We start from the raw sequence: 57,671 nt of genomic DNA, 5'->3' as shown, positions 1-57,671 counted from the left end.
AACAACCTTGGCAACTTCTTATTTACACCAACATAGTAAAGCAAGCAGGAAGGCGCCATTACACGTTTTTCCCAATAACTTTCAGAATAATTTCTAAAAGATTTCGGCAATAGATGTTGGTCTATGTGATGATAATCTCCAGCGCCGATAATAAAATCTGCTGCTATTCTTTCATTGTCAGTTACTACGAAATCAGCTTTTTTGTCCGAAACCTCAATTGCTTTAACAGCAGTACCAAGTTTAAACTCCACACCTTGCTCAATGGCCAAGGCATGCATCGCTTCTGCTAACTTTCCAAAACCTCCTATCGGGTACCAAGTACCCAATTTGATGTCTGCATAGTTCATCATACTATACAATGCTGGTATTTTCTTCGGTACAGCGCCCAGAAACAATACTGGAAACTCCAACAGCCTAAGCAACTTTGGAGAACTAAAATAACGTCGGATATGTTTAGCAAAAGATTGTAATAAATCTAGTTTAGCTGCAGCTTTAAGCACTTTAACACTCATAAACTCAGACAAACTCAAACCAGGTTTATGAACAAATTCGTTAATACCTACTTCATATTTATATTCAGCTTCTGCTAAAAAACTATCTAATCGAGATGCACTACCTTGCTCTATCTCTTCCATTGCATTTTGCAATTTTCCATAATCTGCAGGAACAGGGAACACATCATTTTTAGCATAAATGACCTGATAAGAAGGGTCTAGTCTTTTTAATTCGAAATAATCTTCTGTTGATTTTCCAAACTGACTGAAGAAATCCTCCATCACATCGGGCATCCAGTACCAGCTAGGTCCCATATCGAAGGTAAAGCCATTCTTTTTGAAAACCCTAGCTCTTCCCCCCGCTTGTTCATTCTTTTCTATAACCGTAACCTTATGGCCTTCGAAGGCCAAGGTAATAGCCGCACTTAGGCCAGCAAAGCCGGCACCTATCACTATAGTATGGGGAGGATTACTATTTATCATCTTCAACGTATACAACAAATATAAATTTATTTTGTTTAACTTTTTAATTAAAAAATTAAACAAAATAAAATGTTACAAATAGGCTTATAGATGATAATGTATTTTTTAACAAACAGCTATATAAACAAAATAGTTTTAAAACTCGGCAGCTAGTTTTTTAAGTGTTTCAAACAATTTGAAATTGGCGGGCAATTCTGGCTGAGCTTCATAGATACCCGCACTGGCAATATAGATTTTCTTTGTAATTGGCGCTACTTTAAATTTATTGATAAAAGTAGTGATATCCCCTATCGACATAGAGTTAGAAACACTGGTGACCAGCATATCTGGGTCGCTTATTTCCAGAATTTTCGGCAAATCTGTTAAAGGAACGGCTTGGCCCAAATAAATAGTTCTGTAACCTTTATTTTTAAGCAGGTAATTTAAGAACAACATACCTAGTTCGTGGAGCTCGCTTTCTGGCAAGAACATCAGTACCTTTTTTGCCTTTTCATTTGTTTTGGTGGTGGCATTATCTATGGCAGCAATTAACTTTTGCCTTACCATGTTACTAATAAAATGCTCTTGCGCCGGATTGATACTATCCACTTGCCACATAATTCCAATTCTGTTGAAGAACGGAAATATGATGCGATTGATAGTATCTTCAAAACCCAAACGAGCTACTGCTTTGTAGAACGCCTGATGAAACAAAGTCTCGTCCAAATCAATCATGCTTAGCATTAAGCCATCAAAAAGGTCATCATCTCCTGTTTTTACGAAGCTCAAATCTTTTACTTTCTCAGTAATCTCGTTCGAACTCATTTTGGCGATATGAGATATTTTAATGCCGTTTCGATTAAGCACATTTACATTTAGCAGTAATTTAAGGTGCTCGTTGCCATAATAACGGATATTAGTTTGTGTACGTAATGGATTGATAATTTGGTATCGTTTTTCCCACATCCGCAGCGTTGCCGCACGAATACCGGTAAGAACTTCGAGTTCTTTGATAGAATATTTAGCGACGATACCCATAGTCGTACGGCACTTTGTTTAAGTTATTAGAATACAAATTTAAACAAAAATTGTTTTCAGATAGATGATTTTCTAATTTCCAGATTACAAATAGTCTTTTTATGTTAACCACAAAGACACGAAGAACACAAAGTTCAATCATTTGACCTAGCACTAGTCGAATTTTAAAGTCAGATATCTTATACAAAATCAAGACAAGACAACCTTCAGAAAACACAAGCGGCTAAATGATGACAATTATAAAATCTAATGCATATTAATTATCATTATTTTTGTGATATGCTACAACACCTACACACTTTTACAGGACATCAGAACCCAGTTTATGCTTTAGTTAAATCTGATAAGGAAGGGATTTTCTTTACCGCTGGAAACGATAAAGGTGTGGTGGAGTGGTCGCTGAAAAAGATGGCATTTGTGATGGTGAAATTGCCCGTACAAAGTTCTGTGTACTATCTTCACAATCATAACAATCAATTGTTTATAGGCGAAAGAAGCGGAGCTTTCTCTGTTTTCGATTTTATTAAACAGGAAGTAGTTGCACGTGTAAATGCACATACCAAACCTATTTTCGGAATGGCAACTGTTGCCCATAAGAATGAATTATTAACCAGCAGCGAAGACGGCACAGTGGCTATTTGGTCCTTGGAAGATTTTTCGGAACTGTATCGCTTACCAATTTCTGCTGATACAGTAAGATGTATTGCGGTATCTCCTGATGAAAAGGAAATTGCATTTGGGTGCAAAGACGGTAGCATTTCCATTTACAGCGTGGACGACTACAGCCTAAAATACAAACTAACTGAACATACTTTGGGCGTTACTTCTTTAGCCTACCATCCAACAGGTAGGTATTTAATTTCTGGAAGCAGAGATGCTCAATTAAAAATTTGGGATTTACCTACCTACCAACTGAGCAAGAGTGTTCCTGCGCATATGTTTGGCATTTACGATATTGCATTTCACCCAACATTGCCTTATTTTGCTACGGCAAGTCAGGATAAGAGCATTAAACTTTGGGATTCAGAAAACTTCAAGCTTTATAAGATTTTAAGCATTGAAAAAATGGATATTGGCCACAGTCATTCTATCAACAAATTAGCATGGAGCCACGATGGAACTAAACTGATTTCTACTGGCGACGACAAGAAGGTAATGGTTTGGGAGTTGAGCAGTTAACGGTTTACAGTTGGCAGTTTTTAGTGGGCAGTGTAGGGCGCTTTCTAGGAAATTCGTGAATAGTTATTCGATTTTTGCGTTCTAAACCCGGTTGAAGTGGTAATACTTTTTGGAACGTCATTTCGAACGTAGAGAGAAATCTCAAAGTTAGCTGCTTCTATCGAACGGATTTCTCACATGCGTTCGAAATGACGGAATGAGAAAACAAAAAGATTATAACGAAAAACGGGACTGACTTTAATCGAAATACTGTAATTGCTTTTCAAAAAAGATATACCTTTAGCAAATGAACCCAGAACTACTGAAAGAGCTTGTTGTGATGCGAATGCCTTATGGCAAATATAAGGGCTGGGTGTTGTGCGATATACCAGAGCATTACCTGGTTTGGTATCAGAGCAAGGGGTTTCCGGCTGGAAAGTTGGGGATGTTGCTGGCTACGCTTTATGAAATTAAGCTAAATGGCTTAGAGTATTTGCTGCAGCCGTTGAAGAAGAGATAAAAAAACCTTACAGGTTTTAAAAACCTGCAAGGTTTAGCCGTAAGTTAAAACTTAAAGTTTAAACTCGCTAAGAAGTTACGTGTAGCTTGTGGATAGAAATACTCGTAACGACCGAAGTAACCATCTGAAAGGTAAGCACCAGCGCCGCCATTGGCTGCGTAACGCACATTAAAGATGTTATTTACCAAGAAGTTTAAACCAATATTTTTAATGCCTAAAGCTTTTACATTGTAGGTTAATCTTACATCATTAATAAAAAAAGCATCTAACACACGAACAACTTTGCCGTTCTCGTCTTTACCACCAGTATTATCTAAATTTTGCTCGCCTACATACTTGCTTACTAAAGCTATACCAGCGTTTTTATAAGTATAAGCAAACTCGTTAGAACCTACAAAACGTGGCGAATAAGCAATGTTGGTGTTACTGTAATCGAAGGTTAAAAATTCTCCAACTCTGTTTTCATCGTCATCGTTAACGTATTCGGTAAAGTTTTTAATCTTGCTTTGACTTAGGGTTGCTGTTGCTGTCCAAGAAAAGTTCTTTACAATTTGCCATTTAGCATCTAATTCTAAACCGATACGGTAACTATCTGGCACATTCTGACGGGTTTGTCCGCCTACTTCATTTAATTTACCAGTGTTAATTAACTGATTTTTGTACAACATAGCAAAACCGTTGGCGCCAACATTGAAGTCTTGTTGTTGTGTTCTGTAACCGAACTCGAAGTTGGTTAAACTTTCGTGCTTAGGGCGGGAACCAGTATTTGAGTCTCTAAAATCTCTCCTATTTGGTTCTTTATTACCTACGGCAACAGAAGCGTAAACATTACTTCTATCTGTTAAGTTATAAGTTAAACCAAATTTAGGATTGAAAAATTCTAACCTAGCGTTTTGTTGTGCGAAATTGCTAGCATCTAACCTTCCGTAAAAAGAATAAAATATGTTACGGTACTGCAAATCGGCATAAACATTCAGTTTATCTAGCTGATAATTGACCCTTCCAAAAATATTGAAATCGCTTTTGAAAGCGTCGTTATCATCGTAACGGTGACGCATTGAAGCCGCACCATTGTAATTAGCAAATTGCGCCCAAACTACCTCATCAAAGTGTTTGCCTTCGTAACGGTTGTAAGCACCACCTAAAGTGAAGTTTAAATTACTTGCCGGTGTGTAAGCCAAAGAATAGGTTGTGCCGTAAAAATCGTTATCTAACCATAAACGACGCACCAAATCAGAACGAGTAATACTTGTACCACCAATAACTACTGGGTCAATTCTATAATCTGAAAGCTTTCTATCTTCCTTAAATTCTTCGTAATAACCTCTGCCGTAAGTATAATGCAAAGCGGCATTGGCTACTAAATCTTTGGTAATATTACGGGTATAAAATAACTGATAATGGTCTTGCTGGTAATTATCGGTCTGGTTATCGTAGGTAAAATCATTGTGTCTACGGTTTGTTTCCATCATCTCTCTACTGATACCGTTCCAAGCTTGATAGGTTTTTTCTGTACCACTAAAAACATTTAAACGTAAAATGTCCTTTTTACCATAGTAAGCTCCAGTAACGAAAAACGATTTCAGATCTGAAGATGCTCTTTCTACATAACCATCAGACTTGATACGCGACAAACGGGCATCGAAACTGAATTTGTTGTTGATCAGTCCCGTTCCTGCACTTACCGTGTTTCTCCAAGTATCAAAAGAGCCGTAGGTATTGTTCAATTCGGCATAGGCCGAGTCTCTTCTGGTAGTAGTTTGGATGTTTAAACTCGCTCCAAAAGCACCAGCTCCATTGGTTGATGTACCTACCCCACGTTGAATTTGAATGTTATCTACCGACGAGGCCAAATCTGGGAGATTGATAAAGAAACTACCCTGACTTTCAGCATCATTTAGCGGAATACCGTTTAAAGTCACGTTGATACGCGTGGCATCGCTGCCTCTAATACGGATACCAGTATAACCAATACCTGCACCAGCATCGGAAGTTACCACTACAGATGGGGTTTGGTTAAGCAGGTAAGGTAAATCTTGCCCTTGGTTGGTTTTGTCCAAATCGGCCTTGCTTAAATTTTTGTAGGTAAAAGCGGCGTTTTTGGCAACCCTTGTGGCACTTACCACCACTTCATCGGCCACGAAAGATAGTTGTTGCAAGCTGAAATCTGCCGTGACATCGGCATTAACGGTTACTTTTTTCTCTTGTGTGGCATAACCTAGGTAGCTTACCACCACTGTGTAACTGCCTGCTGGCAAATTACTAAATTCGTAAACACCGTTAGCGTTAGTTCCTGCGGCAAATCCCTGAGGTTTTAATTTAACACTTGCACCAGAAAGTACTTTTCCGTCAGCTTCGTTTACTTTTCCCGAAATTTTGAACTGTGCCAACGCCACGAACGGACACAGCAATGCAGCTAATACTGCAAATCTTAATTTTTTCAACTTATTGTTGTTTTTTAGTTAAACCCATCGGTTGTAGGGGTTACGCCCGACATTAGTTAAACTTCATAAACCATCCCTACGCCAGCATTACCTGGATCAGGTGCATTCAAGGTTTAAGGGCTTAGGCAAGGGCTTAGGGTTTTAAACCTTTCAACTTTTACCTTTTACTTTCACCTCAAAATGGGTATGATCTCAGCCTTTATTTGTGTTTCTTACAAAACAAGGCACCCCTTATCGATGCTGCAAAGGTATTATTCTTTTTCGAAAAGCAAAGTTTATCTAATAAAAAGGTTTAAACCATTAAGAAATGAAGGTACACTAAGGCAACAACTTAATTATCCTTAACTCCTTAATGTTTAATTCTATTTGAAAAGCAAAACCTGTAGTTCTTTTGAACCGAAAGCCCTGCTATTCGCTTCTCCCGATGAAAAATCGGGATCCGCTGCTATCAGGTTTAGAAAACAAAAGACATTTCTTAAAACTTCGCGACCTTAGCGTTACTCTTTATTTCTTTGCGGTAAAAATTAAACGCAAAGTTTTAGAAGTATCCGCCAAGTGACGCAAAGAGAGAATTGTAAATAATCCCTATCTTTAAATAACAAAACAACGAAAATGAACAACGATTACCTCGATAGCGTTAAAAAACAATTTCAGTACTACAAAATGCTTGGCGATAAAACCTTCGCCCAACTCAATAATGATGCATTTTTCTGGCAATATAACGAAGACAGCAACAGCATTGCCATGATTGTAAACCACCTCTCGGGCAATATGCTTTCACGTTTTACCGACTTTCTCACTACCGATGGCGAGAAGGAATGGCGAAACAGGGATCTAGAATTTGAACCACAACTTAAGACTAAAGCAGCTGTAATTGAAAAATGGGAACAAGGTTGGACTTGTCTGTTCGAGGCCATCAACCCGCTAACAGCGAATGATTTGGACAGAATTATCTATATCCGCAATCAAGGGCATACCGTTACCGAAGCTATTAATCGCCAATTGGCACATTACCCCTATCACATTGGGCAAATTGTGATGCTTGGTAAGATGCTTGCTGAAAATGGTTGGCAATCGTTATCTATACCCAAAGGGCGATCACAAGTTTACAACGCTGATAAATTTGCAAAACCACAGCAGAAAGCTCATTTTACAGATGAGTTTCTTGATAAATCAAAATACAACGCATGAACCCAGAAGTACAAGATTACAACAACAAACAAACAGCAGCAGACAAAGCAATTTGCGACCTATTAGCCAAAACCATCGATGAAAATCTTGCAGAAGCAGAAAACAAAATCTGGCATGCGCATCCGGTTTGGTTTTTAGATGGAAATCCAGTTGCCGGCTACAGTAAATTAAAAGACAGTGTACGTTTACTTTTTTGGAGCGGACAATCGTTTGAAGAAGCTGGTTTAACAAACGAAGACAAATTTAAAGCTGCCGAAGCTCGCTACAACTCCGTAGATGAAGTGAACGTTGAGGATTTAAAACGTTGGCTAGCAAAAGCAAGAGATATCCAATGGGATTATAAAAACATAGTGAAGCGAAAAGGTAGACTAGAAAGGTTAAAGTAACTCACCTAATGAGCATAAAGAAATCTAACTTACCTCTAACTTCCATGCTCGCTAACAGCAGCTACGATTATGTTGACAGCTTTGAAGGTAGCTTTATTGATAAAAATGAGAACATTGATGCTGCCAAAGTAGGTAAAGCCTTTTTTAGCAGTGGCCCAAAATGGATTGAAAAACTATTTTCTTTTAGAAACGCCATAGTAAAACGCTTAGGTTTAAAAACTCCTGAAAACATTTTAGATAGGCAAAAGCAGTTAGTAGCATTTAAATGTGAAGTTGGTGAACGCCTAGGTTTGTTTCAAGTCTACCACCGCGATGAAAACGAAGTAATTATTGGAGAAGATGATAAACATTTGGATTTTAGGGTATCGCTTTATCTTCAACCGAATGGAAACAATGGCCACGAAAAAACGCTCACCCTTAGTACTGTAGTTAAGTTTCACAGTTGGTTAGGGCGTTTATACTTTTTCCCGGTTAAGCCTTTTCACAAGCTAATTGTGCCTACAATGCTGAAAAGCATCATCAATAACTTAAAAGCAACTCCAAATCACCAATAACCTATATACAAAAAGCCTCCCAGTATTAACTGAAAGGCTCTCACTTATAAATTTCAATATTATTTTATTGGGTTTGCCTTTGTAATGGAGAAAGTATATCTACCCAAATCGTAACCTTTAAAATCGGCTACATTAATCACTTTTACATCTTTGCGACTGCCTTGTCTATAAAGCATTGCGTCTACAGTGTATTTGCTATCAATTTTCACTTGTTGGGCTATATCTGGCGGCAATATACCGTCAACCTTAATTTGAATATAATTTAGCAACGAACCTTGAGGCCTGGTATTGTCATTATATCCAATAAAAGTACCTACTTTAAAATTCTGCCCACTCAACGTGGTATCTCTAAACTCTTTCAATTGTAAAGGCATATCGCTTAAAAAACCTTCTTCATTACTCCAGCGCTTAACTTCATGCTGAAACTTATCGGTAATTTCTTCGTTGGTATTGTCGCCACTGGTCCACTCTGGGTGTTGTGCCACAAACTCAGAAACTTTCTGCTCTATAAAAACATTAGAGGCTGCTGCCGACCCTTCTTTGGTTTGGCTACTAGTGCACGATACTGCTGCCGCAGCTACGAAAAACAGGAAAAATCTCTTCATACTTGGTAATTTTAAATGATTTATAAAGAAACTAAGTTTTGTTTTAAAAAGTAAAGTTTACTTGTAAAAGGGTTGATACAGGGATTGGGATATTTACACGTAGATGATGTAGATTTCGAAAAGACACTTACAATGACCCTCTCTAGCTTCGCCATCTATTGATAATTGTGTATTTCATCTTAGGTATCAATGAGCTGCGTTACACTACGGTTCTCCCTGAAAGGGAGAGAAAAGCAAGTCTCATATCATTTTGTCATTTACATTCCTCATTTATATACCATGCTGATTAGCAAGTTTCATATAAACATAACGCTACTTTCTCTCCCTCTCAGGGAGAGATGCCCAACGGGCAGAGAGGGTTAAACTTTGCTTATGAGCTTCCTACTTTCAATACTCCCTTTTAAATACTCCATTACCACTTCTGGATATTGTAGCATAGAATTATTATCTAACCTTACTACGTTATAACCTTTAGCTTTCAAGAAAACATCCCTTTCGTAATCGTAAAGGGATTTACCCACATTATCATGACTGCTTCCATCTAATTCAACAATAAGCTTAGCTTCAGCGCAATAAAAGTCAACTGTATATTTATCTATTGTGTGCTGTCGCCTAAATTTTAAACCTAAAAATCGATTTGCTCTAACTTGAAGCCAAAAGGCAGTTTCTGCAGAAGTTTGATTTCTACGAAGTTGTTTTCGAAATGATTTGGCATCCATAGGTTTTTGGTTGACACATAAATTTACTATTAAATAGTTAATTTAATAGTAATAAAATTTAACACCCTCTCTGGCTTCGCCATCTCTCCCTAAAAGGGAGAGAAAAATACAGAGTGCATATATACCACGCTACCCCCTCTCCCTTTCAAAAACAGAACATGCTTGAACACCCTCTCTGGCTCCGCCATCTCTCCCTAAAAGGGAGAGAGTAGCGTGGTGCTTAAACAACTTTACTATTTCTCTCCCTCTCAGGGAGAGATGCCCGAAGGGCAGAGAGGGTTAAGCTAAGAAAAAAAATCCTTCCAATAAAAACTGGAAGGATTGACAACTATTATCTATTAGTATATTAATAAAACTTATAACCTACAACATAATCCCAAGCCTACAACGCAGCTAAACTTTCCTTAATAATCGTAATTTTCGACTCAGCATCTGCTTTTTTGTTGCGCTCGTTTTCAATGATCTCTGGTTTTGCATTTTGTACAAAACGTTCGTTACTCAACTTGGCATCTACAGACTTTAAGAAACCTTGCAGATATTCCAACTCTTTCGTTAAACGCTCTTTTTCCGCATCTGCATCAACATTCTGACTTAAAGGGATAAAGAACTCGTCTTTACCTACCATGAAGCTAGCTGCACCGGCAACTTTATCGCTTACAAAATCAGCTTTGCTAACGTTAGCTAACTTATAAACTATGTTTAACCAGTTGTTATAATTAACGTCAGAATTTGCTTTAATGCTTAACTCTAAAGCCTCTTTCGGAGAAATTTGGCGGGTGTTTCTTACGTTTCTAATTTCCGACACCAAGCCTTTTACCAATTCTGCTTCTTTTAACAAACCATCGTTAACTGCACCTACCACTGGATAATCTGCTACGATACAGCAATCCATTTCGGTACGCTCACCAAATAGTTCATCGTGGTAAAGCTCTTCGGTTAAGAAAGGCATAAACGGATGCAACAATTTTAAGATTTGCTCAAAAAACTTAACCGTAGCTGCTTTGGTAGCTGCATCGACAGGCTGCTGGTAAGCAGGTTTTACCATTTCGAGGTACCAAGCACAGAAATCGTCCCAAACCAACTTATAGGTCGCCATTAAAGCTTCCGATAAACGGTATTGCTTAAAGTTATGCTCAATTTCAATTAATGCTTCGCTAAAACGGCTTTCGAACCAAGCAATGGCCTGCTCGTTAGGGTTAGCCAAATTGACATCAGCCTCCCAGCCTTTTACCAAACGGAAGGCATTCCAAACCTTAGAGGCAAAGTTTCTGCCCTGCTCACAGTAAGCTTCATCAAACATTAAATCGTTACCCGCTGGGCTCGACATCAACATCCCTACCCTAACACCATCGGCACCGTATTTATCAATCAAGCCAATTGGGTCTGGTGAGTTACCCAAAGATTTAGACATTTTACGGCCCAACTTATCACGAACAATACCAGTTAGATATACGTTAGTGAAAGGCTTTTTGCCGGTAAACTCACGACCAGCCATGATCATACGTGCTACCCAGAAGAACAAAATCTCTGGCGCAGTCACTAAATCGTTGGTTGGGTAATAGTAATTAAAATCTTTGTTATCAGGATTTTTAAAACCATCGAAAACAGAAATTGGCCATAACCAAGACGAGAACCAAGTATCCATTACGTCTTCATCCTGTTTTAAGTCTGAAGGTTGTAAATCTGGATTTTTCAGCTTCGCTTCCTCAAATGCCTCTTCTCTAGTTTTAGCAATTACAAAGGTCTCATCTGGTAAATACCAAGCCGGAATACGCTGTCCCCACCATAACTGACGAGAAATGTTCCAATCGCGAACATTCTCCATCCAATGTTTGTAGGTATTCTCGAATTTATTAGGAATTAGATTTACTTCGCCATTTACTACATCATCTAAAGCTGGTTGTGCAAACTCTTTCATTTTCACAAACCACTGTAAGGATACCTTAGGCTCAATTACCGCATCAGTACGTTCAGAAAAACCTACTTGCGATTTGTAATCTTCTACCTTTTCTAAATTACCAGCTTCTTCCAGCATTTTGGCAATTTTCTTACGAGCTACAAAACGGTCTTCGCCAACTAAAATCTCAGCTTTCTCATTCAGTTTGGCATCATCATCTAAAATATCTAAAAACGGCGTTAAATTGTATTTTAGCCCAAGCTCGTAATCGTTTGTATCATGTGCTGGCGTTACCTTTAAGCAACCAGTACCAAACTCCATATCCACGTATTCATCCGTCATTACCTCAATTTCGCGGTTAATTAACGGAATAAGCACTTTCTTACCTACCAAGTGCTTAAAACGCTCATCATTAGGGTTCACGAAAATCGCCGCATCCGCCATGATTGTTTCTGGACGGGTGGTAGCAACGGTTACGTACTGACTAGCATCTGTAGCCACAAAGTATTTAATATAGTATAACTTCGAGTTTACTTCCTTACGAATTACCTCTTCGTCAGAAATAGAAGTTTTACCTTGTGGATCCCAGTTTACCATACGATAACCACGGTAAATCAAGCCTTTTTTATACAAGTGGATGAAACTATCGATTACGGCATCAGAAAGGTCTTCTTCCATCGTAAAACGGGTTCTGTCCCAATCGCAACTAGCGCCTAGTTTCTTTAACTGCTCTAAAATGATACCGCCGTACTTATCTTTCCACTCCCAAGCATATTTCAAGAACTCTTCACGGGTTAAATCAGATTTATTTATGCCCTGCTCCTTTAGCATTGCTACCACCTTTGCCTCGGTAGCAATAGAAGCATGATCTGTACCTGGTACCCAACAAGCATTTTTACCTTGCATACGAGCCTTACGTATCAATACATCCTGAATGGTATTGTTAAGCATGTGCCCCATATGCAGCACCCCCGTTACGTTTGGTGGAGGGATTACGATGGTGTAAGGTTCACGCTCATCAGGCTCTGAGTGAAAAAAACGCTTCTCCAACCAATAGCTGTACCATTTGTCTTCTGTTTCTTGCGGATTGTATTTTGTAGATATGCTCATTTATAGGGTAAAATTTGATGCAAAAATAGCTTTTTAGAGGGAGATTTTAAAGCCTATAATAGGGTCTAGCCAATGTTTTTGGAATAATAAACTAAGGGCATTGCTTCTACCATCAATAACCCAGTTCCATTTCACCCCTTGTATCTCTCGCACTGCTTTCTATTACTTCTATTACACACATTCTTCTGAAAGTCAAAAAAGAACTGCCATTTAGCTATTTTTATTTAAATGAGGCTGATATACTAAAATCGAGGGTTGCTCATTGTTGCCAAAACTCTTTAAAATAAAGAATTTAGGCGGTTTTGCGTATTCCTCGCAAAAACGTTAATTAATTATAAATATTTTTTAAAAAAATTGCGTAGTCAAATAACTACATTTATATTTGTAGTCAAATAACTTCATAATGAATTTAAGACGAGACGTTTTCCAAGCTATTGCAGACCCAACCAGAAGAGCAATTCTTCTTTTACTAGCTACGCAATCAATGACCGCGGGAATTATTGCCTCCAAATTTGACACAGCAAGACCTACCGTTTCAAAGCATCTTCAAATTCTCACAAAATGTGAGCTGTTAAAGCAAGAACAACAAGGACGAGAAATTTACTATCACCTTAACGCTACCAAAATGCAAGAGATAGCCAATTTTTTAGAACCCTTCAGAAAACTTTGGGACGATAGGTTTAACAAATTGGAGCAGGTAATGAAATCATATAAAGCAAAAAAATAATATGGCAGAGCAGAAAACAAAATTAAACGCCGAAGAGGGTAAACAAGAAATTTTAATAACAAGAACATTTGACTTGCCAGTCGATTTACTTTTTAAGGCCTATACAATACCCGAGCTAATAGAACAATGGATGGGAAACAAGGTTCTGATGATGGAAAACCGAGATCACGGAAGTTACTTGTTTGAAACTAAAAACCAGCAAGGAAATGTGTTATTTCGTGCCAACGGTGTCATCCATAAGATAACTGAAAATCAAAATATCATAAGAACTTTTGAAATGGAAAATACTGGTTTCCCTGTTCAACTCGAATTTTTGGATTTTGAGCCTCTCGAAGAACAAAAAAGTAAACTGTTAATGAAAATTGTTTTTAAATCAAGTGCCGACAGAGACAATATGCTTAAACTTCCATTTGCACAAGGCATTAATATGGCGCATAACCTACTCGAAAAATTAATTGGCAAATTGAAATGATGTTTCAAAATCAACCTCCTATTGCCATTTACATTAAAAAAATTAAAGAATAAACAAGCTTTTAAGCTCATGAAATAATATATAGATGAAAAAGAGAAATAAAATCATTTATTGGATTGCAACCATTTGGTTAAGCTTAGGAATGGTGTCAACTGGCACAGTACAGATTATACGAATGAAAGAAGAAGTTGAAAAGATGAACATTTTAGGATATCCCTCCTATTTTTTGACCATAATTGGCATTTGGAAGATATTAGGTGTAATAGCTATTCTTATCCCTAAATCTCCATTGATAAAAGAGTGGGCTTATGCGGGATTTTTCTTTTTAATTTCGGGAGCAATTTTCACGCATATTGCTGTTGGCGATAAAGCAGTAGAATATTTTGGCCCTATGCTCTTACTTATTTTAATTATAATGTCATGGTATTTCAGACCCACTGATCGTAGATTTTAAACTGCTAAATAAAACTCATTTTCTTGTCTAATCCTCTTTTCACATACGGAGTCATTTGTTAAAAAATGTAAAAAGCGACAAACGCCGTTGGTCGTGGTATGATTTTGAATAGTTTTGGTTCATTAAATACACACAAAATGAAATCAAAAACTTACCATCTCTTAGGGCTTATCACCTTATTTTTAAGCTCTTGCGCAACTATGCAAATTGATGTACCTAACAATGAATTGGTACAACACAAGGTTAAAGGCTCACAAGGCATACGCATTAATCAGACCGTTAGCTTCGACGACTACCAAACCCAATACATTAAACGTTCGTGGAACAAAAGCCACAAACGTGCCTTTGGTTTTAGCAATGGAGAAGAAACCGTGATGATTGGCGGCAAAAAGAAAAAGAACGAAATGACTTTTGTTTTAACTTCTGCCACAACTGGCACTTCCGAGGTTTTTATGAGCAACGCTTTGAGAAGCCGTAACCTTTTTTTTAACAGTGGCGATAAAGTTCAAATGGAGGCAGAAAGGTATAGAAAAAAGGATTCGCTACAGAACAACTGCTACGCCCATATCTACTTAGATGATGCCGAAAAGCCTTGGCTAATGCAGGTTAATAATGCCGAAGTAGAAATGTACAAAGATGGCATTGTTGGAAAAATTATGCTAGACACCGACAATTATTACACAGTTAAAACGGTCATCAAAACCAAGCCAAAATCGATCAGCAAAATTCCGGTTGGCTTTCAGTTCGAAAACAAACAAGGTGAAATTGTAGGTGCAATATCTTTAATTGATAACGGTACTATTTTCTTAAAAAAGAGCAATGAAAAAGAAAAACTGCTAATGAGCAGCGCTGCTTTGGTTTTGCTGCTGCGAGATGATTTCGTAGATTAACCGCCCAAAGCGGTCAACATGAAAATTGCAGCAATAGACTTAGGCACTAATACCTTTCATCTCATTATCGCCGAAATGGTGGGTAGTGAGATGAATATCATTTATAAAACCAATAAGCCTGTAAAATTAGGTGAGGATATCACACTGGCAAATCGGATCATCCCTACTGCGTTTGGGCGTGGCATAAATTGCTTAAAGGAATTTAAAGCTACGCTTGATGAACATGGCGTTTCAAAAATTAGGGCTGTGGCAACTTCGGGTGTACGCAGTGCCGGCAACGGGCAAGAATTTATTGATACCGTAAAAAAAGAAACTGGAATTGCCATTGAGTTAATTGATGGTAACGAAGAAGCAAACTTGATCTACGAAGGCGTGAAGTACAGCGGCGCTATCAAAGGCAAATCTTTAATTATAGATATTGGCGGTGGAAGTACCGAATTCATATTTTGCGACGAAGAAGGTTTCTACTGGAAAAAAAGTTTTGACATTGGTGCAGCAAGGCTGATGCAGAAATTCTTCAAATCTGACCCGATTAACGAAACAGATCAGCAGAAAATTAACATCCATTTGCAAGAAACCTTAACCGAACTGATTGATTTCGGAAGAAATTTCGGGGCAGAAATACTCATCGGCTCTGCTGGTGCATTTGAAACTTATAGTGCAATGATCAATCCGTCATTAAACCTTAACGAAATTGCTAATGCGCCAATTGATATTGCTTCCTATCATCATCTAAGTAAAAGATTGATTAATGCTACACACGAAGAACGGATTGCCATGCCAAATCTCGTTTCACTGCGTGTAGATATGATTGTAATGGCATCACTAATTACCGATTATGTTTTAGCTTCACTTCATCTAAAACAGATTACTTTATCTACTTATGATTTGAAGATAGGAGTTTTACAGAGTTTAAGGCAAAAATAAATTTTACCTCCTAAGACACCTTAGAAAACCTTAGAAAAAACTTAAATGCACTTAGGTGTCTAAGGTGGTAAATACTACTTAAACCTAATCGCTTTTAGCGGACTTATCCTACTCACCAACATAGAAGGAATAATCAACACCAAGGTGCAAATAACCATTGTTACTAAATTGAGCAACAAAACATCTATAAAATGAACTTCTATAGGCACATAATCTAGATAATAATTTGCTTGGCTCAATTTAAATAGATGAGTGTATTGTTGAAGAAAACACAATCCTAAACCCAAAACATTCCCTAAAAACAAACCAATACCTACTAAATAAATGGCATTGTAAAGAAAAATCTTCATCATACTGCTATTACGCATTCCCATTGCTTTTAACATCCCAATCATATTGGTTCGTTCCAAAATCATAATCAGCAAAGCAGTAATCATATTAATTACACCCACAATGAGCATTAGTATCAAAAGTACCTGAGTATTTACATCTAACAAAGAAAGCCAAGTGAAAATTTCTGGTGTGCTCTCCTCTACCGATCTAGACCGTAGTTTCAATTCCAACCCTCCGTAAACCTCATCAGATACCTCTTTTAACTTAGAAAAATCTTTAATGCGTACTTCTATGCCTCCAGTTTGTTGCGGCAACCAATTATTCAAACGTCTAATTAGTCCAATATCGCCAATTACAAAGCCTTTGTCTAAACTTTCAATACCAATATCGTAAATACCAACAATGGTGAGTTTTCTTTTTCTCGGTGGGTTTTGCACAAAATGCATCACAAAACTATCGCCGGTTTTCAGCATCAAACGCTTGGCCGTGTAATTCGATATCAGTATTTGTTGCGATGCTTTGGTGCTATCAGAAAAGTCGATGACATCGCCACTAATCAAGTGCTTTTTAATATAGCTCCAGTCGTAACTTTTGTCTATCCCTTTATAATTTACACCTTCTACTTCTCCGTTGGCAACAATAATGGCTGGCTTAGCTGCAAATGGATAAAAAGCACTGATCTGCTTATTGTTCTTCAGATTGTTCAGTGTAGTATCATTAGGTATAAATGGCGATTTTTCAAACGAACCGTTCAAATCGTACCTGTAAATCTGGATATCACCAATAAAACCACGAACCTTATCCTGAACTTCCGTTTTAAATCCCTTGATGATCGCCACAGAAAGGATCATCACCGCCAAACTGAGCATTACACCAATAATGGCAATACGCACAATCAGCTTAGAAAACGTTCTTTCCGATCTTAACGAAATCCTACTCGATATGAAATATTCTATATTCAAATTTTGCAATAAATTGTACCTTAGCAAATAGCTAAGCAACTGTTAATTTTTAGCCCAAAACACTCTAAAACCCGAATATGAACAAATCAATCCTATTCTTGAAACTTTTTTTGGTTGCCTTTGCATTCACTGCCTGCGGACAAAACAGTAAAAAAACGCAAAAAACAACACCTATCGTTAAGCAAAACCAAACCACCAAGCAGTTTAAAACTGGTGCTGAACAAACCGAAATTTACCTTCCGCTACTTAAAGGGAAACGCGTGGGCATGGTAGTTAACCCTACTTCCATTATTGGTAAAACAACTACGGTTGATAGTTTGCTTAAACGTGGTGTAAAAATAGTAAAGATTTTTGGTCCTGAGCATGGTTTTAGAGGAGATGCGAGTGCAGGCATCCACGTTAGTGACGATATCGACAAAAAAACAGGCATAAAAGTAGTCTCTCTGTACGGAAAGCAAAGCACGCCAAGCAAAGAAAACCTTGCCGATATTGATGTCATGATTTTCGACATTCAGGATGTGGGTGTTCGCTTTTATACATATATCAACACTTTGCAGCGTGTGATGGAAGCCTGCGCTGCAAATGGCAAAGAAGTAATGATATTTGACCGACCGAATCCAAATGGTTTTGTAATTGACGGACCAATTTTAGATCCAAAGTTTAAATCAGGCATCGGAATACAGCCAATTCCGGTATCACATGGTTTAACCGTTGGCGAATATGCACAAATGCTAAATGGCGAGGGTTGGTTAAAAGACAAGTTGAAATGCAAAATCACGGTCATTAAAAATGCAAATTACAACCACGATATGCCTTATGAGCTGCCGGTTGCCCCTTCTCCAAACCTGAATACAGCACAATCAATCTTGTTGTACCCAAGCACCTGCTTGTTCGAAGGTATTTACATGAACTTAGGACGAGGTACCCAATTTCCGTTCACCGTATTAGGTGCTCCATATTTTAAAGGCATTTATAAGTTTTCTTTTAAACCTGTCGGAATAAAAGGTATGGCAGAAACGCCATTGTTTAAAGATCAGGTTTGCTACGGAATTGATTTAAGAAATTACGACACCTCAATTTTCAGAAAAACGCGACAAATCAATATTCAATGGGTAATGGAGCTTTACAAAGCATCTCCTAAAAAAGAAAGTTTCTTCGATTCGAAATTGAGCAACCAGCTCTTACCAATTGAAAGATTAATTGGCGTAGCCGATTTTAGGCAGCAGATTATTGATGGAAAAAGCGAAGCCGAAATTAGAGCAAGCTGGGAACCTGGCTTAAGCAAGTACAAGGAAATGAGGAAGAAATACCTGCTGTATCCGTGATTGTTGAATTGTTAGATTGCTAGATTGTTTAGCGATACATTTAATTCGAAAAGCTTGTGAAGTAGTACTATCAGCATTTAGTCCCACTTTCGCTCATAGTCCTCGCTATGTTTCGCTAGCGCTTCACTTCGCTGTGGGCTAATCCGCTCAATTGGGTTTAAAATGCAAGTGATGTGTTATATCTCATCGTTGCTAACAAACCACCGTAAAAAGAAGACTGTATAACCTTTGTCAATCTTAATAACCTGAGTTCGATTATTATTTCATTGAAAATATTGCTTTGCCTTCGCTATGCCTAGGCGTAACGTCATGCTGAATTTATTTCAGCATCAGTTTTGTATAACCGACCCTGAAATAAATTCAGGGTGACGACAACCATAAGCTAAAACCCCTATTTAATAGTGGAAAACACACAAATAATAATCGAACTCAGGTTAATAAACAAAAAAACAAAGGTTTTTAATATCAAGCGCTCGCGTCACTTTGAGCTTCCCGAAATTTCCTATCGTGTGGACACAAATATTGGTAAATGTTATTTTCCTCCCCTGTCCTCCCGACTATTCCTATCGTGTAGATACATCAGAGCAATGACGCACCTATTTTCGTCATTGCGAACTGAAGCGTAAGGATAAGCGGGAAGAGTGAAGCAATCTATCCAATCTTAGATCTTCGGAACATTCGTAGTATTTAATCGCAATTTATACTATAATTCGCAAATAGCTCCAGGTGAGCTCACATTTGGTAAGCTTATGCAGCGTCCGGGCAAAGCGCCGTAGGTGCGACCTTTAAATCTAAATCAACCAAATGGTCGTCCCTACGGGATTTGCTCGTATTTAATTACGAGTGTTCGGGGAGGAACGAGATGTGTCCACACGATAGGAAGTTTCGGGACAAGTCGTCGAAACATCAGCAATAGTCTTCGACAAGCTCAGACTGACAAGCAAAATTTTCTCTATCGTATACTTTAAAACAGACGGCCAAGGATGTATAAACTTTGTCAATCTTTATAAGCATCAAGTGGATAAGATTAACAAAGTTGACAGTCGTATTCCAAATTCTACAGCGACAACAATACAACAATTTAACAATCCAGCAATAAGTATCTACCACGCCTGATCGCCCACTAAAGGCACAAACCTAAACGTATCAAGCTCTATTCTATCGTATTCGTTTTCGCTAACGCGGATAACAGTAATCATCTTTTGCGATTTTTCGTCACCTACCGGGATCACCAAAATACCGCCAATTTTCAATTGTTTCAGCAAAATCTCGGGAACAAAAGGTGCACCGGCGGTTACAATTATTTTGTCGTAAGGAGCATGTTCTTCAATACCTTTAGAGCCGTCTCCCAAAAAGAAATTAGCATTGTAGCCCATACCAGGCAAAACCTTAATAGTTCTAGCATACAAATTTTCTTGTCGTTCAATGGTATAAACATCAGCACCTAGCTCCATCAAGATACAAGTTTGGTAACCAGAGCCGGTACCAATCTCTAGCACCTTATTTCCTTTTTGGATATGCAACAACTCCGTTTGGTAAGCTACAGTATAAGGCTGCGAAATAGTTTGTCCATCGCCTATAGGGAAAGCGATATCTCTGTAAGCTTGGTTCCAGAAAGTTTCATCAAAAAAGAAATGACGGGGCACTTTGCCAATTGCCCTTAGCACTTTTGTGTCTGATATGCCTCTTTCTTTTAAGATTTCTACCAGTTTTTTTCTCGCTCCTTTTTCTCTGTAATTATCTACGAACTTGTACGCCATTTCCGTCAAAAATAGGCTTTAAATCCGCATTTAACCAAATAAGATTTCGTTTTTTTGCTAACAGTTTCGCTATCAAACTAACATTCAAACATATTCCTAAAACTATTAAGACTATATCGCAGTAAAAAGCGCTGTAATCGCAAATATTTTATATTTTTGCCAACAAATAATGTTTGCATGAATAGGATAATACTCATTTTCACCTCTCTATTAATTAGTGTCTCGGCTTTTGCACAAGTTGACGGGAATTACAATTACAGCCTTGGTGTAAAAGGATACAGCATGATGCAACTACCAAAAATTCTGCAGCAAACCAATACAGACGACTATGTCACCATGTGGTTAAACGGGGGGATTATCAAGATAAACGATAACCAAATGGCATTCAGAATTAGTGGGCATTATTTTAACAAAAAAGATTTCACGTTTAACAATCAATGTGATAATTGTGAAAATGCAAAAGGTAACTTAAGTGACTATAGCATTAAATTGGGTTTTGAAAAAAACTTTAATTATTCTATAGTACAACCATATTTTGGAGCAGATTTTGGTTTTAGGTCTAACAATTTCAGAGGGGATGTTGCCCGTCTTAACGCAGCGAGCTTAAACTCACCTTACTCTACAGTTGCTAGTAAAAATGGAGGAACTTTAACACCAATTTTGGGATTAAAAATAAACGTTGCTAATCAAGTCAGCATTTTTGCAGAATCTAGTATCGATTTTTATTATTCTTACGAGCGCCAAGAAACGGTTCAAAATGATGCGAACAGCACTAGAACTTTTGCTAAATATTCTAAGTTCGAATCTTTATTAAACCCTGTATCAGTTGGCATTCAAATACATTTAGTAGGGAAAAACTAGTTCAGTTGGCAGTTTTCAGTTAACAGTTGGCAGTCAACAATTAACCGATTAAACAGTTAACCGATTAACCAATTCAAGCAGTTAACCAATTAATAAGGATCTACATCTATCTGCGTAATTACGCTTCTAAATTCTTTTTGCGCATTAAAGTCTTTAATAGTAGCCAACAAAACGGTTTTAACCTTTTGCATGGCGGCCGTTCTCTCTACTTTAAGAATAATTTGTTTGATATAGTAATTCCTAACCCTTGCTACCAAAGGCTGCTCTGGGCCTAAAACCCGTTTACCCAATTGCCCCTTAAGGTTAGCAGCCAAAGTTTGCGCAGCTACATTTAGTACATTGGCATCCTTATGTTTCACATTGATGAAAATTAAACGTGAAAAAGGCGGATAATTGAACTGCTCACGCTCTTCCAGTTCATCAGCGTACATTTGCTCGTAATCATTATTTATTACTTGCTTAATGATACGATGATCATCTGCATAAGCTTGTATGCAAACTTTGCCCTGCTTGTCTCTCCTGCCTGCCCTACCAGCTACTTGTGCCAACAATTGGTAGCTGCGCTCAAAAGCCCTAAAATCTGGAAAATTGAGTAAAGTATCTGCGTTAATCACCCCTATTAAGCTTACATTTTCGAAATCGAGTCCTTTGGCTACCATTTGCGTTCCAATCAAGATATCATTTTTCTTCTCTTGAAAATCACTAATGATTTGCTGCATTCCATTTTTAGTTCTAGTACTATCTAGATCTAACCTTGCAATTCTAGCATCAGGAAAAATTAGGCTGAGTTCTTCTTCAATGCGTTCGGTACCGAAACCCTTCTGCTCTACATGCACCGAGCCACAAGCCGGACAAACATTTACACTGCTTTGGTGATAACCGCAATAATGACAATGCAGCTTACCACTAGATTTATGGTACGTTAAACTTACATCGCAATTAACGCACTTAGGTGCATAACCACAAGTTGCACAAATTAAAATGGTAGCATAACCACGTCGGTTTTGAAACAGAATTACCTGCTCTTTTTTATCTAGCGCATCTGCTATATCGTCTATCAATACACTCGTAAAATACGAGGTCATTTTTTTTCGCTTGGTTTCTTCAGCTATGCTAACAACTTCTTGCAACGGTAATTGCACACCTCCAAAGCGCTCTTTAAGTTCTACCAAACCATATTTATCGGTTTTGGCATTGTAGTAACTTTCTAAAGATGGCGTAGCGGATCCTAAAACCACCTTCGCCTTATGCAAATGTGCCAAGTAAATTGCAGCATCTCTAGCTTGGTATCGAGGTGCAGGATCATATTGTTTGTAAGAATTTTCGTGCTCTTCATCTACTACAATCAGCTTCAAATCTGAAAATGGCAATAATACAGCAGACCTTGCACCTAAAACAACTTGGTAAGCACCATTAAGTACTTTATTCCAGATCTCTACACGTTCGTTATCGTTAAATTTTGAATGATAAACACCTATTTTATTACCAAAGTAAAGTTTAATGCGTTCAACAATTTGCGTTGTTAAAGCTATTTCGGGCAATAGAAATAAGACCTGACCGCCACCTGCAATAACTTCTTCAATCAACTTGATGTAAAGTTGGGTTTTTCCCGCGGCAGTAACGCCATGCAACAAAACCACATCCTTAGTTTCAAATTGTTGTTTAACCTTAGCCAGTGCAGCTTTTTGGTGTTCGCTTAGCTCAAAATTGATATCAAACACTTCTCCATCGCTACTTAACCTGCTTACAGGCCTCTTTTCGATATGGAAGATATCCTTATCTGCAAGTGTTTTTAAAGCTGCTTGACCGCTGCCACTCTCTTCTATTATCTGATTTTTAGCAACAAACCCTTTATCCCTACTTAATTTAAGATAAGTTAGCAGCGCATCTAATTGCTTTGGCGCTTTTTCTAACTGATTAAAAAGCTGTCTTAAATTTTCTTCTTCGTGGTAAAAAACATTAAGCTTTACAAAAGATTTCAGCAAGGGTTTATATTTGTCTACCACCTCTTCGGCAGCAACGATAATTTCCTTCGCAAGGAGCGAATTCACTAAAGGATAAACGGTTTTCTGTCCCAATAGGTTGGCGACCTCGTCAATACTGATACGGTGCTGCTTCTGCAACACATCAAAAATGACCTGTTCTTTATCGTTTAGTTGAATTTCTTCGGGAAGCTCATCCTTCAGCAACAGTACTGTTTCACTGGCCAATTTCAATCCAGTGGGCAAAGATGCCGACATCACGTCGCCTTCATTACAGAGATAGTAAGAAGTGATCCATTGCCAAAATTCAAATTGTTTTTCGGTAACTACCGGATGATCGTCTACAACATCAATAATATATTTTGCTTGGTAATGCTCTGGCGGATTTTTACCAATGCTTTTCACCAAAGCCGTATAAATTTTATGCTTACCGAACTGTATAACTACCCTTTTGCCTACAGCAACTGCACTATTAAGCTCAAAAGGAACTCTATAGGTATAGTTTATAGCAAGCGATAGTGGTAAAACTACCTCTACAAATAGCGTGTCCCGCTCCAAAAAATCCGACTCCGCAAACTGCATTATTTATCTTTAAATGCTGCTAAGAACAAACAAGCCCAGCCTAAAATGAAGGCGAGCCCACCAATTGGAGTAATTGGCCCTAAATATTGGGTAAAAGACAAATTGTAAGCATCTTTAATTGCCAACAAATACAATGAACCAGAGAATAAAATGATACCCAAACTGAAAAACAGAAAAGACAAGGCGATAAGTTTGTTTTTATAGCGGGCAAAAGTGGATAAATAAAGCATGGCAAAAGCGTGGTAAAATTGATACTCCACTCCCTTTTGCCAAGTTTCCAATTGGCTTGGTGAAACTATACTTTTTAAACCATGCGCTCCGAATGCTCCAAGTACTACAGCCAAGGCTCCGAAAAACGCAGCAGTTAATATTATTCTTTTATTCATTTAGTAACGGCATTAAATAACGCTAAATTAACAAAATGCCGCTATAATCTCACTAATCGCAAAATTAAATTAAATTTGCGGTATCAAGTTATGAGAAAAATCTATTTCATATTAATCATACTAGTGCTGGGTGTAACTGGCATGGCCTACCTATATTTCTCCAATCTAAATAAAGAAAGTAGCGCTTCGGACAGTGCACTTAATATGGTAACTGCCAATGCTCCTATCATATTTACTTTCGATAATGAGAAAGGCTTTTACGATATACTTAGCAAACAACAAGTTACAAATGAAATTTTAGGATCTGAAAAAAGCGATTTACTAAGCATTTTACAAGAGAGTTTAACGAGCAACAGCAGTATAAATCAGCTAATAGAAAAAGAAAGAATAATTATTGGCTTTTTACCCGGAAATGCAAACAAAGTTGATTTTATTTTAGCTACCCAAACTAAAGCTAAAGATTTCGATATCAAAATACTTAACCAAATTAATGCTACAGTAAAACCAGAAGGCAACCTTTATCATGTTAATTTTGGCGACAGCGCACAATGCTATGTTGCCATCATAAATCAGTCTTTTTTTCTTTCTAACACTAAGGAAACACTAAAAAAAATTGCAGAAACCAAAGTCGATAAAAACGATTTTAAAGAATATATTCAGCAGAATAACAGATTTAATAAAAACACTTTAGCTAGCGTCTTTATCAATTATAACCAGCTTCCAACATTACTAAAAAACATACTAAACACTAACCTAACTGGCGAATTAAGTATATTTAATAAACAGAATGCCTACGCATCGCTAAGTTATAACTTTGGTAGCGATAAGTTTTTGTTAAATGGTTATACAGAAATTAAGGATGACCAAAATTATTTTAATCTATTTGTAGATCAAAAAGAGCAAAAAATAAACATAGATCAGTTTTTCCCAGACCAAACTGCTAACTATACGTTATTTGCAGTTGATGATTATACAAAATGGACTAAAGCACTTAAAGATTGGCAAAAAGAGCGCAAGGAAGATGTTAAAATTGCGCAGCAGCACAAAGAAATTAATGAGAAATATCGCATCAATATTGACCAGACTTTTCCATTGTACTTTAGCAAACAGTTTGCCGTTTTGCAATTAAAAAGCGGCGAAAAATTGGGCATCATAGAAACAAAAAACGGAGATAAACTGAATCAATTGCTTTTAGATTTGAGCACTGAATATGCTCCTGATATCCGCATTTTTAAAGAAGCTAATTTAATGGGCAATTTCTTTGGAGAACCTTTCAAAAAATTTGAACGTCCTTTTTATACGGTAATTGATAATCACTTCGTTTTTGCAAGTTACGCTAGCACCATCCAGGTGTTTCTGAATAGCTATAAAAATGATAATTTACTGATTTCTACCGATAATTATATTCGTTTTAAAGATCAAACAAGCAGCTCTGCAACTATTGCTTTTTACATTAACCACCAAAACAGCAACGATATTTTTGGACGAAACCTGAAGACGCCATACTACAAACAATATAAGTCGGAAAAGGGCGTTAAGGAGTACAATGCATTTGGCTATCAGCTATCTGCAGATAATGGCAAGTTTATGAGCAACATACTTCTGCTCAAAAAGCAGTCAAAAATTGAGATAGATAGCTTAACAAACACAAGATAGTTTTTGATGCCAATATGCTAAACAACAGAATTTCATGAGAACGCTGCTTGCCATACTCCTTATTGTTGTATTTTCATTTAACGCCAAATCGCAGCAATACGCTCTTTTCAACACTAAAACTTTATTCGACTCTTTCGAAAACCCTGCTCAAAAATCATTTGTATTAGATTCGTCGAGACAGTTTGCTTCTAATTTTCTTATCCCCTACATGGATTTGAGCAGCTTAAGCAAAGGAAATTCTAACGAAGCTATCAGAAATCTTGTAAGACGTGGTTACAGCCAAACCAGACTAGGTGAATTTACAGATCCTAAAACGATGCGTGAAGATGTAAATGTCTATCTGCTAGCAATTAGACTGTTTAAGTACCACAAATACCACAGTGAAATGGGTTTTTCTTGGCAAATAAGATCCGAAACCCAAATAGATTATGATGGAAATCTTAGCCGAGGGCTTTTTTACGACACTTTTCAGCAATTTACAACCATCCCAAGGGTAAATATATTCAACAACAACGGTAGACTGCAGACCTATCATCAACTTAGCTTTACCTATCGTGAAAATTATACCAAAAGATGGGCTTTGGGCGCAAAAATGAGCCTATTAAGTGGTGTTGGCTATGCAGAGTTTGACGCCAGCAGATCGTCTGCTACTGTAAACTCGTCCACTTTAGACCTGGATATGGCAGCAAAATTCAGGTTAAATTATCCAGAAGGCGGGGATTTTAACTTTAAAAGCACATTACCGTTTAAAAATCTTGGAGCATCCATCACCTTAGGAACAACTTACACCACCAAATCGGGCATTTTCATGATGGCCAATGTAAAAGACCTAGGTTTCATTAGATGGGGTAAAAACTCGTATTCCGGTTCTTTTGATGTTACAGCAACCAATGTACCACTTGTCGGAAATCCAGGCGAAGAAGAAGATACCAAACTGCAACGGGCACTTGATGATGCTGCCAAAACAAATACAGAACAAAAGCGCTTCATCACCCCAATTAATAGCAGAGCTGATTTCCTGATCTCAAAAACTTTTGGTCCGTATACGCCCAACCTAATCATCACTAAAAACATATTCAATAAATACGGAGAAGCAGCTTTCGTTAACACCATTAAATCTGGTACTTTTTCGTTTAGCGCCATACCCAGTTACAATACAGATAAAAATTTTAGGCTCGGCGTGCAAGGCATGATCCAAACACCAAATTTTGAGATGTTTTTAGGCACAAACGATATCTTACAGAGTTATTACGCTAGCAAAGAGATCATCAATAATAACCAAGCAACAGAAACAGGTTACCATAGGGGCTCTATTTATTTAGGGATGGCTTTCAAAATTGGCTATATTGTAGAGCACCCAATGAATATGAGTTGGATGCCGGGTGTAGGCGATGGTAAAGACCGCCAAAGTATTTTTGGACGTATTTTCGGAATATTTAAGAAGAAAAAGACTTAGTTTGAAATCGTAATTCGATTAAACTTTCTTCTTTGGTGTAGTTAACACAAAATCTTTCAAGTAAAAAGGTTCGAAATAGGCTACATCTTCAAATATCTTGGCTTGGTAAGCTGCAAAGGCTAAATTGCTCATGCTACTTGCACTATTGAAATTCTCCAGATGAAAGTGAGCATTAGGATCATCAATTACAGCAGCGCATTTTTCGGCACCATCGCCAACAAACGCCACATAATTATTTTGTAGCTCCATCGAAAAACTTTTATCGTCTACAATCTTAGCATGGGTATGCTCCACTTCGTTCAAATAGTGATCGAAAACTGCGGTGAATACCTCCATCCTTCTCGCATCAATCATTGGGCAGACCAAGCCGCCAAAATTAGGATGTTGCAATAAATAACCATTGGCCATCATTTTTAGCGTGTTAATGGCTATCAAGGGCTTATCTAAAGCAAAGCACAAACCTTTCGCAGTAGAAACACCAATACGCAACCCCGTATAAGAACCCGGACCTTTGCTTACAGCAATTGCATCTAAATCGGCGTAGGACAACTTAGCTACCTTCATTGCTTCGTCTATAAATAGCGTTAAACTAGCGGCATGAATGTTAGGAGCCTTTTCTTCCTTTAACGCAATAGTTTCGCCATTTACTGATATCGCTACAGAACAAACAGGTGTAGCCGTTTCTATTTGAAGTATTGTTGACATGAAACGCAAATATACGTTGAATATTGGTTAACTGTTTATCCCGATAGTTGTTTGGAGGTTAATCGGTTAATTTTAGAAACCAGGTCACTAGTTGATTTTAGAATTTGCATTACATACTCCTAATTGATAGGATCTTGTCTATTATCCCAGAAAGCAACTACAAGTACAATTTGTTCATCTATTTTATATAAAATGGAGCAATTTTTATGAATAATACATTTTCTTAACTGTAATTCTTCATAAAAAACTGGATATAAATAAGGATTTGAAGTAAGAATTTTTATACACCTTTTCACTTTACCTTCAAACTTCAGAACGAATTTTTCACCCCAACGTTTATTTAATTGAGCAACTACAGCTTCGTAAGTTATGCCAGCTTCAATACCGAACCTAACTTCAAAACTCATTTGTTTATGAAATACTTGTCGGTAAATTCATCCAACGAAATTGAATTACCAGCTTCATACTCTTTTAAACTCTTTTTGGCACTTTTGATAATGTGATTTGGCAAACTAGGTTTCTGTACTTCAAATTGAACCTTTAAAGCCTTTAAAACTGCCTTAACTGTCTTAAGTTGTTCATTACTTTCAGGATGTATCAGAATATTTTCCATAAACAAATTTAACCTTTTTTAATAGCAATTTCAAACAACAACTGATTTCTGCGAACTAACTAAGGCACAGGATCATGCCCGTGCCCCCCCCAAGGATGACAGCGGCCAATGCGCTTGATTGTTAACCAACCGCCTTTAAAAGGACCGTGCTTTTTAATAGCCTCTACCCCATACTGTGAACAAGTTGGCGTGTACCGGCAACTAGCCCCCAACAAAGGCGACAACAACCATTGGTACAATTTAATAATTGCTAAAAACAGCCATGAAAAAAAAGCCTTAATTACCTTCATTATCAATTTGTGTGAATAGCTTTTTAAATAATTGCGCTAATCGTTTTTCTAAAAAACTGTAAGGATAGATTTCTTTACCCACATATTGCAAACCTAAAAGCAACAACTGTTCCTTACCGCCCAATGGCTCATATAATAAAGCTGATTTTTGTAAGCGGTAAGCTTCCCGGGTGCGGCGTTTGATTAAATTTCTGTCGTTGGAATGTTTGTAGCGCTTTTTGGCTACGTTAATTACCACCTGAGCAGGAAATTTGTGGGTCTGGGCATCGAAGACGAAAGTTGCCCTATACGGATATAACAAAAAAGAAGAGCCTTTTTTAAATAGCAAGTCTAACGACTTTTTGCTACACAAACGCTCTTCTTTAAAAAATTTATTCATGTTTTTTGATTGCTTAATGCAGAAATTTAATTGCTGCTTTCACCTTAGTAGGTGGCAATCAAAAATTATGCTTTATGACGACGCTCGTCAGAAACGGTTAATCTTTTTCTTCCTTTTGCACGGCGAGAAGCTAATACTCTTCTACCGTTAGCTGTAGCCATTCTTTCGCGGAAGCCATGTTTGTTTCTTCTCTTTCTTTGCGAAGGTTGGAATGTTCTTTTCATAACAATATAATATCTTAACTAGAGTTTTTAATAAGAGGTGCAAATATAAAGCGATATTTTCATAATTGCAACAGCTATTTGTTTTTATTTTCAGAAAAGCAAAGATAGCAATTCTTCAGTTCATCCAGCCCCGTCATCCGCTGTAATCTTTTTTGTCAACTTTGCCATCATTTCCAACTTAGGTGAGAAATGCGTAAACTGAATGCTACTTACATACAGATTTCTCAGTCGTACCTCCTTCGAAATGACGCGAAAAAAATATTTCCGCTACTATCGGGGTTTAACACACAAAAACTGGTGCACAAAAAAGCCCGATAGGTGACCTAAACCTATCGAGCTCCATTTATTAACTAACTACAAATTTTTCTGTTTTATGCTGCTCCCCTTATTACTCTCAATAAGATTGCAACAATAGCTATTACCAATAATGCATGAATAATTCCGCCTGTGTAATAACCGCCTAGGAAGCTAATTGCCCAAATAATTACTAAGATTACGGCAATTACGTATAATAGATTTCCCATAATTTTGATGTTTAATAATTGTTAATTTTCAGTTGATTTTATTACATTAACAAGACATGTTTAAAATTGTTCTGGAAATTTTTTATGGATTGAAAAAAAATTTAACAATTGATTTTTAAAGACCGTTGGCTGAAGCCAACGGCAATGAAATTATAGGATTTCTCCAATTTTTATTTCGCTGAAATAAAAGCAAGGAAATACATTACGAGCTTATTAAATCTCAATGATATTACAAACTCCTCTTGTTCCGTTGGCTGAAGCCAACGGCAATGAATTTGCAATGTTAAAACCTTTCCCAGTATTGATTTGCTTTTTTAAGGCTGAAGCCAACGGCAATGAATTATAGTATGCGGTAATGAAACAACCGAAGCAAAACTAAAGCAATTTTTCTATCCTGCCCAGCTTCATTGCCGTCGGTTTTAACCGACGGAATACAAGAAAGCTTTTTATTGGCTTTAGCCACATTTATTTAACTAGATGTAGTTTGAGACTTTGAGCGGGAAAATTTTGATATGTTGCACAAACAGGTGTAAACTAAACCCGGTAGCAGCGTAAAACGGGGCTAACGAAAACCGTGGCAGAAATTTGCTTTTCTAAATCCCTAAAGCCGTTTTCAGTTTAACATAACCTGTTTTACTTACGGGCAGCCAAATCCCCGATTTTAGTAAGACCACGTAACTTTCCTTCTCTTTCAATTCTATTTTTGTTACCTGCGCCAAATTAATGATGTAAGAACGATGGATACGGATAAACTGTGAAGCATCTAGCGTTTGCTCAAAGAAACTCATGGTTTTATTCTTCTGGAAATTACCTTCTGTAGTGCTCAACTTTACGTAATCATCATCAGCTTCGAGGTAATGAATAGCTTCTACGGGAATTATTTTAATTACCCCAGCATTTTTAACCACTACCCTATTGTTCTGCGCTGGCGATAAAGATGCTGTTTCTAACAACTCCTGACTGTCATCGCCTTTGGCCAATTTTGAGGGTAGTTTTTGCATAGCCTGCTCAAAGCGACCCTGTTCTATAGGTTTTAGCAGGTAATCTACTGCATTTACTTCAAAAGCTTTGATGGCGTATTCGTCGAAAGCTGTGGTGAATATCACCGCTGGGCGTTTTTCTACTAGCTCCAACATTTCGAAACCACTAATTTTTGGCATTTGTATATCCAAAAAAATTAAATCGGGTTGATGTTGCGCTATGGCCTTTAAACCCTCAAAGCCGTCGCTACATTCTGCTACTATTTCAATGTTGGGAAAAGCCTTTAAATAATGCTTCACAATATCTCTTGCAAGGGCTTCATCATCAATTAGTATGGTTTTGATCATCTTTTTGGGGTATTTTAAGGGTAGTAATATACAAATTGTTGTTTTGCGATTCGGCCTGCAATAAAGTTGTATCAGCAAAAAGAAGATAAAGTCTGCGTCTAATTGCCGAAAGCCCAAAGCCTGTACCTTTGGATGCTTTCATTTCTGGATCGTAGGGATTGGTAACGCAAATTACCAAAACGTTATTCTCTAGCTTTACATCTAGTGTTATCGTAATGGCAGTTGAGGTATTATATAAGCCGAACTTGATCGCATTTTCTACAATTGGCTGCAATAATGTTCCAGGCAAATGTAGATTCATTGTTTCATCGGCAATGTTTACGGCTACACTTAAACGATGGCTAAACCTTACTTTTTCTATATCTAAATAAAGTTGGATGTACTCCATTTCATCGGCTACGCTCACCCAAACTTCATCGTCGCGTTTAAGTGTACCACGTAAAAAGGCAGCCAGTTTGGTAATCATGGTCCCTGCCTCTGTTGGGTTTACAATGGTTAGCGCATATACAGAGTTTAGGCTATTGAACAAAAAGTGTGGCTGTAATTGGTGGCGAAGCTTATTCAACTCGGCTTCCTTTGCCAAATTTTGCGTAGCCAACATGCGTTCCTGCATTTCCGACTGCTCTTCTAAGCGATACCAAAGAATATTAGCCAAAGCACACCAGCCCAAGCAAATAAATGATACTGCTGTTTTGAAAATATCCGATAGGTCTAAGAAAGCAATATAGCTCGTTTGGTTTGTAAAAAGGAACGTTAAAGAGTACTTAGCGGTTACTACAACTGTAGCCGAAACCGCCAAAGTTACGAGCAAAACATATAGTAATTTTTCATTTTTGGGTTGATAAAAGCCCAACATATTGCTGATAACGATACATCCGATAGCAAGAAACGAATTACTGATGATACTGTCTGCTATGGCAATTTGCCACGAAAAGTTGAAGAAAAAATACAAAACCGCAGCACAAGCTATTTGCCAGCATATTAAAACAATGCTTGCTATATTCCTGATCTGCGGCTTGGAAAGAGGTGTGGTTGTCAAAACGTTTAGCTTTTAAGGTTAAAAAAAGGATTAATAACTCTTAAACTCTACGCCTCCAAACAACACTGTACCTCTTATAATTACTAATTTGTTTGCCTGCTCGCCTGCTGGATATATGGCTCTTTTATCATCAACCCCACCAAATATTGCGGTTACTTCCGATTTGATTTGCCAAGTTGCAGGCACAACAATTTTTACCCCACCAAATATTGCGGTAACATCTAATATTACCTGTCCGTCGAAATCTGCTTGTGTTAAATTGATATCTCCACCACCAAAAACAGCTGTTATTTCTCCGCCTTTAAGGTTTTTAGAATAAATTACCTGGTTGCTACCGCCAAATACATTTACCGATTCGATATAATCATTGGCATTAAAATTTGCATCCGTATTACCGGTGGGTGCGTTTGGATCTTGCCCCAATGGATTTACATCTTCAAATCTATTGTAACGATCTTTTTGAAACTTATGCTTATTTTTTTTGTAACCGCTGGTATTTTTCGGCTTCAAAATTAAGAACAGACCCAAGGCCAATAGCATGATTGGAAAAATGATATTCCTCATGTCGTAGCCTCTAAAAATATCTTCGAGCGTAAAATATGAGCCTATTAAGACCATTACAAACCAAGCACTGTTTCTGAAATTATTGCGTACGCCCACGAATAGACCTATGATAATGAAAAGGACATTCCATCTGAAAATCCAACCGGGAATGTCTAACCCAAAGTTTCTTAATAACAAAAGAGAACCAATACCTGCTATTAATAAGCCAGCCCAAACTTTTCCTGAGCGATTAACCATTTCTTTATTATTTATATTTTCCATTGTCTTATGTTTTTTGATATGCCCAAAAGTATCTCAACTACTAAGGCAACACAACATAAGACCGTTATTTGCTATCCAATTATCGGTAAAATGCATTAATTTATCGGTAAAAATTTTCGTTAATTTGAATTCATTCGGTAAAAACCCAAACAATCATGAAAAGATTAACCTTACTAGCATTTGTTTTACTGCCTTTTCTTGTTAAATCACAAGATATTAGCCAGCATTTTAAAGCTTACGATATAAAGAAGCAAAAGACCATTAGCTTAGATGATATTGTGGCAGATATGGCAAATGCCGATGTGCTCTTCTTTGGTGAAGAACATAATGATTCGATTGGACATTATCTTGAAGTAAGCTTGTTTAAAAAGCTGGCAACTGCTTACAATAATAAAGTGGGTTTAACTTTAGAGATGTTTCATACCGATGTGCAACCTGTGATTAACGAATATTTAGCAGGAATTATCACGGAAAAAAACTTTACAAAGGAAGCCAGAGCTTGGAACAACTATAAGGATTACAAGCCAATGATTGAATTTGCGAAAACAGAAGGCATTGCTGTTATTGGTGGAAATGCAGCCGCTAGATACAGCAACTCGGTCACCAAAAACGGACTGGAAGTTTTAGCTAAACTACCAACAACCTCGAAGCAGTTTTTGCCACCAAATACAATTGACACCTTAACAGGAAGATATTACGATAAATTCATCGGTTTGTTGGGCGGACACAGCATGGGCGATATGAAGGTTTACCAAACCCAAAATTTCTGGGATGCAACAATGGCCTGGTCTATCGCCAAATTTGCAAAAGAAAACAAAGGCAAAAAGATTTTTCAGGTGAATGGACGTTTCCATAGCGATGAAAAGCTGGGAACCTACGCACAGCTGAAAAAAATTGCACCAAAGTTAAAGACGTTAAATATTGCGGCTTTCGCTGCCGAGGATTTTGCCAATCCAGATTGGGAGAAGCACAAAGATTTAGGTGACTATGTTATTTTGACTGATCCGAAAGTTAAGAAGAGCTTTTAGAGGATGCATCTATTATTATTACCCCACAGATTTTCGCAGATGTAAACCGCAGATTTAAAGATGATCATTTTATTCGAAGACTAAAATGATTTTCAGAAAACTTTTCATTCTGGCTCACGAGGCATCTAACGTTTTGCTTTTATAAGATTTAGGCAGGGAACTACCCGCCCTTCATCCATCCAACCTTTAACCCTAAATAAAAACTGCGTCCTGGAGCCACATTATAATATCTTCCACCAAAACCATTGATATCGTTACCTAAACTATAGGTTTGATCAAGTAAATTATCCGCCCCTGCGAAGACCTGAAAAGGTATATTTTTTATTTGTTTCTGATAGCCCAATTTTAAAGAAACCAACTGAAAACTATCTGCATACTGAGTATTGGCATCGTTCAGTGCAATTTTTGAGCTGTGGTTGTAGCTTACGAATGCAAACAAGCCATTACGATTCGCTAAGTCGGCCATTAAGGTATAATTATGTGGCGCTACCCCCGGCAATTGGTTACTAGAAAAATCTTGATCTAGCTGTACAAATTCATCGTATTTAAAGTTGTGATAAGCATAAGCTCCCTGAACCAAAACAGACAATGATTTTCCTTTTGGAATAAGTTGATAGGACAAATTAGCTTCTATGCCTTGTTGCTTTGATTTTCCAGCGTTAACGTAATAATTTGCACCAGCAGCATCTCTACGAGTTACAATACTGTTGCTTAACAAAGTGTGAAAGTAACTCGCATCAACAGCTAATCTTTCACTAAAAAAAATGCCTCTAATTCCGGGTTCTACATTCCAACCATTTTCTGCCGCTAAGGCTAGATTATAAGTGTTGTTATCGGCAAAAATTTCACTACTGGCAGGTGGCGAGAAGCCTTTAGATAAATTCACATAACCAGAAAAAGCTTTATTAAATCGATACAAAGCAGCAAAACGAGGCTGCACTTGCCCAGAAAATGATTTGCTGGCATTGATATTTGGTGTTTCGCTAGCTCGTAAAAAATCTAACGAAAAATGATTGATACTTGCTCCCGCAGTAAATAACCATTTTTCTAACTCCCAATTTATTTGAGCAAAACCCATTATCTGCAACAAACTCAATTCATCGTCGGTAACCTGGTTTCCTCTAGTTCCCTGCAGGTTTCTATAAGTTTTGGAAGTAAAATCCCCAGTTTGAAACTCGCCCCCGAAATTTAAGGTCAAATTCTTTAAGCCATACGTAAAAGTTGTTCTTCCACCCCAATGAGGTTCTTTTTTTAATTCGTAATTCTGTATAGCTGGATTTTTTGTTTCATTATAAAAACCATATAAACTTGTGGTATTGTTTAGCTTGGAAGAAAAAGAATAACGATGAGTTAAGCCGAGTAAAGCTGCTTGCTGATGAATACTTGCATTTGCCAAAACTGCCCCTTGGTTAGCGCCCACACTTGGTCGTGCCTGCCATGGATTTGCCTGAAATTCTGCTAAGGTTAAAGCTCCCGGAGTTTGATAATTTAAATTACTATAAATGAAATACAAATTTAGCTGGCCCGTAGCAAAGGTTTTTAACTGCGTTTGATAACTGGCCAACCTGCGTTTCATAGCCGTATGCTCACGATAACCATCTGCACTGACTTCTTCATAACCGAAAGCATGTTTGGGCAGCTGTAGTTTCAGATGATAATTTAGCGCACCAAAACTGCCAGCACTTAACTGACTGTCAAATCTTGTAGCATTGGCAACAGTTGGCGATTCCAAAAGAACCACTCCGCCTGTGCCCGCTCCGTACAAACTGCTACCAGGACCTTTAATAATTTCCATTCCTCCTACGTTAAAGAAACCAAGCATATTTAACATGCTGTTACCACCTGGCGCAGTAAAAGGAATATTGTCGTAGTAAATTTTAACATTGCGCACCCCATAGGGACTACGAACAGAACTACCCCTAATATTTAAGCGGTAACTACCGGGCGATCGTTCTTCCATTCTCACGCCCGCCGTAGCATTTACTGCCTGTAAAATATTAGCATCACCATATCGCATCAACTCATTCTGACCAATTTTATTGATTGCGGCTGGAGTAGAAAGTAAATTTTTACCGCCGTAAGCATTAATCACCACACTATCTAAAGCAACTTTGGCAAGACTATCCTTGGTTTGGGCATTTATATTTTGAGCAGAAATAAGGAGTAATACGCTAACTAAAAAGATGAAGTTTTTCATTATGGGTTAAACAAGAAAGAACTGTAATTGTGATATTAATTTTAAAAATGTTCACCTGAAAAATAGTACCATTTGTCCCCATCTTTTTTGAAAATGGACTTTTCATGGTGGACGTATTCTTTTAATTTGTTCTGATAAAAAGCCTTAAACTCTACAATATCTCCTTTTGCATATATAATTTCCAATCTAAACCAGTAGTTGGCCTTTGCCCACTGTTCAATATCAGCTTTGCTAAATAAATATCTTTTGGCAGGATGTGCAGTTTCCCAAAGATAATCGATAAGATGAAGCGCATATGCACTATATCTAGAGCGCATTAAATGCTCTGGACTTGGCGGCACAGCAATCTGCAAATGAAAAGGTTGGCAGCATTCCGTATAAGATTTTTCAGAACAACAGGTGCATCTAATTAATTCCATGATGTAAATAAAGCCTTAAAAATACATCAAAAAAAAGAAAATAGCTCTCCTAAAAGTTGTAGTTTGGATGAGCTAATTTTATTTTTGTATAGAATAGCATTGCAGAAGAAATAAATTTTAAGCCCGTGCAAAGTACTCGTCCAATACCACCAAATGAAGCAGAAAGACTGGCAACTCTTTTTGAACTCGATTTAGATTATGTGAGCCTAAACAATAGTTTCGAAGATTTAAGCTATCTTGCCGCTAAAATTACTGGCACAGAGATATCCCTTATTTCTTTTATAGACTCTTACACGCAGTGGATTGTGTCACGATTTGGATTGGAAGTTTACCAAACGCCAATAGATGATACGGTTTGCCAATATACCATCATGGAAGATGATCATTTAGAAATTGAAGATCTTTCTAAAGACAAACGATTTGATGGCAAGGGAATTGCCGATGAACCGATGAATTTAAGATATTATTTAGGCATTCCCTTAAAAACAAATAGCGGTTATAACATTGGCTCACTCTGTGTATTAGACACAAATTTCCACAAACTTTCACAAGAGAAAATTGACCAACTTAAGATAGTCGCAAAGCAGGTTATCACAAGAATTAACGATACCAACGCTATTAAATCGTTAGAGAAAAAATTAGCTACTCAAAACGACACTTATAAAAAAGTTGCACACGATATACGTGGACCTATTGCAGGCATTATTGGCTTGGCAGATATGATTAGCAACGACAAAGACGAATACCCTAGTGAGGAGCTGCATAACATTGTGGGTATGATGGGTAAAAGTGGTCAATCAGTACTTGATTTGGCTGATGAGATTTTAAAGAACTCTTTAAAAGATGCTGTTTATGCACCAGAAGTTTTTACCCTTCGAATTTTCAAGGAAAAGCTTGAAAAATTATATCAACCGCAGGCTTTTAACAAACAAATAAAGTTAGAGATCCAAACGAATATTGCGTTTGATACTATTCAAATTAAAAAAGATAAGTTATTACAAATCAGCGGAAACATTATCTCTAATGCAATTAAATTTACACCTAACGACGGAAAAATCACAGCCATATTAGATTTAATTATTGAAACGGATAAGAAAACGCTAATTCTAGAAGTGCAAGATACTGGCACTGGAATAGCTGAAAATACTATTAAGGAAATTCTGGAGGGCTCTGCCTCAAGCAATGACGGCACCATTGGTGAAAAGGGATATGGTTTTGGCTTGCCTTGTGTTAAAAAACTTTTGAGAGAAATAGGTGGCGAAATTTCTATAAATTCTGTTATAGGGCAAGGAAGCCAATTTAAGATAAGGGTACCAAACGTTTAGTGCTATATTAATTCAGATGCTTTTTTAAAATGCAATAATTAAGAGGCAAGTCAAAAAAAATCTTTCTAGAAACTACAAAGCGAATTGTGGCATTACAATCATTTTTAGAGGGATAAGAACCGAAATCGGTTAATAATCTAAACGATTTAATCTTCTTATCATCAATATTAGGTTTGAAAGTATCTTCCTTAAAAGCAAGTTCTGTTTCGCCATCACCAGCAATTATCACTATCTTTTTAACTTCTTTTATATTTTTGTTCACTACAAATTCAAACACAACATTGTTGTTAGTCGTGTCTAAAGAAAGTGTATAGGCAACGTAAAGTTCATTAGATCGTAAATATTGATAATCGATCTTTTGGTCGTTATTTTGAGCCTTACAAAGTACAAATGTGCATACTAAGCACAGACTAAGAAAAATCTGCCTCATATCTTTAAAATTTACAAGTATTTTTAAATTTTGTATATCTTTTGTCCCTCATTATAAAAGATAACTCAAATGTTTTGGGTTGTATTTTATTGATCTTGTTTGATGATAATGTATGGTTTATCCCAAAAGAATAATTAGAAATATCGAACCCAAGGTAAGGAAAAAAAGAGTTCTCATTAAATTTATGCCATAAACCAAAGTTTAATTTTAGATTTGAATCATAGGTTGGTTTAAAACCAAGCACTGCACCTAAAATAGCATCCTCGTTTTTTCTTTGTTTCATGTAATGTCCACTAATATTTACATCTATCAAATCGTTAGATAAATATTGAAAGCTTAAGGTGGTAGTTTGTCGCAGCGGAACTTTACTTAAATAATGATCTTCAAAAGATTCTTGAGGACTAGCTAGGTGAAATAGAGAATATCCAGCGGAAAGGTTAAAGTTTTCAAATGCCAAAGCTAGATTTGCGCCTATATTAGCATCAAGATAATTTATTCCATTTCTGTCTGATTCTAGATAACTAGGTCTAGAAGGATCAAAAATTCCATCAACATACTGTGACGCAAAAGTTAGGGCATTTAAATCTAGTGATTTTGAGATGTACGAAATTTGGGGTGCCAAACCGAACTTCACTTTGTGGTCTGCATCAAAAAAACGATAGTACGAAAATCCAACATTAACTACATTTGCTTTTAACGCTTTATTAAAAGATTCTTCGAATAAAAGATTTGCTCCGATAGAAAATATACCATCGTAATAATATTCATCGTTTAGCTTGTATTCTCCAGATATACTTGTTGTACTGTATGGATCGCCCACATTTGCCCATTGCCTTCTTGTATTTAAAGCAAGTCTATAGTAACCATCAAAATAGCCAATAAGTGCTGGATTTAAAGTTAGCGGTGAAGCAAAATATTGAGAAAACTTGGGATCTTGCGCCGAAGTATGCAAGCACAGGAATGACAGCAAAACAAAAATCAGTTTCTTCATTACAAAATCAGCACAGTTTTACCAGAGGTCATATATGTCTCGCCCAACTCATCTAGTGCTTCTATGTACCAGGTGTAGGTTTCAAAAGGTTGTAATTCTCCTTTGTAGTAACCATTCCAACCGTCTTCGGGCTTAATGCTTTTTGATTGAAATACCAAGTTCCCCCATTTATTATAAATTTTGAAGCTAACCACCCGAGTTAAACTCACCGTAAAAGGATATAATTTATTGTTTGTATCTTTTAATGGCGTAAAAGCAGTTGGCAAAATTGCTGCAGGTTTCTTACCAATATCTACATTTACAGCATCACTAACATAACAACCAAATTTATTATACAGCACAATGTAATACGTTCCAGATTTGGCAATCTTATCGGGATTGGTCATTTTTATCGTCAGTTCTTTATCTTCAAAATAATCAACCCTTTCGTAATCTCTACTTCCAGCTATTACTTCGGGCTTAGTAATATCTACGATGTATGGCTCTAATGTCCGTTTTGGATGATTTATGACCAATTTTGCAATTGGGTGCACCACTACCTGTATTTCCTTTTCGTCCTTACATCCATATAAATTGGTGATGACAACGCGATACTTTCCCGTTTTATCTACCCTACTAGGGTTGACAACTGGTCTATTGTTAACATCAAAATAAGTGAAAGTAACCTTATCAGTACTTGTGGTGTACAGTCGTCTATCCGTAATATCCACTGTTTCTGGATAACATACCTCGTTTGGATTAATAGCATTTAACACCGGATTTTCTACTAACACATTGATACTTCCAGTTGCCTCACAACCGTTTTTATTAGTAACTTTTATGTAGTACCTACCTGTTTCTCCAACTCTACTTGCATTTTGAACTTTCGAAGTCATTGTTGCATCATTAAAAAATTCAAAACTAAAATCATTGTCACTACCGGCATAGTGAACTAAGCTTGTCAAATTTATAGTAGCACCTACACAAATTGGATTAGGATCTTTAATCTTTAATATCGGATCAGCGAAATTAGAAACTACAACCTCTCTAATAGCCGTACAATCATTTAATTTGAAAACGATATAATATTTGCCAATAGGAACTCTAGTAGGATCTGTAAGTGGCAAAGTAAGTTCTTGATTTCTAAAGAAAGAAACTTTGTAAGGCGTAGGCACTTTTTTCAACACCTTTGTAGATGTCAAATCCATAAATTCGCCACGGCATACCTGCACTTTATCGAACATCTCTACATTATCCATTATATTCGATATAAAAATCTTTATCGATTTAATGTCGTAACACCCATTAAGTGTTAGCCCTTTAATATAATAAGTTCCACTCTGCCTTACATCTTCCGGATTTGCGAGAGGCTTAGTTAAGTTAGCATCAGTAAAAAAAGTATAATTAACGTACGGTGATTTATTTTCAATGATATCCAAACTAGTTAAATCTACATTGTCGCCAGCGCAATAGTATCTCTCTGGCGGCACCACCAACTCTAACTCCTTATTAACAATTACCGTGGTAATAGTATTTTTGCAGCCAAACCCATCATAAGGTGTTAAATCAAGTATAACTTTTGTACCGGCAGGTAATACACGATTAAAACTAAAGCTCTCACCCGAGCCGTATTTTACGCTTTTATCTGCATTGAACCAATCGTACTCCTTAAAACCAGCAGGTCCAAAAAGTGTAACATTATTGGCGGTGGCGCAAATCTCCACACCTCTTATCAAGCCTTCACAACTTTCGTAAACATCTACGTACGCATAACCGAAATGCCCGCTTGGTGTACAATCGGCAGTTGTAAACTCTAAAAGGATTTCTTTGCCTTGGTAGCCACTTAGGTTTAATGTAACAGTTGTCCAATCTTTATACAATACGTTGCTTGCTATTGAAGACCTTTTGAAACCTGGCAAACTAGATGTAGCAATGTATTCAAACGATGCACAAGGAATATATTCATTTTTGGCAACATCCAACACCTTGGCTGTAAAGCGGGGTTGTTGAGAGGCAACATGATTGGGGTCTTCAAAAACGACAGCGTAATTATAGCTAATTGTAAATTCTGGCTTATTTAAGGGTACATCTATTTTATAAGTAAGTCTCTCGGCATTACTTCCCGTACCCGAATTACCCAATTTAACCGAATACCTACTTCCATTGGGTGCTAAAACAGGAAATTTGCCAAAAACATCAACTTCGGTTTTAGATGTCATGATGGTATGCCTATTAGCTATTGGAGCACTGGGGTTAACATTTATTACATTCTTAGAATTCAGTACAGTTGTAAAACCAATATATGCCTGCCAATTGGTGAAGTCTTTAAGTTCAAAACCTAAGTTAACAGGACAATCCTGAGCTTTTGAACAGAAAAAAGCAATAAAAGTGAGTAGAGTAAGCGTTAATTTCTTCATTAAATTTGGTCAATATGTAAAGCTAAAGAACTTCTTTGATACACAGTATAAAAAAGAGTTAAAAGATGGATATTAATTGATAATTATACTATTTCACAGTACGACAAATACCCTTTTTAAGAACAAAAAAAACATATTTACAACGAGAATGTTACTAGCTAACAAAATTAGAATAGAACATTATGAAAACTCAAATTAAATTTTTAGCCGTCTTATTAATGATGCCTCTCCTTTTTTTAGCCTGCAGTAAAGATGATGACCCAGCAGATAATGATCTATTTGTAGGAACCTATAATGGTACCATTAGCTATAATAGCGGTTCTACCTCTATAAGTACTGAAACTGGAAAAGTAACCGTGGTAAAAACTGGAAACAATTACGATTTCAAATTCTCTGATGGAATTCCTGATTTGAATGGTGTTGAATTTAGGAAAGATGAAAATGAAGCTATTTCTATAGGCGATGTAAATAAATATATCAAAATTACGGCTGGCAAACTTATCATTGGCTATAACGCAGACGGCACAACTTGGACTGCCGACTGTGATAGGTAAAAAGTAATCAATAAAACGAAAGGTGCAGGTATTACTTGCACCTTTATTATTTAAAAACATTTATTTATAGGAACCTTTTAGCCCTAACTCACCTCTAATATGTTTAGCTTTGTAATACAATGAAAGCTTTACACTAAAATGGGTGGCGTTCCTAAAAATCTACTCAACTTTATTTATGGAATAATTTTCGTGACCTTTTGGTCATCAGCCTCATCGGCAACCAAAATTGGGCTTAAGGTAGTTCAACCTTTAGTGCTTTCTATACCAAGGTTTATTTTAGCTACTGCCATAATGCTAGGTATATCGCATTTAATTATGCGACAAGCATTGCCGAAGGGGAAAGCAATTTGGATAAAAATAGCTACTTATGGTTTTTTAAACGTTGGACTTTATTTGGGGCTTTACGTATGGGCAATGCAGCACGTTTCAGCTGGATTAGGTTCGTTGTTTATCGCTATTAATCCAGTTCTAATCATGCTCATTAGTACATTATACTTTAGGCAGCCTTTAAGACTAGTTACGGTTTTAAGTTTTGTGCTGTGCATGAGCGGAATGTTAATTGCCGCTTATCCCTTACTTGGCGGCAGTTACGCCAGTCCAACAGGCTTACTTTTATTGTTGCTATGCAATATTTCCTATTCTGCAGGTGCTATTTATTTTTCTAAGCAAAACTGGGAAGGATTGCACATTTTAACCATTAACGGCTGGCAAACACTGTTCGGTTGCTTATTGCTACTTCCGTTTGCTGCGCTTCTTTATCAGCCCGAAGCAAATGTATTTAATCTTTCGTTTGTTGGCGCAGTGGTTTGGCTGGCTATTCCAGCTTCCATCATTGCATCTTTACTTTGGATGTCGTTACTCAAAGACAACCCAACCAAAGCTTCTGCTTGGCTATTTCTCTGCCCCATTGCAGGCTTTGTCATTGCATCGGTATTAATGAAAGAACCATTAACTTTATACACTCTAGCCGGAGTAATATTAGTGATTATAGGACTTTACACCGTTCAAAAGGCAAAACAAAACAGCACTAATTAAGCACCTAGTTTAGTTTAATCTGTTTTGGATCGTTTACTACAATTTGAAGCTTTTCCTTGTACAAAGTCACCTTTCCAATTACACAAATTCGTTTGTTTTCGAACAGTGTTACGGGTTCTTTTTCAAACTTATCCCTATCAGATTTAAATACTACAACGGTAATTACTTCCTTCGGAAATTTACCTCCCAAATTAAGCAAGCTAAGGCTTTCCATAGATCTAGCGCTATAAACAGAATCACATAAGGTAACTTCCTTACCAACATGATTAACTACCTCTTTTATAGAAACATTTGTTTGGCTTTTAGCAGCAATAAAGAAAGCTAGTAGCACAAAAGTTAATAGGATTTTTTTCATATACGAAGATACGAATTACAACTTTAAGCTATAAACAAATTTTGTTTAGAAACTATCTTTCGCGACAACGGATTACGCTAAGCAAACGGTATCTGAGCAGAAAATTTCAACATCAAGTTTGATTTCCGTTAATAAAGCCTAGTTTTACAGTGTTTATGATAGAAATCTACACAGACGGAGCAGCAAGCGGCAATCCCGGACCTGGCGGTTACGGTGTAATTTTACGTTCGGGCAAACACTATAAAGAATTAAGTGGTGGTTTTAGAATGACTACCAACAATCGCATGGAGCTTTTGGCAGTAATTGTTGCACTGAAAGCATTGAAAACCCCAGGCCAAGATGTTGTTGTATTTTCTGATAGTAAATACGTCGTAGATTCCGTAGAAAAAGGTTGGGTTTTTGGCTGGGTGCAGAAAGGTTTTAAAGACAAAAAGAATAAAGACCTGTGGCTACAATACCTACAACAACATAAACTACACAACGTAAAATTCAAATGGATTAAAGGACACAACGAACACCCAGAGAATGAACGCTGCGATCGTTTGGCAGTTGCAGCATCTCAAGATAAATCCAATTGGGTAATTGATGCACCTTTTGAAGCGGAAAGAAATAGTTCATCAAAATTGCTATAACAATAAAGCCGATATCTGAAAAAGATATCGGCTTTGTATTTTTCCGTCATTGCGAGGCACGAAACAATCTTACCACTGTAGCCAGCTAATAATTGCGCTTTAAGATTGCTTCGTGAATCGCAATGACGACTTATTATTTCACACTAACAGGCACAGAAACCTTATCCCAGCTTAAAGAAAAACCTTTGCTAGTGATATTATAAACTAATCTCTCTTGTGTTTCTGCCAACGCCTTAGTTTTTACATCAACACGTAAGGCATCTTTTGTTTCGTCGTATTTGCCAGCGCCCCATTGCTTAGGTTCTTTGTTAAAAATAGCTGTCCAAGTACCGCTTTCTTTTGGAATTAAAAAGAAACTATATTTTCCGGCAGGTAAGTTTTTGCCTTCAATTTTAATGTCTTTGTCGGTTTCGAAAGTGGTGGCTTCATTAGCACCTGCACGCCACACTTTATCGTAAGCTTCTAAACCGCCCCAAATTTTACGCCCTTTCACCGATGGACTACTGTAATTGATGGTGATATTTGCCGCACCAATCTTTCCCGTAGCCGTTTCCGCAGGGCTAGCTTTTGGTTTAGCATCTTGAGCCATTGCACCTACCGAAACGAAGAGGGCAAGCACTGTAGTTGCCATCACTTTAAATCTTGATTTCATAATTTTCATTTTTAATAATCAGTTTTTACTAAGTTACCGTTTAAAACATTAAAAAGTTTACATCAACAATAAAATTACCGACAGCAAAAAAGCGAATGTTTCCACTCGCTTCTCAAATTAAATTAACCAGAATTTTTTATGCTGATTTTATTTCAATCGCTTTCTCTTTTAGCTTTTCTACAGGAGAAAATTCTGCCATAAACTCTTCTGCCTTTCTCACCATTTTAGGAGAACCCACAAAAATCGCCACACGTTGATGTAATTCCGTTGGTTCTATATCTAAAATTCGGTTCAAACCATCAGTAGCAATACCACCAGCTTGCTCAATAATTAACGCCATTGGGTTACACTCGTACAATAAGCGTAATTTTCCTTTTGGCGAAGCTGATGTAGTAGGGTAAATATAAATACCACCTTTAATTAAACTTCTATGAATATCAGCGGCCATGGCACCAATGTATCTAGATGTATAAGGTCTGTTAGTTGCAGCATCTTCTACCTGTGCATATTTAATGTATTTCTTCACCCCCTCCGGAAAATGAACATAGTTACCTTCGTTGATAGAATAAATCACGCCATCTTCAGGTATTTTCATATTGGGATGCGATAAGCAAAACTCCCCTATCGATGGATCTAAAGTAAATCCGTTTACACCTTTTCCAGTAGTATACACCATCATGGTAGATGAACCGTAGATCACATAACCAGCAGCCACTTGCTCTGTTCCTTTTTGCAAAACATCGTCTAAAGTAGCTGGTCCTTCAGTAGATTTTCTCCTATAGATAGAAAAAATAGTGCCCACCGTAACGTTGATATCAATATTCGACGAACCATCTAACGGATCAATACAAACAATATAACGAGCATTTTTAGACACAGGCGAATCGATACGTACAAAATCATCTTCCTCTTCCGAAGCTACAATACAGCACTCGCCACCACTCGTTAACGCCGAAATAAATTGGTCGTTAGCATAAACATCTAGCTTTTTTTGTCCTTCGCCTTGTATGTTAATGGTATCTGCATCGCCTAAAATATCTACCAAACCTGCTTTGTTTACTTCGCGGTTTACAATTTTTGCGGCAATGCCAATATCTCTCAACAAGCGAGAAAGCTCTCCTTTAGCGTATGGAAAATCCGCTTGCTTTTCAATAATAAACTGGCCTAATGTTTTTATACCCGACATCATTTTACTTAGTGTACTTTTTACGTTATCTATCTCCTAATTCTATGGCCTCTAAGGTATGTATTTTTTCATCGGAAATACAAAAACGAATCAAAGTTCTTTTCTTGTGCCAGCCATGTTTTCCAGCCGCACCGGGATTAATATGCAAACATTGTATTTTTTTATCGAAAACAACTTTCAGAATATGCGAATGCCCAGAGATAAACAATTGTGGAGGCTTAGTGTAAATTTCTCTCTTTACTTGCGGCGCATATCTATCCGGATAACCACCTATATGTGTCATCCAAACATCCACTCCTTCACAACTAAATCGATTATGTTCTGGAAAAGCAGCTCTAATCGCCACATCATCTATATTCCCATAAACACCTCTAAGGGGTTTAAATGCCGCCAAAGGCTCAGCCACGTTTGGACCAAAATCGCCCACGTGCCAAATTTCATCACTATCGTCGAAGTACTTAAAAACCGCATCATCTAAATAACCATGCGTATCAGATATTAAACCTATTTTTTTCATTTGTTTCAGATGTGAGTATTGGATATTGAGAACAACTGCAAACCTAAATGTTTGTTTTATGAAAAGCAATTTCAGTGCTACTCGGCAACATCAGTTGGGCTTTACGCTATATCTCTTCATTTATCCTTCGACAAGCTCAGGATGACAATGAAGAGGATGCCGCTGCAATCCCATTTATTTAACAAAGGCGGTTTTCCAAACTAGCTAACTATCTACGTCATTGCGAGGAACGAAGCAATCTTAAAACGATTTATAAATTCATAATAGATTGCTTCGTGCCTCGCAATGAAGAATAAAAAAACCTAATACGCCAAAAAGAAATCCTTCAACAAAAGCTCATAAGCTTTAGTATATTTCTTTTCACTTTCGTAAATCATGAAATCTTCTTCTACCACTTCAATCTTTTCCCTCCCTAAGCAAACTATCCTTCTAAATTCGGGCTTGCTTACATCCGAGTGCAACTTAATTACTTTTTGCGTAAATAGCCCCAATTCTTCACCTCTACCAACCACTTCTTCTGCTTGTTTAATTGGCAATACAAACCAAAAGCAAGCATTTTCACTCAGCAATTCGCCCACTTTCTTAATCAATTCAGCAAAAAAAGTGTGGCTGGCATGCCTTGCCATTTCTTTTTTAGGTTCCGCGTTTTTATAATCGTTCACAAAAAATGGCGGATTAGTTACTATCAAATCAAATTTTTCTGGATTGTTATATTGTTCTATTGATATATTGTTGTTCGTTAACCGCTTACTGAAAACGGAATTTTCAAAGTTTCTTGCGGCAGTTGCCGATGCCTGCTCGTCTATCTCTACCGCATGAACCTGAGCTGTTGGAAATCGTTGTGCCAGCATTAGCGCAATTACTCCTGTTCCCGTACCTATATCCAATATCCTTTTCGGGTTTTCATGTTTCGTCATTGCACCCAGCAATACCCCATCGGTATTGATTTTCATGGCGCAGTTGCTTTGATCTACCTCAAATTGTTTAAAACGGAAGATGTTTTCCATAGATTTAATTTAACCGCAAAAGCACAAAGAACACAAAGTTTTTTCATAAAACAGGTCCTTAACATCCATAAATCTCCAATGGCAAACCATCTGGATCGGTAAAAAACGTAAACTGCTTACCTGTAAACTCATCAATTCTAATCGGCTCCGTTACAATCCCTTTTTCATTCAAAATCTTCGCAACTTCTGCAACATCATTAACTTCAAAAGCTAAATGCCTTAAACCTTGTGCCTCTGGCCTCGATGGTCTAACAGGCGGATTTTCAAACGAAAACAGCTCAATCTGATAAACGCCATTTACAGCCAAATCTAACTTCCACGATTTACGTTCTTCTCTATAAACTTCTGCCAAAACTTCAAAACCTAGTTTATTGACGTAAAAATCCTTCGAGGTTTCGTAATTAGAACAAATAATAGCAATATGATGAATACGTTTAAACATATCTGAATTTACGATTTTAGACTGACAAGTTACGATTGACCTGCTCAAATATCCGCTAACTTTCTAACATTACAACTTTTCAATTTTCAACATATAAATCAAGGAACAAATAAACCCAAAAACGGTTAAATTTCTCCTAAAAAAAACCTAAATTTGCGTCTTCAAAAAATAAGCATGATTCATTTCTTTTTAGGTCAATCTGACGAGGTTTTTGTTTTACAAACAAGCCAAACATTATCCCAAACTGATACAGAAAAACTAGAATGGCTCTTTGGCGGCGCAAAGCTTGCTTCAGAAAATTCTTTAACAGGTTTTTTTGTTGGTCCACGTGCGGCAATGATTACCCCTTGGAGCACTAATGCGGTAGAAATTACGCAGAACATGACTTTGGATGGCATCCTCAGAATTGAGGAATTTAAAAAAGTAGATGAAGGGTTTACGGCATTCGACCCTATGCTTTCTCAAAAATACAATGGTTTAAATCAAGAAGTTTTCACCATCAATATTGAGCCAGAAGCTATTTTAGAGATTACCGACATTGCCGCTTACAACAAGCAAGAAGGTTTGTCTTTAAGTGATGAAGAAGTTGATTACCTAAGAGGATTAGCAGACAAGCTAGGAAGACCTCTGACAGATTCAGAAGTTTTCGGTTTCTCGCAAGTAAATTCGGAGCACTGTCGTCATAAAATTTTCAACGGCACTTTTGTAATTGATGGCGAGGCAAAACCTACTTCACTTTTCAAACTAATTAAGAAAACATCAGAAACACATCCAAACGAGATTGTTTCTGCCTATAAAGATAACGTAGCTTTTGTAAAAGGCCCGAAAGTGCAGCAATTTGCACCTTCAAAACCAGACGTACCATCGTTTTACGAAACCAAAGATTTTGATTCGGTAATTTCAATTAAAGCCGAGACACATAACTTCCCAACTACAGTAGAGCCTTTTAATGGTGCTGCTACAGGTTCGGGTGGTGAAATTAGAGACCGTTTAGCTGGTGGACAAGGCTCTTTACCTTTAGCTGGAACAGCGGTTTACATGACTGCCCTTTCTCGTTTGGAAGAAGGTAGAGCATGGGAAAAAGGCGTTGAAGAACGTAAATGGTTGTATCAAACCCCAATGGATATTTTAATCAAAGCTTCTAACGGAGCTTCTGATTTTGGAAATAAATTCGGTCAGCCGTTAATTACAGGTTCTGTGTTAACTTTCGAACACGAAGAACACAACCGTAAATTAGGTTTCGACAAAGTGATTATGTTGGCTGGTGGTATTGGTTACGGAAAACTAGCACAAGCTAAAAAACAAGAACCAAAAACTGGCGATAACATTGTGGTTTTAGGTGGTGAGAACTATCGTATTGGTATGGGCGGTGCTGCTGTTTCTTCGGCAGATACTGGCGAACACGGAAAAGGCATTGAGCTAAACGCCATACAACGTTCTAACCCTGAAATGCAAAAACGTGCTGCTAACGCAGTTCGTGCTATGGTGGAAAGCGATCATAACACCATTGTTTCTATTCACGATCACGGTGCTGGCGGTCACTTAAACTGTCTTTCTGAGTTGGTAGAAGCTACTGGTGGTAAAATCAATCTAGATAAATTACCGGTTGGCGACCCTACCCTTTCTGCAAAAGAGATTATCGGTAACGAATCTCAAGAGCGTATGGGCTTAGTAATTAGCGAAGAACACACAGCTACTTTGCAGAAAATTGCTGATCGTGAGCGTTCGCCAATGTACACCGTAGGTAAAGTAACTGGCGATCATCGTTTTACTTTCGAATCGGCTACTACTGGTGCTAAACCAATGGATTTGGCTTTAAGCGATATGTTTGGCAGCTCGCCAAAAATGATTATGGACGACAAGACTGTTGATCGTAATTACGAAGCGGTAGCCTACGATCAAGGTAAAATCAATGAATATTTAGAGCAAATACTTCAATTAGAGGCAGTAGCTTGTAAAGATTGGTTAACTAACAAAGTTGATAGATGTGTGGGTGGTCGCGTGGCGAAACAACAATGCGCTGGTCCTTTGCAATTACCGCTGAACAACGTTGGTGTAATGGCTTTAGATTTTCAAGGTAAGGAAGGTATTGCTACTTCGGTTGGTCATGCACCTGTTTCGGCATTGATTGATGCTGCCGCTGGTAGTAGAATTGCCATAGCAGAATCCCTATCAAATATTGTTTGGGCTCCATTAAAAGATAATTTAAAAAGCGTTTCACTTTCGGCCAACTGGATGTGGGCTTGTAAAAACGAAGGCGAAGATGCTCGTTTATACGAAGCAGTTGAAGCTTGTTCTGCATTTGCCATCGAGTTAGGAATCAATATCCCAACAGGAAAAGATTCACTTTCGATGAAACAGAAATACAAAGATGGCGATGTGATTGCACCTGGAACGGTAATTATTTCTGCGGCTGGTAACTGTAACGACATTAGTCAAGTAATAGAGCCAGTTTTACAAAAAAATGGCGGTAACATCTATTATATTAACTTAAGCAACGATACTTATAAATTAGGTGGTTCTTCATTTGCACAAATTTTAAATAAAGTTGGCAACGAAACTCCCGATGTGAAAGATGCGGCTAAATTCAGCGCTGCTTTTAACGCTGTACAAGAATTAATTAAAGCAGATAAAATAAAAGCGGGACACGATATTGGTAGCGGTGGTTTAATCACTACGCTCTTAGAATTGTGCTTTGCAGATCAAAACTTAGGTGCAAACATCGATTTGTCTACCCTAGGCGAAGCTGATGCTTTGAAAGTATTATTTGCTGAAAACATTGCTTTGGTTTTCCAAGCTGACGAAAGCATTGAAGCTATCTTAACTGATAAAGCAGTTACTTTCCACAAAATTGGTTCGGTAAGCAATACAGCTACTTTAAACGTAGCAAATAATGGAACTGACTATTCTTTCGATATTAATCATCTACGCGATGTTTGGTATAAAACTTCTTATTTACTAGATAGCAAACAAAGTGGCGAAGTAAAAGCGAAAGAACGTTTCGATAACTATAAAAACCAACCGTTAAAATTCAATTTTCCTGCACAATTTGATGGTAAAAAGCCAGTAATCGATGCAAGTAAGCCTCGTCCGAAAGCAGCAATTTTACGTGAAAAAGGTAGTAACTCTGAGCGTGAAGTAGCTAACGCGATGTATTTGGCAGGTTTCGATGTGAAAGACGTGCACATGACGGATTTGATTTCGGGCAGAGAAACTTTAGAAGACATCCAATTTATCGGCGCCGTTGGTGGTTTCTCGAATTCGGATGTTTTAGGTTCGGCAAAAGGTTGGGCTGGTGCATTTTTATACAATGAGAAAGCTCGTGTGGCTTTAGAAAACTTCTTTAACAGAGAAGATACTTTATCAGTAGGTATTTGTAATGGCTGTCAGTTGTTTGTGGAGCTTGGCTTGATCAACAGAAACCACGAAGCAAAGCCTAAAATGTTGCACAACGATAGCCATAAGCACGAAAGTATCTTTACATCATTGACTATTCAGGAAAACAAATCGGTGATGCTATCTACTTTAGCTGGTAGCACATTAGGTGTTTGGGTTTCTCATGGAGAAGGTAAATTTCAATTCCCTTACGAAGAAACTAGCTACGACGTAGTAGCTAAATATGGTTACGAGCAATATCCTGCAAATCCAAATGGTTCTGGTTTTAATACAGCAATGCTTTGCGATGAAACAGGCAGACACTTGGTAATGATGCCTCACATAGAGCGTTCATTGTTCCAATGGCATTGGGCAAATTATCCTGCAGGTAGAAAAGATGAAGTTTCTCCTTGGATGGAAGCTTTTGTAAATGCTAGGAAATGGGTGGAGAAACACCAGAAATAATGAGAACCTAACAAATCAAGATTAAGCCAACGAATATATTTGTTGGCTTATTTTTTGTTACCTTAGCTCGGCAATAATTAAATAATTTGACCATCAAACTATTCAACTTCGAAAAAAGAGACATTAAGTCTTTTATAACCTTGTTGTCTGGCAATGTTCTGTCAAAGATCATATTAGCCCTAGGCACACTACTGTTAGCTAAAATTTATGGAGCTTCAAAGTTTGGAATTTTCAATGCTTTTTTAAGTCTTATAGCATTATATCCTGTGTTAACTTCGTTTAACTTAGAGAATTTAATTATTAAGCTCAAGGGCAGCAACGAAATTAGAAATACATTTAATTCTGCAATTTTCATTAGCCTATTTTTTTCAGTTTTACTCACGTTTATTTTATTTTATTTAAACCGCTCCAATTCTACTTTAAATAATCAAAACTTCATTTTTTTCTTACTTTGTTTTGTTGGTGGACTTTTGACAAGCTGGACCTATATTCAGTCGGCTTTACTTACTAAGTATCGCTTTTTTAAACAAATTTCTATTTCCGTATTAATTAGTTCATTTTTCAGCATTATCGCACAAATAGTGCTTTGGCTCTATCTACGAAACAACCAAATGGGCTTAATTTACGGATGGATCTTTGGACTGTCCTTCTCTTTCGCATATTCAATTTCTATAAGCAAACTCAAGTTAAAGTTTATAAACACCAACCTTTTAAAAAAGAATATTAAAGAGAACATTGGGATTTTAAAGTTTGCTTATCCTTCGGACGCTTTAAATTCCATAGCCAACAACTTGTTACCGATAATAACAATTGCATATTTTTCTACCACAGATGTCGGAACTTTCGCTCTTGCGTTAAAGCTTATTACTATACCGCTAATTTTCATATCATCTGCTGTCGCAAAAGTTTATTTTCAAAAATCAATTAGATTACAGGAGACTTCACGCACCTATCTTAAGGATCTAACACTAAATATATCAAAGCTATCCCTAGCTATCGTTAGTATCCATATTTTATTAGTGAATACTATAGGAATATATTTCCTCGATAAATTATACTCATCGGCAGACTGGTCTTACCTCAGATCTTATCTAATTTTTCTCTCACCTTGGATGATAGCAAGATCATTGGTAAATCCTATTTCTACAGTATTATTTACACTTAATAAAAACCATTTTTCGTTCCTCTTCAATATTTATTTACTTCTTATAAACTTATTAGCAGTCTATATCGGTATACACCTTAAAAGCTTTAGTCACTGTATCATATTTTTCTCTTTTGGTTCTGCTATCGGCTATCTTGTTTTATTTTTGAAGATATTTTTAACTTTACGCAACAATGAACGTCAGCAGTAATAAAGTGCTCTTAAAGAGAAAGCTAGATTTTATGCTTTTTGGATGGATAGTAAACCTTGCTTATCCCCAATATTACAGGCAAAAGTATACTTATCTGAGTTATTATTACATTTTTATCAATTATGTAATACCTCAAAAAATTTTAAGGATAAATGGAAAAGTGCCTTGGCCAGTACATTACACATCTAGAGTTGGCAATTATAAGAATATTACAAAAGGAATTTTATGTGATCCGGGTGATAACATAGGTGTTTATATACAAGCAATAAACCCTATAGTGATTGGAAATAACGTATCCATTGCTGCAGGGACATCTATTATTTCTGCCAACCATAATCATCTCTATCATTCTCTTCACGACAGCGCACCACCGATTGTTATCGGCGATAACGTATTTATCGGAGCGAATTCAGTAGTATTACCCGGTGTTAAAATAGGTGACAATGTTGTAATTGGAGCAGGATCTGTTATCCCAAAAGACATACCCTCAAATTGCATTGCAGTAGGCAATCCATGTAAACCTATCAAGCCCATGGAGGATTATAAGGAGAAATACGACATCAGCGGTTTTAACAGGAAAATATTAAAAAAAAATCTAGATTATTTTAAATAATAGCACCTTTTGTCAAAAAACGCCAGACAATTACACCATTTAAATAAATCTACAAACGAATTATAATCAGCCAATTATTAGTACATTTGAGTATATGCTGCGTATTTACTTTTCCATTTTACTAACTTTTTGTTACTTGTGCGTTTCTGCCCAAACGCCGCTTGGTAACGATTGGATTAACACTAATCAGTCTTACTACAAAATAAAAGTAAGCCAGAAAGGGCTGTATAGATTAACCTACTCAACTTTAAGCCAACAAATACCCACAATAGGTAGCATTAACCCTAAAAACTTCCAACTATTTAAAAATGGCAAGGAGGTTTCAATCTATGTACAAGGTGAAAGCGACAACTCTTTTGATAATGCAGACTATATAGAATTTTACGGGGAACCTAATGACGGAACCTTAGACAAGGAACTATACCCAGTAGCCAATACGCACCCACATAACCATTACAGCCTTTTTACCGATACTGCTGCGTATTTTCTAACTGTTAGTGGCACAATTGGCAAACGCATACAGACTTTCCAGGCTTCAAAAGCAGGTTTAATTCCAGAAAACTATGTTATTCAAGAAAGCCTGGGTGTATATCCAGAAGCTTTTTATCAAGGGAGATATATCATTGCCCACATGAGTTTATCCGATTATCAAGAAGGTGAAGGTTTTATGGGGGCTACGTATGGCTTAGGAGCACAGCAAACCAGAGTCTTGTCTACACCTAATTTATATAGTGGAAGTGGTTCGCCTACAATAAAATTTGAGACATATGTTGCCGGAAGGTCAGATGCCCAGTCTACAAACCCCCAAGGCAATAATCATCATCTACGTGTAAGTATAGGAAATGGCACTAGCATTTTTATAAAAAAAGACACCCTATTTAGAGCTTATGCTGTTGCAAGAACAAGCTTTTTAATTGCAGCAAATGAGTTAGGGCAAAATACACAAATAATATACGAATCGGTTAATGATTTAGGTGCGCAGACTGATTATCAAGCTGTAGCCTACGCAAAAATCACTTACCCCCGTACACTAGATCTACAAGGCACTGCAAATCTTAACTTTTCGTTAAGTGGCAGTATTCTAAATAGATTTCTAAGTTTTGCCAACAACAACAAAATCGAACCTTTAATATGGGATATTACCTCCAATCAAAGGATTGTAGCAGAAATGAACGGAACCAATGCGGAGTTTGTTGTGTCTGCAGCAAATATTGACAACCGTAACTTCTTTTTATGTGACGGAGCTGCTTTCATTTCCCCATCTATATCGAAAGTAGAAATGGTGAATTTTGCACTAAATACTTTCGATAAAAACTTTATCATCATTACCAATAAAAAGCTTTTATCTAGCGCTCAGAATTATGCCTCATATAGAAATCAAGGCAGCTATAAATCATTTTTAATTACCACAGAGCAATTATACGATCAGTTTTTCTATGGCATACACCATCCATTGGCGGTAAGAAATTTTGCTAAATACTTACTACAAAATGCTAGCACAAAGCCCGAATATCTTTTATTGCTTGGTAAAGGGCTCGAAAACCAATTAATTAGAGGTGTTGGAGGAATTAATGATGATTTAGTCCCTACGTATGGCTCTCCACCATCTGATGATTTGTTGACCGCAAGAATTAATACTACAAGCTTAGCTCCAGCAATAGCTACGGGGCGTATTGGCGCTAAAACTAATGAAGAAGTTGAGATTTATTTAGAGAAATTAAAACGTTACGAACTTTATGAAAATGCAATTTGGCGGAAGAAGTTCATTCATATAACTGGGGGCAGTAATCTTTCAGAAAATTTATCGTGGGCTGCCTATCAAGCAAACATGTTTAATATGGCCAAAAACGATCCTTTTGGTGCAGATACTGTAAATTTTCATAAGAATGTAACCTTACCTATTAGTGCTGGTAGAAAACAACAAATTATTTCAGAAATAAATAAAGGTGCATCATTATTATCTTTTTTAGGCCATGGCTCGCATCAACATACAGAAATTGATTTCGGAATACCAGAGGAATTAGCTAATACCGATAGGCTTTTAACCTATTTAGTTAACGGGTGCACCACTGGAAATACGTTTATAACCGCACCTTCCTTGGGGGAAAAACATATCTTTTATCCTCAAAAGGGAGCTATAGGTTGGATTGGAACATCTAGCGAAGGAGTTGCAAGTTACTTATTTAACTTTAGTAGCATTTTTTACCAAAAAGTGTTTAATTCCAATTACGGAGTATCTATTGCATCGGCATTAAAATTGACTAAAGAACAATACCAAAATCCGAACGACCTCATTAATGTGATGCATACTACACAATATACATTTCAAGGAGACCCAGCACTAAAGTTTTATACGCCAGAAAAGCCAGATTTTGAAATAACACCCAATGACCTATATATTTCACCTTCCGATGTTACAGCTGTAAGCACTTCTTTTTCTGTAGGAGTTATTGTTAAAAACGTAGCCAAAGCAGTAAATGCACCTCTAAAAGGTTCGCTGCAACGCACTCTTCCAAATAACTCTATTATTTCTTATCCAACACAAATATTTTCTAAGCCAGTTTACCACACAGACACATTATTTTTTGAAATAACGAACAATGATGCTTCTTCTGCAGGAATAAATAAGTTTACTGTGACATTAGACCCTAACGGCGAACATGATGAAATATCAAAAACGAACAACGTAGCAACGTTTGAATATAACATGTTAGCAAATGGAGTTAATCTAGTTTATCCAAAAAGATACGCATTAGTAGGCGACAAAAATGTTGAACTATTGGTTCAGTCTAGTAATTTACTAATTGGGAATGCAAATTACATCTTCGAAATTGATACGGTTAGCACTTTTGATAGCAGTTGGAAGAAAAATTCGGGAATAATCTCCGCTGGATTTATGCCAAAGTGGAATCCAGGACTACTCGATAAAAACAACCTTACCTATTATTGGCGTGCAAAGCTAGATTTACCTGTAGAAAAAGGTGGAAATTGGCAGTCAGGTAATTTCACGTACGTAAACAACAACGAGATAGGCTGGAATCAATCCCACATTGATCAGCTAAAAAATGGCGATTTAATTAATATTGAATATAATAGCAGCAATAAAAAGTTTGAATTTACAAAGAGTGGTTTCTATACTGTTATTCAAACCAGAGGCGATGATGCGCCAACTGGTGATGAAAGGACATTCCGCTCTAATCCTGGCGGAAGATTAGGTTATCACAGTTGGGAATTCGAAGGAATTAGCATTTTTGCTCTCAAACCTTCGATATTCGATCCCTTTAGCTACCCATCAGATTATAACGTGGTAAATCAAGAGGCTGATGGCAGTCCACCGTATCTCTCAGGACATTATATTTTTAATACAAACGACCCGATACACTTAGATAGCCTAGTTGCTTTTATCAATCAAATACCAA

55 protein-coding genes and 1 riboswitch (2 of these 56 cut by a window edge) are annotated in these 57,671 nt (G+C 37.1%); of the genes, 24 read left to right on the top strand and 31 right to left on the bottom strand.

The window, feature by feature from the left end:
- Both REI64_RS00490 and REI64_RS00485 read right to left on the bottom strand, forming a co-directional pair.
- A protein-coding gene (locus tag REI64_RS00490) for a phytoene desaturase family protein (RefSeq protein ID WP_308848115.1) crosses the window boundary here: on the bottom strand, nucleotides 1-977 show its 5' portion. 508 nt of this gene lie to the left of the window's left edge; only the first 977 of its 1,485 coding nucleotides appear in the window; it begins with the start codon at nucleotides 975-977; its stop codon lies off the left edge, out of view.
- 135 nt (nucleotides 978-1,112) lie between these two features.
- Entirely contained in the window at nucleotides 1,113-1,994 is an 882-nt protein-coding gene (locus tag REI64_RS00485) for a MerR family transcriptional regulator (protein WP_308848114.1), read from the bottom strand.
- Between the two features lie 279 nt (nucleotides 1,995-2,273).
- On the opposite strand from REI64_RS00485, the gene REI64_RS00480 reads away from it, so the two are divergent.
- Both REI64_RS00480 and REI64_RS00475 read left to right on the top strand, forming a co-directional pair.
- Nucleotides 2,274-3,173, top strand: coding sequence for a WD40 repeat domain-containing protein (locus REI64_RS00480; RefSeq protein WP_308848113.1), 900 nt, complete (start codon nucleotides 2,274-2,276; stop codon nucleotides 3,171-3,173).
- 286 nt (nucleotides 3,174-3,459) lie between these two features.
- Nucleotides 3,460-3,672, top strand: a complete 213-nt coding sequence (locus REI64_RS00475; RefSeq protein ID WP_308848112.1) for a DUF3820 family protein — start codon at nucleotides 3,460-3,462, stop codon at nucleotides 3,670-3,672.
- 44 nt (nucleotides 3,673-3,716) lie between these two features.
- Here the strand turns inward: REI64_RS00475 and REI64_RS00470 are convergent, their stop codons facing one another.
- Nucleotides 3,717-6,116 carry a TonB-dependent receptor gene (locus REI64_RS00470; RefSeq protein ID WP_308848111.1) on the bottom strand — a complete coding sequence of 800 codons (2,400 nt, stop codon included), beginning with the start codon at nucleotides 6,114-6,116 and terminating at the stop codon, nucleotides 3,717-3,719.
- Nucleotides 6,117-6,172: 56 nt separating this feature from the next.
- A riboswitch (TPP riboswitch) is annotated at nucleotides 6,173-6,358 on the bottom strand.
- 370 nt (nucleotides 6,359-6,728) lie between these two features.
- On the opposite strand from REI64_RS00470, the gene REI64_RS00465 reads away from it, so the two are divergent.
- The 3 genes from REI64_RS00465 to REI64_RS00455 are packed head-to-tail and all read left to right on the top strand — an operon-like array spanning nucleotide 6,729 to nucleotide 8,247.
- Complete coding sequence (locus REI64_RS00465; protein WP_308848110.1) at nucleotides 6,729-7,307, top strand: DUF1572 domain-containing protein; 579 nt, start codon at nucleotides 6,729-6,731, stop codon at nucleotides 7,305-7,307.
- Nucleotides 7,304-7,693 carry a DUF1801 domain-containing protein gene (locus REI64_RS00460; RefSeq protein WP_308848109.1) on the top strand — a complete coding sequence of 130 codons (390 nt, stop codon included), beginning with the start codon at nucleotides 7,304-7,306 and terminating at the stop codon, nucleotides 7,691-7,693. The genes REI64_RS00465 and REI64_RS00460 overlap by 4 nt, the downstream gene beginning before the upstream one ends.
- 8 nt (nucleotides 7,694-7,701) lie before the next feature.
- Entirely contained in the window at nucleotides 7,702-8,247 is a 546-nt protein-coding gene (locus REI64_RS00455) for a DUF2867 domain-containing protein (RefSeq protein ID WP_308848108.1), read from the top strand.
- Nucleotides 8,248-8,306: 59 nt separating this feature from the next.
- Here REI64_RS00455 and REI64_RS00450 read toward each other — a convergent pair whose 3' ends face one another.
- The 3 genes from REI64_RS00450 to REI64_RS00440 form a co-directional block, all read right to left on the bottom strand.
- Complete coding sequence (locus REI64_RS00450) at nucleotides 8,307-8,852, bottom strand: hypothetical protein (RefSeq protein ID WP_308848107.1); 546 nt, start codon at nucleotides 8,850-8,852, stop codon at nucleotides 8,307-8,309.
- A 359-nt stretch (nucleotides 8,853-9,211) separates the two neighbouring features.
- Nucleotides 9,212-9,571 carry a DUF559 domain-containing protein gene (locus REI64_RS00445; RefSeq protein ID WP_308848106.1) on the bottom strand — a complete coding sequence of 120 codons (360 nt, stop codon included), beginning with the start codon at nucleotides 9,569-9,571 and terminating at the stop codon, nucleotides 9,212-9,214.
- 382 nt (nucleotides 9,572-9,953) lie between these two features.
- The gene (locus REI64_RS00440; RefSeq protein WP_308848105.1) at nucleotides 9,954-12,578 is read right to left on the bottom strand and encodes a valine--tRNA ligase; all 2,625 of its coding nucleotides are present in this window, start codon (nucleotides 12,576-12,578) and stop codon (nucleotides 9,954-9,956) included.
- Between the two features lie 403 nt (nucleotides 12,579-12,981).
- Between REI64_RS00440 and REI64_RS00435 the strand changes: the two genes are divergently transcribed.
- The 5 genes from REI64_RS00435 to REI64_RS00415 all read left to right on the top strand — a co-directional run bounded on the left by REI64_RS00435 (nucleotide 12,982) and on the right by REI64_RS00415 (nucleotide 16,048).
- Entirely contained in the window at nucleotides 12,982-13,305 is a 324-nt protein-coding gene (locus tag REI64_RS00435) for a metalloregulator ArsR/SmtB family transcription factor (protein ID WP_308848104.1), read from the top strand.
- 1 nt (nucleotide 13,306) lies between these two features.
- Complete coding sequence (locus tag REI64_RS00430) at nucleotides 13,307-13,777, top strand: SRPBCC domain-containing protein (RefSeq protein WP_308848103.1); 471 nt, start codon at nucleotides 13,307-13,309, stop codon at nucleotides 13,775-13,777.
- 85 nt (nucleotides 13,778-13,862) lie between these two features.
- Nucleotides 13,863-14,231, top strand: a complete 369-nt coding sequence (locus tag REI64_RS00425) for a DoxX family protein (RefSeq protein ID WP_308848102.1) — start codon at nucleotides 13,863-13,865, stop codon at nucleotides 14,229-14,231.
- Nucleotides 14,232-14,368: 137 nt separating this feature from the next.
- Nucleotides 14,369-15,121 carry a hypothetical protein gene (locus REI64_RS00420; protein WP_308848101.1) on the top strand — a complete coding sequence of 251 codons (753 nt, stop codon included), beginning with the start codon at nucleotides 14,369-14,371 and terminating at the stop codon, nucleotides 15,119-15,121.
- Between the two features lie 18 nt (nucleotides 15,122-15,139).
- A complete protein-coding gene (locus REI64_RS00415; RefSeq protein ID WP_308848100.1) occupies nucleotides 15,140-16,048 on the top strand; it encodes an exopolyphosphatase in 909 nt (302 codons plus the stop codon).
- A gap of 74 nt (nucleotides 16,049-16,122) precedes the next feature.
- Here the strand turns inward: REI64_RS00415 and REI64_RS00410 are convergent, their stop codons facing one another.
- Nucleotides 16,123-17,343, bottom strand: coding sequence for an FtsX-like permease family protein (locus REI64_RS00410; RefSeq protein WP_308848099.1), 1,221 nt, complete (start codon nucleotides 17,341-17,343; stop codon nucleotides 16,123-16,125).
- Between the two features lie 77 nt (nucleotides 17,344-17,420).
- Here REI64_RS00410 and REI64_RS00405 point away from each other — a divergent pair, with 77 nt between their 5' ends.
- Nucleotides 17,421-18,668 (top strand): DUF1343 domain-containing protein, encoded by a 1,248-nt coding sequence (locus tag REI64_RS00405; protein ID WP_308848098.1) that lies wholly within the window; start codon nucleotides 17,421-17,423, stop codon nucleotides 18,666-18,668.
- Between the two features lie 1,103 nt (nucleotides 18,669-19,771).
- Here REI64_RS00405 and REI64_RS00400 read toward each other — a convergent pair.
- Nucleotides 19,772-20,428 (bottom strand): protein-L-isoaspartate(D-aspartate) O-methyltransferase, encoded by a 657-nt coding sequence (locus REI64_RS00400; RefSeq protein ID WP_308848097.1) that lies wholly within the window; start codon nucleotides 20,426-20,428, stop codon nucleotides 19,772-19,774.
- Nucleotides 20,429-20,605: 177 nt separating this feature from the next.
- On the opposite strand from REI64_RS00400, the gene REI64_RS00395 reads away from it, so the two are divergent.
- Nucleotides 20,606-21,289, top strand: a complete 684-nt coding sequence (locus REI64_RS00395) for a hypothetical protein (protein WP_308848096.1) — start codon at nucleotides 20,606-20,608, stop codon at nucleotides 21,287-21,289.
- 89 nt (nucleotides 21,290-21,378) lie between these two features.
- On the opposite strand, the gene priA is transcribed toward REI64_RS00395, so the two are convergent.
- Entirely contained in the window at nucleotides 21,379-23,853 is a 2,475-nt protein-coding gene (gene priA, locus REI64_RS00390; protein WP_308848095.1) for a primosomal protein N', read from the bottom strand.
- Complete coding sequence (locus REI64_RS00385) at nucleotides 23,853-24,239, bottom strand: DUF423 domain-containing protein (protein ID WP_308848094.1); 387 nt, start codon at nucleotides 24,237-24,239, stop codon at nucleotides 23,853-23,855. Before REI64_RS00385 ends, priA begins: the two co-directional genes overlap by 1 nt.
- 90 nt (nucleotides 24,240-24,329) lie before the next feature.
- Here REI64_RS00385 and REI64_RS00380 point away from each other — a divergent pair, with 90 nt between their 5' ends.
- Nucleotides 24,330-25,895 (top strand): hypothetical protein, encoded by a 1,566-nt coding sequence (locus REI64_RS00380; RefSeq protein WP_308848093.1) that lies wholly within the window; start codon nucleotides 24,330-24,332, stop codon nucleotides 25,893-25,895.
- A 34-nt stretch (nucleotides 25,896-25,929) separates the two neighbouring features.
- Entirely contained in the window at nucleotides 25,930-27,351 is a 1,422-nt protein-coding gene (locus tag REI64_RS00375) for a DUF5723 family protein (RefSeq protein ID WP_308848092.1), read from the top strand.
- A gap of 18 nt (nucleotides 27,352-27,369) precedes the next feature.
- Here REI64_RS00375 and tsaB read toward each other — a convergent pair whose 3' ends face one another.
- The 7 genes from tsaB to REI64_RS00340 all read right to left on the bottom strand — a co-directional run bounded on the left by tsaB (nucleotide 27,370) and on the right by REI64_RS00340 (nucleotide 30,086).
- The gene (gene tsaB / locus REI64_RS00370; RefSeq protein WP_308848091.1) at nucleotides 27,370-28,056 is read right to left on the bottom strand and encodes a tRNA (adenosine(37)-N6)-threonylcarbamoyltransferase complex dimerization subunit type 1 TsaB; all 687 of its coding nucleotides are present in this window, start codon (nucleotides 28,054-28,056) and stop codon (nucleotides 27,370-27,372) included.
- A 119-nt stretch (nucleotides 28,057-28,175) separates the two neighbouring features.
- On the bottom strand, nucleotides 28,176-28,463 hold the full coding sequence (locus REI64_RS00365) for a type II toxin-antitoxin system RelE/ParE family toxin (protein WP_308848090.1): 288 nt from the start codon (nucleotides 28,461-28,463) through the stop codon (nucleotides 28,176-28,178).
- Nucleotides 28,460-28,669, bottom strand: coding sequence for a DUF2683 family protein (locus REI64_RS00360; protein WP_308848089.1), 210 nt, complete (start codon nucleotides 28,667-28,669; stop codon nucleotides 28,460-28,462). Before REI64_RS00360 ends, REI64_RS00365 begins: the two co-directional genes overlap by 4 nt.
- 59 nt (nucleotides 28,670-28,728) lie before the next feature.
- Complete coding sequence (gene yidD / locus REI64_RS00355) at nucleotides 28,729-28,959, bottom strand: membrane protein insertion efficiency factor YidD (protein ID WP_308848088.1); 231 nt, start codon at nucleotides 28,957-28,959, stop codon at nucleotides 28,729-28,731.
- On the bottom strand, nucleotides 28,946-29,338 hold the full coding sequence (locus REI64_RS00350; RefSeq protein WP_308848087.1) for a ribonuclease P protein component: 393 nt from the start codon (nucleotides 29,336-29,338) through the stop codon (nucleotides 28,946-28,948). Before REI64_RS00350 ends, yidD begins: the two co-directional genes overlap by 14 nt.
- Before the next feature lie 65 nt (nucleotides 29,339-29,403).
- Nucleotides 29,404-29,562, bottom strand: coding sequence for a 50S ribosomal protein L34 (rpmH, locus tag REI64_RS00345; RefSeq protein WP_013632808.1), 159 nt, complete (start codon nucleotides 29,560-29,562; stop codon nucleotides 29,404-29,406).
- 371 nt (nucleotides 29,563-29,933) lie between these two features.
- Entirely contained in the window at nucleotides 29,934-30,086 is a 153-nt protein-coding gene (locus REI64_RS00340; protein WP_113635858.1) for a lmo0937 family membrane protein, read from the bottom strand.
- 223 nt (nucleotides 30,087-30,309) lie between these two features.
- Between REI64_RS00340 and REI64_RS00335 the strand changes: the two genes are divergently transcribed.
- The gene (locus tag REI64_RS00335) at nucleotides 30,310-30,432 is read left to right on the top strand and encodes a hypothetical protein (protein ID WP_308848086.1); all 123 of its coding nucleotides are present in this window, start codon (nucleotides 30,310-30,312) and stop codon (nucleotides 30,430-30,432) included.
- Between the two features lie 247 nt (nucleotides 30,433-30,679).
- On the opposite strand, the gene REI64_RS00330 is transcribed toward REI64_RS00335, so the two are convergent.
- From REI64_RS00330 to REI64_RS00320, 3 genes are read right to left on the bottom strand one after another with little or no spacing between them, the layout of a single operon-like run.
- On the bottom strand, nucleotides 30,680-31,414 hold the full coding sequence (locus tag REI64_RS00330; protein WP_308848085.1) for a LytTR family transcriptional regulator DNA-binding domain-containing protein: 735 nt from the start codon (nucleotides 31,412-31,414) through the stop codon (nucleotides 30,680-30,682).
- Nucleotides 31,392-32,453 carry a histidine kinase gene (locus REI64_RS00325; RefSeq protein WP_308848084.1) on the bottom strand — a complete coding sequence of 354 codons (1,062 nt, stop codon included), beginning with the start codon at nucleotides 32,451-32,453 and terminating at the stop codon, nucleotides 31,392-31,394. The genes REI64_RS00330 and REI64_RS00325 overlap by 23 nt, the downstream gene beginning before the upstream one ends.
- Nucleotides 32,454-32,483: 30 nt before the next feature.
- Nucleotides 32,484-33,278 carry a LiaF domain-containing protein gene (locus REI64_RS00320; RefSeq protein ID WP_308848083.1) on the bottom strand — a complete coding sequence of 265 codons (795 nt, stop codon included), beginning with the start codon at nucleotides 33,276-33,278 and terminating at the stop codon, nucleotides 32,484-32,486.
- Nucleotides 33,279-33,433: 155 nt separating this feature from the next.
- Between REI64_RS00320 and REI64_RS00315 the strand changes: the two genes are divergently transcribed.
- Nucleotides 33,434-34,306 carry a ChaN family lipoprotein gene (locus REI64_RS00315; RefSeq protein WP_308848082.1) on the top strand — a complete coding sequence of 291 codons (873 nt, stop codon included), beginning with the start codon at nucleotides 33,434-33,436 and terminating at the stop codon, nucleotides 34,304-34,306.
- 160 nt (nucleotides 34,307-34,466) lie between these two features.
- On the opposite strand, the gene REI64_RS00310 is transcribed toward REI64_RS00315, so the two are convergent.
- Together REI64_RS00310 and REI64_RS00305 are read right to left on the bottom strand one after the other, a co-directional pair.
- Nucleotides 34,467-36,503 carry a TonB-dependent receptor domain-containing protein gene (locus REI64_RS00310; RefSeq protein WP_308848081.1) on the bottom strand — a complete coding sequence of 679 codons (2,037 nt, stop codon included), beginning with the start codon at nucleotides 36,501-36,503 and terminating at the stop codon, nucleotides 34,467-34,469.
- Between the two features lie 41 nt (nucleotides 36,504-36,544).
- A complete protein-coding gene (locus REI64_RS00305) occupies nucleotides 36,545-36,922 on the bottom strand; it encodes a YchJ family protein (protein WP_308848080.1) in 378 nt (125 codons plus the stop codon).
- Nucleotides 36,923-37,047: 125 nt separating this feature from the next.
- Between REI64_RS00305 and REI64_RS00300 the strand changes: the two genes are divergently transcribed.
- Nucleotides 37,048-38,247: a GAF domain-containing sensor histidine kinase gene (locus tag REI64_RS00300; RefSeq protein ID WP_308848079.1), complete on the top strand. Its 1,200-nt coding sequence runs from the start codon at nucleotides 37,048-37,050 to the stop codon at nucleotides 38,245-38,247.
- Nucleotides 38,248-38,254: 7 nt separating this feature from the next.
- Here the strand turns inward: REI64_RS00300 and REI64_RS00295 are convergent, their stop codons facing one another.
- Genes REI64_RS00295 through REI64_RS00285 form a run of 3 tightly spaced genes read right to left on the bottom strand, consistent with a single transcriptional unit; the run spans nucleotide 38,255 to nucleotide 42,064 of the window.
- Entirely contained in the window at nucleotides 38,255-38,677 is a 423-nt protein-coding gene (locus REI64_RS00295; protein ID WP_308848078.1) for a hypothetical protein, read from the bottom strand.
- 4 nt (nucleotides 38,678-38,681) lie between these two features.
- On the bottom strand, nucleotides 38,682-39,668 hold the full coding sequence (locus tag REI64_RS00290; RefSeq protein WP_308848077.1) for a PorP/SprF family type IX secretion system membrane protein: 987 nt from the start codon (nucleotides 39,666-39,668) through the stop codon (nucleotides 38,682-38,684).
- The gene (locus tag REI64_RS00285; RefSeq protein WP_308848076.1) at nucleotides 39,668-42,064 is read right to left on the bottom strand and encodes a gliding motility-associated C-terminal domain-containing protein; all 2,397 of its coding nucleotides are present in this window, start codon (nucleotides 42,062-42,064) and stop codon (nucleotides 39,668-39,670) included. The genes REI64_RS00290 and REI64_RS00285 overlap by 1 nt, the downstream gene beginning before the upstream one ends.
- A gap of 218 nt (nucleotides 42,065-42,282) precedes the next feature.
- Here REI64_RS00285 and REI64_RS00280 point away from each other — a divergent pair, with 218 nt between their 5' ends.
- Nucleotides 42,283-42,618 carry a hypothetical protein gene (locus REI64_RS00280; RefSeq protein ID WP_308848075.1) on the top strand — a complete coding sequence of 112 codons (336 nt, stop codon included), beginning with the start codon at nucleotides 42,283-42,285 and terminating at the stop codon, nucleotides 42,616-42,618.
- Between the two features lie 138 nt (nucleotides 42,619-42,756).
- Nucleotides 42,757-43,653: an EamA family transporter gene (locus tag REI64_RS00275; protein ID WP_308848074.1), complete on the top strand. Its 897-nt coding sequence runs from the start codon at nucleotides 42,757-42,759 to the stop codon at nucleotides 43,651-43,653.
- 4 nt (nucleotides 43,654-43,657) lie between these two features.
- Here REI64_RS00275 and REI64_RS00270 read toward each other — a convergent pair whose 3' ends face one another.
- A complete protein-coding gene (locus REI64_RS00270) occupies nucleotides 43,658-44,008 on the bottom strand; it encodes a hypothetical protein (RefSeq protein ID WP_308848073.1) in 351 nt (116 codons plus the stop codon).
- Between the two features lie 155 nt (nucleotides 44,009-44,163).
- Here REI64_RS00270 and rnhA point away from each other — a divergent pair, with 155 nt between their 5' ends.
- Complete coding sequence (gene rnhA, locus REI64_RS00265; RefSeq protein ID WP_308848072.1) at nucleotides 44,164-44,640, top strand: ribonuclease HI; 477 nt, start codon at nucleotides 44,164-44,166, stop codon at nucleotides 44,638-44,640.
- Nucleotides 44,641-44,773: 133 nt separating this feature from the next.
- Here the strand turns inward: rnhA and REI64_RS00260 are convergent, their stop codons facing one another.
- The 5 genes from REI64_RS00260 to REI64_RS00240 form a co-directional block, all read right to left on the bottom strand.
- Nucleotides 44,774-45,292 (bottom strand): DUF2911 domain-containing protein, encoded by a 519-nt coding sequence (locus REI64_RS00260; RefSeq protein WP_308848071.1) that lies wholly within the window; start codon nucleotides 45,290-45,292, stop codon nucleotides 44,774-44,776.
- 136 nt (nucleotides 45,293-45,428) lie between these two features.
- Entirely contained in the window at nucleotides 45,429-46,478 is a 1,050-nt protein-coding gene (fbp, locus tag REI64_RS00255) for a class 1 fructose-bisphosphatase (RefSeq protein ID WP_308848459.1), read from the bottom strand.
- A 25-nt stretch (nucleotides 46,479-46,503) separates the two neighbouring features.
- Nucleotides 46,504-46,995, bottom strand: coding sequence for a metallophosphoesterase family protein (locus REI64_RS00250; protein WP_308848070.1), 492 nt, complete (start codon nucleotides 46,993-46,995; stop codon nucleotides 46,504-46,506).
- A gap of 302 nt (nucleotides 46,996-47,297) precedes the next feature.
- Nucleotides 47,298-48,002, bottom strand: a complete 705-nt coding sequence (locus REI64_RS00245) for a methyltransferase (RefSeq protein WP_308848069.1) — start codon at nucleotides 48,000-48,002, stop codon at nucleotides 47,298-47,300.
- A 58-nt stretch (nucleotides 48,003-48,060) separates the two neighbouring features.
- Nucleotides 48,061-48,444 (bottom strand): VOC family protein, encoded by a 384-nt coding sequence (locus REI64_RS00240; protein ID WP_308848068.1) that lies wholly within the window; start codon nucleotides 48,442-48,444, stop codon nucleotides 48,061-48,063.
- A 174-nt stretch (nucleotides 48,445-48,618) separates the two neighbouring features.
- On the opposite strand from REI64_RS00240, the gene purL reads away from it, so the two are divergent.
- The 4 genes from purL to REI64_RS00220 form a co-directional block, all read left to right on the top strand.
- Complete coding sequence (gene purL, locus REI64_RS00235) at nucleotides 48,619-52,284, top strand: phosphoribosylformylglycinamidine synthase (RefSeq protein WP_308848067.1); 3,666 nt, start codon at nucleotides 48,619-48,621, stop codon at nucleotides 52,282-52,284.
- A gap of 86 nt (nucleotides 52,285-52,370) precedes the next feature.
- Nucleotides 52,371-53,639, top strand: coding sequence for an oligosaccharide flippase family protein (locus REI64_RS00230; protein WP_308848066.1), 1,269 nt, complete (start codon nucleotides 52,371-52,373; stop codon nucleotides 53,637-53,639).
- A complete protein-coding gene (locus REI64_RS00225; protein ID WP_308848065.1) occupies nucleotides 53,623-54,252 on the top strand; it encodes a DapH/DapD/GlmU-related protein in 630 nt (209 codons plus the stop codon). Before REI64_RS00230 ends, REI64_RS00225 begins: the two co-directional genes overlap by 17 nt.
- Nucleotides 54,253-54,346: 94 nt before the next feature.
- A protein-coding gene (locus REI64_RS00220) for a C25 family cysteine peptidase (protein ID WP_308848064.1) crosses the window boundary here: on the top strand, nucleotides 54,347-57,671 show its 5' portion. Its footprint extends 1,607 nt past the window's final position; only the first 3,325 of its 4,932 coding nucleotides appear in the window; it begins with the start codon at nucleotides 54,347-54,349; its stop codon lies beyond the right edge, outside the window.

This window comes from Pedobacter sp. (genome assembly GCF_031119335.1).
In the GTDB taxonomy this organism is placed as follows: domain Bacteria; phylum Bacteroidota; class Bacteroidia; order Sphingobacteriales; family Sphingobacteriaceae; genus Pedobacter.
The sequence above is the reverse complement of the archived record's forward strand: the minus strand, read 5'-3'. Positions and strand labels throughout refer to the sequence as shown.

Excerpts from the sequence above, each read along its gene's own strand:
- REI64_RS00485 (WP_308848114.1), bottom strand. The coding sequence starts at position 1,994 with ATGGGTATCGTCGCTAAATATTCTATCAAAGAACTCGAAGTTCTTACC.
- REI64_RS00480 (WP_308848113.1), top strand. The coding sequence starts at position 2,274 with ATGCTACAACACCTACACACTTTTACAGGACATCAGAACCCAGTTTAT.
- REI64_RS00475 (WP_308848112.1), top strand. The coding sequence starts at position 3,460 with ATGAACCCAGAACTACTGAAAGAGCTTGTTGTGATGCGAATGCCTTAT.
- REI64_RS00465 (WP_308848110.1), top strand. The coding sequence starts at position 6,729 with ATGAACAACGATTACCTCGATAGCGTTAAAAAACAATTTCAGTACTAC.
- REI64_RS00460 (WP_308848109.1), top strand. The coding sequence starts at position 7,304 with ATGAACCCAGAAGTACAAGATTACAACAACAAACAAACAGCAGCAGAC.
- REI64_RS00455 (WP_308848108.1), top strand. The coding sequence starts at position 7,702 with ATGAGCATAAAGAAATCTAACTTACCTCTAACTTCCATGCTCGCTAAC.
- REI64_RS00450 (WP_308848107.1), bottom strand. The coding sequence starts at position 8,852 with ATGAAGAGATTTTTCCTGTTTTTCGTAGCTGCGGCAGCAGTATCGTGC.
- REI64_RS00445 (WP_308848106.1), bottom strand. The coding sequence starts at position 9,571 with ATGGATGCCAAATCATTTCGAAAACAACTTCGTAGAAATCAAACTTCT.
- REI64_RS00440 (WP_308848105.1), bottom strand. The coding sequence starts at position 12,578 with ATGAGCATATCTACAAAATACAATCCGCAAGAAACAGAAGACAAATGG.
- REI64_RS00435 (WP_308848104.1), top strand. The coding sequence starts at position 12,982 with ATGAATTTAAGACGAGACGTTTTCCAAGCTATTGCAGACCCAACCAGA.
- REI64_RS00430 (WP_308848103.1), top strand. The coding sequence starts at position 13,307 with ATGGCAGAGCAGAAAACAAAATTAAACGCCGAAGAGGGTAAACAAGAA.
- REI64_RS00425 (WP_308848102.1), top strand. The coding sequence starts at position 13,863 with ATGAAAAAGAGAAATAAAATCATTTATTGGATTGCAACCATTTGGTTA.
- REI64_RS00420 (WP_308848101.1), top strand. The coding sequence starts at position 14,369 with ATGAAATCAAAAACTTACCATCTCTTAGGGCTTATCACCTTATTTTTA.
- REI64_RS00415 (WP_308848100.1), top strand. The coding sequence starts at position 15,140 with ATGAAAATTGCAGCAATAGACTTAGGCACTAATACCTTTCATCTCATT.
- REI64_RS00405 (WP_308848098.1), top strand. The coding sequence starts at position 17,421 with ATGAACAAATCAATCCTATTCTTGAAACTTTTTTTGGTTGCCTTTGCA.
- REI64_RS00400 (WP_308848097.1), bottom strand. The coding sequence starts at position 20,428 with ATGGCGTACAAGTTCGTAGATAATTACAGAGAAAAAGGAGCGAGAAAA.
- REI64_RS00395 (WP_308848096.1), top strand. The coding sequence starts at position 20,606 with ATGAATAGGATAATACTCATTTTCACCTCTCTATTAATTAGTGTCTCG.
- priA (WP_308848095.1), bottom strand. The coding sequence starts at position 23,853 with ATGCAGTTTGCGGAGTCGGATTTTTTGGAGCGGGACACGCTATTTGTA.
- REI64_RS00385 (WP_308848094.1), bottom strand. The coding sequence starts at position 24,239 with ATGAATAAAAGAATAATATTAACTGCTGCGTTTTTCGGAGCCTTGGCT.
- REI64_RS00380 (WP_308848093.1), top strand. The coding sequence starts at position 24,330 with ATGAGAAAAATCTATTTCATATTAATCATACTAGTGCTGGGTGTAACT.
- REI64_RS00375 (WP_308848092.1), top strand. The coding sequence starts at position 25,930 with ATGAGAACGCTGCTTGCCATACTCCTTATTGTTGTATTTTCATTTAAC.
- tsaB (WP_308848091.1), bottom strand. The coding sequence starts at position 28,056 with ATGTCAACAATACTTCAAATAGAAACGGCTACACCTGTTTGTTCTGTA.
- REI64_RS00365 (WP_308848090.1), bottom strand. The coding sequence starts at position 28,463 with ATGAGTTTTGAAGTTAGGTTCGGTATTGAAGCTGGCATAACTTACGAA.
- REI64_RS00360 (WP_308848089.1), bottom strand. The coding sequence starts at position 28,669 with ATGGAAAATATTCTGATACATCCTGAAAGTAATGAACAACTTAAGACA.
- yidD (WP_308848088.1), bottom strand. The coding sequence starts at position 28,959 with ATGAAGGTAATTAAGGCTTTTTTTTCATGGCTGTTTTTAGCAATTATT.
- REI64_RS00350 (WP_308848087.1), bottom strand. The coding sequence starts at position 29,338 with ATGAATAAATTTTTTAAAGAAGAGCGTTTGTGTAGCAAAAAGTCGTTA.
- rpmH (WP_013632808.1), bottom strand. The coding sequence starts at position 29,562 with ATGAAAAGAACATTCCAACCTTCGCAAAGAAAGAGAAGAAACAAACAT.
- REI64_RS00340 (WP_113635858.1), bottom strand. The coding sequence starts at position 30,086 with ATGGGAAATCTATTATACGTAATTGCCGTAATCTTAGTAATTATTTGG.
- REI64_RS00335 (WP_308848086.1), top strand. The coding sequence starts at position 30,310 with ATGATATTACAAACTCCTCTTGTTCCGTTGGCTGAAGCCAACGGCAAT.
- REI64_RS00330 (WP_308848085.1), bottom strand. The coding sequence starts at position 31,414 with ATGATCAAAACCATACTAATTGATGATGAAGCCCTTGCAAGAGATATT.
- REI64_RS00320 (WP_308848083.1), bottom strand. The coding sequence starts at position 33,278 with ATGGAAAATATAAATAATAAAGAAATGGTTAATCGCTCAGGAAAAGTT.
- REI64_RS00315 (WP_308848082.1), top strand. The coding sequence starts at position 33,434 with ATGAAAAGATTAACCTTACTAGCATTTGTTTTACTGCCTTTTCTTGTT.
- REI64_RS00310 (WP_308848081.1), bottom strand. The coding sequence starts at position 36,503 with ATGAAAAACTTCATCTTTTTAGTTAGCGTATTACTCCTTATTTCTGCT.
- REI64_RS00305 (WP_308848080.1), bottom strand. The coding sequence starts at position 36,922 with ATGGAATTAATTAGATGCACCTGTTGTTCTGAAAAATCTTATACGGAA.
- REI64_RS00295 (WP_308848078.1), bottom strand. The coding sequence starts at position 38,677 with ATGAGGCAGATTTTTCTTAGTCTGTGCTTAGTATGCACATTTGTACTT.
- REI64_RS00290 (WP_308848077.1), bottom strand. The coding sequence starts at position 39,668 with ATGAAGAAACTGATTTTTGTTTTGCTGTCATTCCTGTGCTTGCATACT.
- REI64_RS00285 (WP_308848076.1), bottom strand. The coding sequence starts at position 42,064 with ATGAAGAAATTAACGCTTACTCTACTCACTTTTATTGCTTTTTTCTGT.
- REI64_RS00280 (WP_308848075.1), top strand. The coding sequence starts at position 42,283 with ATGATGCCTCTCCTTTTTTTAGCCTGCAGTAAAGATGATGACCCAGCA.
- REI64_RS00275 (WP_308848074.1), top strand. The coding sequence starts at position 42,757 with ATGGGTGGCGTTCCTAAAAATCTACTCAACTTTATTTATGGAATAATT.
- REI64_RS00270 (WP_308848073.1), bottom strand. The coding sequence starts at position 44,008 with ATGAAAAAAATCCTATTAACTTTTGTGCTACTAGCTTTCTTTATTGCT.
- rnhA (WP_308848072.1), top strand. The coding sequence starts at position 44,164 with ATGATAGAAATCTACACAGACGGAGCAGCAAGCGGCAATCCCGGACCT.
- REI64_RS00260 (WP_308848071.1), bottom strand. The coding sequence starts at position 45,292 with ATGAAATCAAGATTTAAAGTGATGGCAACTACAGTGCTTGCCCTCTTC.
- fbp (WP_308848459.1), bottom strand. The coding sequence starts at position 46,478 with ATGTCGGGTATAAAAACATTAGGCCAGTTTATTATTGAAAAGCAAGCG.
- REI64_RS00250 (WP_308848070.1), bottom strand. The coding sequence starts at position 46,995 with ATGAAAAAAATAGGTTTAATATCTGATACGCATGGTTATTTAGATGAT.
- REI64_RS00245 (WP_308848069.1), bottom strand. The coding sequence starts at position 48,002 with ATGGAAAACATCTTCCGTTTTAAACAATTTGAGGTAGATCAAAGCAAC.
- REI64_RS00240 (WP_308848068.1), bottom strand. The coding sequence starts at position 48,444 with ATGTTTAAACGTATTCATCATATTGCTATTATTTGTTCTAATTACGAA.
- purL (WP_308848067.1), top strand. The coding sequence starts at position 48,619 with ATGATTCATTTCTTTTTAGGTCAATCTGACGAGGTTTTTGTTTTACAA.
- REI64_RS00225 (WP_308848065.1), top strand. The coding sequence starts at position 53,623 with ATGAACGTCAGCAGTAATAAAGTGCTCTTAAAGAGAAAGCTAGATTTT.